The sequence below is a fragment of the Streptomyces sp. NPDC057638 genome (genome assembly GCF_042800315.1).
Classification (GTDB): Bacteria; Actinomycetota; Actinomycetes; order Streptomycetales; family Streptomycetaceae; genus Streptomyces.
In genome coordinates, this window is record NZ_JBHVHF010000028.1 from 1 (window position 1) to 42,956 (window position 42,956).

Genomic DNA, 42,956 nt, shown 5'->3' on the forward strand with positions numbered 1-42,956 from the left:
CCCCCGGAACCGGGGGCGGGCGACCCCACCGCTTCGCGTGCGCAATCGCTCCGTCGACGTGTGTCAGGCCGCTGCCCCGCCCCATGTCGTGTCGTGGTGCCGATCGGCTCGTCGCCTGACGCGGTTGTCCACCGGGGCCGTCTGCGGTGGGTGCGCGCGACGGTTCCGCGACATCCCGTGCGCGGGCGGTGATCCCGGTGTGCCCGCCGGCCCCGCCTTCTCGTGCCGCTCTCCGTGGCCCCGTCGGTGCCCGTCGCCGCGCTTCCCCCGTTCCCCGTGGTCTCCCCGTGCCCGTGCCGTGCTGTCGTGCTGTCGCGTTCGGGGCCGCGTGTCCCCGTGTCCCCGCGCGTCTCTCAGGAGTCGTGCTCCAGGATCCTCGACTGTGCGATGAGATAGCCCAGTTGGGTGCGGCTGCCGCTGCCCAGCGAGGAGCCGAGTTTGGCGATATGGGCCCGGCAGGTGCGGACGTTCATCCCCAGCCGCCGGGCGATGGCCTCGTCGACATGCCCCTCCACCAGGAGCTTGGCGATGGAGCGCTGTACCCCGGTCACCCCGTCCAGGTCGGGACCGTAGGACAGCGGCTCCTCCCAGGGCAGTCCATGGAGCCAGAACTGTTCGAAGACGCCCACGAGATACTCGACGATCCCCTTGTGCCGCAGCTCCAGCGCGGAGAGCCGGTCACTGCTCGCCGGGATGAAGGCGACCTTGCGGTCGACGATGATCAGGCGGTCGATTATCTCTTCCAGGGTGCGGACCTCGACCCCGGCCGGACCGACCCGCTCCATGTAGGCGAGCGTGGTCGGGTGGTGCCGCGCGGTGTGCTGGTAGAGCGTGCGCATCCGTACGCCGCGCTCGATCAGCGGCTCGACCCGGCGCAGCGCCTTCTCCAGGATGTGCGGCTGCCGTCCGCTGCCCGGCTGCACGGTGAGCAGCTCCTCGGTGCAGTCCGCGGTGACTTGATCGAGTGTTGTGTTGATGCGGTTGAGGCCCTCCAGGACGGTTATCCCCTGCGGGACCGTGGAATTCTGGGCCGTGTACGCCATGAATGGCTCAAGAGCGTCGGTCAGGGCGACCGTACGCCGTCTCCTCTCCTGGATCTCCCGCTCGATGGGGTGTATGAGCTGCGTCAGCGCGGTGGTCGGTGGGACGGGACGCAGCCACTGAGGGTCGTCAGGATCCCGGTGGAGCAGGGCGAGATCGAAGAGACATGGTGTGGGTTCCGCTTCGGACCGGGCGATACGACCGGTACGCAGGGCGGCGATGTAAAGACTTTTCCCCGCCTCGCACAGTTCGCCGTCCGCGTGAGGGTGTCCGGATTCGCCCTCATTAGACGTCATATGCACCCCCTCATGTTCCTGCATTACAGGAACATGATGCCTGCCGTCGCTGGTGCAAGCGTTCGGAGTGAGACATCGTCTTATGCGCGGGGGAGGAGGAATGATCAAAAGAGGTGGAGATCACCCATGTCTAGGACGCTACGTGCTCTTTGTGCTCTTGCCATAGCGGCGGCCGCGCTAGGCGCGGTGGCATCCGGCGAGCCCTCTTGGGGTGGTGGCACTCCCGTCGAGACAGTGGCGGCGTCCACGGGCGAGCCTTCGTGGGGCGTTTCGGGCCCACAGGAGGCCACCGGGGAGCCTTCCTGGGGTGGCGTGAACCCGGCGTCGGTTCCGACCACGCCTGGCGAACCCTCCTGGGGTGTTGTCCCTCCGCGCGATAGCGCAGAAGCATGACCGTTCCACCGGACGACCGGGTCTTCCGGCGTGAGATGGCCACGGCCTACCGCTCGGGGTGGCATTTCATCGACCTCGTCACGGCAATCCCCCACCGTGGCGACTCGTTGATGGTCACCCTGTTCGGCGAGCCGATCGTCGTGGCGCGCGAAGAGGACGAGGACGTCCGCGCCTACCGGTGCCTCCGTCGGCCGCGAGGGGCGCCACAGCCAGTCCGTTGCGCCATCCGGTACGGAATGATTTTTGTCAACCTCGACCAGCGCGACCACCAGATGGTCGAGCCCGATTCCATCACCGCCACCCCCCGCAGTGCCTGAGCGATTCCCCCGTCGTTCCAAGTCGCTCAGGTGCTTCCCCCACACAGCGGCGTCATCGCGGACCTGAAACGCGATGGCGCCGCTGTGCTTTCCCCGCCCTTGCCGCTTTCGCCGCAGCCTCTCCCCACCCGGGTGTCACAGGCGTCTCGGGTGTCCCGGGTACCCCAGGTGTCCGCCCTTCCCCGTGTGTCTCCGCCGTGACCGCTCGCCCCCGCCGTGCCGCGGGTTCTTCCGGCCGCCCGTCCCGGTCGCGCGCCGGTCCGCGCCGCCCAGGTACGCGCCGTGTGTGTCCGCGGGCGCGCGCCGTCATGGACCGGCTCGTGTGCGCCGCTCCTCCGATGGGTGTGCGCCGGCGCGCCCTCAGGCCGCGGGAGGCAGGGGCCGTACGGAGCCGAGGGCGCGGGTGACGGTGATCTCGATGACCACCCGCTCGGGGTTCTCGCGCGGTACGCGTTCGTACCGCTCCGCGTAGCGGCGTACGGCGTCGGCGACCCGCTCCGGTTCGGTACGGATCCGAGCCCGGCCCTCCAGCGTCGCCCAGCTGGCGCGCTCCAGCTGGCAGACGGCGACCCGCGGCCCGAGCGGATCCGCGGACTCCAGCACATTGCGCACCTTGCGGCTGGACTTGCCGGTGATGACGCGCGCGAGACCGGCCTCCGGGTCGAAGGTCACCCCCACCGGCACCACATGAGGACTGCCGTCCGGGCGGAGTGTGGTCAGCGTGCACACATGGCGCTCGCGCCAGAACGCCAGGTAGTCGAGGGGAAGATTCCGCAGGTCCAAGGCCATGGCGCCAGCCTAGGGCCTCACTGCCGGGCGGCCCCGTCGGATGGCCAATCCGGGTTGAGTGGAATAGACTCAACTTTATGCAGGTTGACTGAGTCAGTGTGGAGAGAGGCCCTCGCTCGCCTGCGAGAAACACCCAGCTAGGAGGAGAAACCGCACGTGGACGCCGAGCTGACCAACAAGAGCCGGGACGCGATCAACGCCGCCACCAGTCGCGCGGTGTCCGCAGGACACCCCGATCTCACCCCCGCCCATCTGCTGTTCGCGCTTCTGACCGGTCAGGACAACGAGAACATCGTGGATCTGCTGGCCGCCGTCGGCGCCGACCAGGCCGCCCTGCGGTCAGGTGCCGAACGGGTGCTCGCCGCGCAGCCCAGTGTCACGGGCTCCACCGTCGCACCGCCGCAGCCCAACCGCGACTTCCTCGCCGTCATAGCGGACGCCTCCGAGCGTGCCAGGAAGCTCGGCGACGAGTACCTCTCCACCGAGCACCTGCTGATCGGCCTCGCCGAGAAGGGTGGCCCCGCCGCCGAGGTGCTCTCCGGGCAGGGGGCCACCGCCAAGAAGCTGCTGGAGGCGTTCCAGGGCGTCCGGGGCACCCGCCGGGTGACCACCGCCGACCCCGAGGGGCAGTACAAGGCGCTGGAGAAGTTCGGCACCGACTTCACCGCCGCCGCCCGCGAGGGCAAGCTCGACCCCGTCATCGGGCGGGACCAGGAGATCCGCCGGGTGGTCCAGGTCCTCTCCCGCCGTACGAAGAACAACCCCGTCCTCATCGGTGAGCCCGGCGTCGGCAAGACCGCCGTGGTCGAGGGACTCGCCCAGCGGATCGTCAAGGGGGATGTACCGGAGTCCCTGCGGGACAAGCGGCTGGTCTCGCTGGACCTCGGCGCCATGGTCGCGGGCGCGAAGTACCGGGGTGAGTTCGAGGAGCGGCTCAAGACCGTACTCTCCGAGATCAAGGAGAGCGACGGCCAGATCGTCACCTTCATCGACGAACTGCACACGGTCGTCGGCGCGGGCGCGGGCGGCGACTCCGCGATGGACGCGGGCAACATGCTGAAGCCGATGCTCGCCCGGGGCGAGCTGCGCATGGTCGGCGCGACCACGCTCGACGAGTACCGCGAGCGGATCGAGAAGGACCCGGCGCTGGAGCGCCGTTTCCAGCAGGTGCTGGTCGCCGAGCCGTCCGTCGAGGACACCATCGCCATCCTGCGCGGTCTCAAGGGGCGGTACGAGGCGCACCACAAGGTCCAGATCGCCGACTCCGCGCTGGTGGCCGCCGCCACCCTCTCCGACCGCTACATCACCTCGCGCTTCCTGCCCGACAAGGCGATCGACCTGGTGGACGAGGCCGCCTCCCGGCTGCGGATGGAGATCGACTCCTCGCCGGTCGAGATCGACGAGCTCCAGCGCTCCGTCGACCGGCTGATGATGGAGGAGCTGGCGCTCAAGAACGAGACCGACCCCGCCTCCCGGCAGCGGCTGGAGAAGCTCCGCCGCGATCTCGCTGACCGGGAGGAGGAGCTGCGCGGGCTCACCGCGCGCTGGGAGAAGGAGAAGCAGGGCCTCAACCGGGTCGGCGAGCTGAAGGAGCGCCTCGACGAGCTGCGCGGCCAGGCCGAACGCGCCCAGCGCGACGGAGACTTCGACGCCGCCTCCAAGCTGCTGTACGGGGAGATCCCGGCGTTGGAGCGGGAGCTGGCGGAGGCGTCCGAGGCGGAGGCCGAGGCCCGTACCGACACGATGGTCAAGGAGGAGGTCGGCCCGGACGACATCGCGGACGTGGTCGGCTCCTGGACCGGGATCCCGGCCGGGCGGCTGCTGGAGGGCGAGACCCAGAAGCTGCTGCGGATGGAGGACGAGCTGGGCCGGCGGCTGATCGGCCAGGGCGAGGCGGTGCGCGCGGTCGCGGACGCGGTCCGGCGCACCCGCGCGGGCATCGCCGACCCCGACCGCCCCACCGGTTCCTTCCTCTTCCTCGGCCCGACCGGCGTCGGCAAGACCGAGCTGGCCAAGGCGCTGGCGGACTTCCTCTTCGACGACGAGCGGGCGATGGTCCGGATCGACATGTCGGAGTACAGCGAGAAGCACAGCGTGGCCCGGCTGGTCGGCGCTCCCCCCGGCTACGTCGGGTACGAGGAGGGCGGACAGCTCACGGAGGCGGTGCGCCGCCGCCCGTACAGCGTTGTGCTGCTGGACGAGGTGGAGAAGGCCCATCCGGAGGTCTTCGACATCCTGCTCCAGGTGCTGGACGACGGCCGTCTCACCGATGGCCAGGGCCGTACGGTCGACTTCCGTAACACCATCCTCATCCTGACCTCCAACCTCGGCAGTCAGTATCTGGTGGAGCCGCTCACCAGCGACGAGGAGAAGAAGCAGCAGGTCCTGGAGGTGGTACGGGCCTCCTTCAAGCCCGAGTTCCTCAACCGGCTGGACGATCTGGTCGTCTTCTCCGCGCTCACCAAGGACGAGCTGGGGCGGATCGCGCGGCTCCAGATCAACCGGCTGGCGAAGCGGCTGGCCGATCGGCGGCTCGCCCTGGAGGTCACGGACGAGGCGCTGGAGTGGCTCGCGGACGAGGGGAACGACCCCGCGTACGGCGCGCGGCCGCTGCGCCGCCTGATCCAGACGGCGATCGGGGACCGGCTGGCGAAGGAGATCCTCTCGGGTGAGGTCAAGGACGGGGACACGGTCCGGGTGGACCGTTTCGAGGACGGGCTGATCGTGGGGCCCGTCCCGGCCTGACCGCCGCGCCCCGCTCGCGTCCCACCCGCGCCCGTCGTGGGTGGGACGCGGGCGGGGTGGGGCCCGCCCGGGAACGGGCCGGAACGGAACAGGGGTGTGGTTGCCACTTCCGGACCGTGATGGGGGAGGATGGCCGCATCCGTACGAAGGGACATCCACGGTGACCATCGATCCGTCCTCGATTCCGAACTTCGGGGGCCCCCAGCCGCAGCAGGCCACAGGACCGGCGGGCCCCGTCGTTCCCGACCAGGACCTGGTGAAGCAGCTCCTCGACCAGATGGAGCTCAAGTACGTGGTGGACGACGAGGGTGACCTCGCCGCTCCGTGGGAGGAGTTCCGCACCTACTTCATGTTCCGCGGCGAGGCCGAGCAGCAGGTCTTCTCGGTCCGGACGTTCTACGACCGTCCGCTGGCCGTCGAGGACCGCCCGAAGGTCCTCGACGCCATCGACGACTGGAACCGCCGCACCCTGTGGCCGAAGGTGTACACCCACCTCCACGAGGAGGAGGGCGAGCCCGCCACCATCCGTCTCATCGGTGAGGCGCAGATGCTCATCGGCACCGGTGTGAGCCTGGAGCACTTCGTCTCCTCCACCGTGAGCTGGGTGCGCGCCGCCATGGAGTTCGACGCGTGGCTGGTCGAGCAGCTCGGCCTGAAGCCCGCAGAGGGCACGGAAGGCGCCGAGGGCGCCGACGACGCGTCGGGCGTGGAGAAGGCGGCCGAGGACGCCTGACGCGCCCTCCCGCTGAGGTACGTCGAGGCGCTGGCGTGCCGGCGCGGCGCGGCATCGCGGGATCCCGGCCGGTGCCGCGACCCGGGTCCGGTGTCCTGGTGCCGTGACGCGTCACAACGCCATCGGGGACAGCGTCAGCAGATACGTCCCATAGGCGAACGAGAGCCCGGCCAGGGCGGTGGTCACCACGGCCACCGTGCCTGGCCGGGCCCGTGCCAGGGCCCGCGCCGCCGGCAGCAGCAGCGGGAAGGCGGGCAGCAGGAAACGGGGCTTGGACTCGAAGAAGCCCGAGCCGCCGACGGTGATCAGCACCAGGACCCCGGTGTAGACGAGCAGCGCGAGCGGCGGCCGGTCCAGCGCCAGCAGCGCGAAGAGGGCCATCGAGACCACCACGATCGTCAGCGCGACCACCAGGGGCAGCGCCGCGGGCCGCAGCACGATGTCGCGCACCACGCGCAGCGACCCCGCGCCGAGGTCGAAGGTGGAGGTCCAGCCCCGCTGGACGGAGAAGTAGCCGCCGAGGAGGTCGCCTTCGCGCGCCCCTACGTACAGCACATAGCCGCACCAGCCCGCGGGGGCCAGTGCCGCGCCCGCCACGAGACGCAGGGGGCGGCGTTCGCGCCGCCGTAGCAGCGTGCAGAGGGCCACGACGACCACTGCCGCCGCCACCGCGACCCCATTGGGGCGCGCCAAGCCCGCCAGCGCCGCCAGGAGGCCCGCGCACAGCCAGCGGTGGGTGAGGACCGCGTAGAGGGACCAGGCCGCCAGAGCGGTGCACACGGGCTCGGTGTAGGCCATGGAGAGCACGATCGCGTGCGGCAGCAGCCCCCAGAGCACCACCAGGACGGTCGCCACCCGCCGTCCATGGAGCCGCTCGCCGACCGCGTAGACACCCCAGGCCGCCGCCCCGGCCGCGGTCCAGGAGAGCAGCAGTCCCGCCGTGCCGCTGGTGATGGGGAGGGCGTGGGTGACCGTCCGGATGAGCCCGGGATAGAGCGGGAAGAACGCCAGATCGCTCTGGACGGCTCCGTCCGGCCAGCGCAGCACGCGCCCGTAGCCGTGCTCGGCGATCAGCATGTACCAGTCGGAGTCCCAGGAACGGGCCAGGGTGCGGCGCGGGGGGCGCTTGATGTGCCAGGACCAGCAGGCCATCACCAGCAGCCCGGTCAGCCGTGCCGCCGCGAAGAGCCCGAGCGCCGGAGCGGCGCGCGCCAGGGCGGCGCGCCACCGTGACCCGGACCGGGTGTCCGCCGCCGCTGCCTCGTCTGTTTCCTCGAAGGTCTCGGCGGACAGGGGGCACCTCCGGCACACACGGGTCGTTCTCCTGAACGACCATCAGGCGCAGGGGTCGCCCGCGCGAGCGCTGTGCGCCCGACGGGGCCACTTTCCCTCCGCTTCCCACCCGGTCGGCTGAACGGCCTCCGCCCCGCCATACCGCCGTGTGGCGGCGTGGCGCGGCTCTTTGGAGGCGCGTACGAGGGTGCCGCCTCTGACCCGTTACCGCGCGGCACCCTCGTACGCGACGGGCGGTACGGGTCAGAGGCGGCGCAGCCGGGAGACGGCCTCCTGGAGGACCTCGGGCCGCTTGCAGAAGGCGAAGCGGACGAAGGGCGCGCCCTCCTCGCGGTGGTCGTAGAAGACGGCGTTGGGGATGGCGACCACCCCGCAGCGCTCGGGCAGGGCGCGGCAGAACGCGAAGCCGTCGCTCTCGCCGAGACCGCGGATGTCGGTGGTGACGAAGTAGGTGCCCGCGGGCCGGTAGACGGTGAACCCGGCGTCGGCGAGGCCCGCCGTCAGCAGGTCGCGTCCCGCGCGGAGGGTGGCGCGCAGGCCGTCGTAGTAGCTGTCGGGCAGGCGCAGCGCCTCGGCGATGGCGTACTGGAAGGGGCCCGCCGACACATAGGTCAGGAACTGCTTGGCCGAGCGGACCGCCGTGACCAGCTCCGGGGCGGCGGTCACCCAGCCGACCTTCCAGCCGGTGAACGCGTACGTCTTGCCCGCCGAGCCGATGGTGACCGTGCGCTCCCGCATCCCCGGGAAGGTCGCGATCGGCACGTGCTCGCCCTCGAAGACGAGGTGCTCGTAGACCTCGTCCGTGATCACCAGCAGATCGCGCTCGACGGCGAGCGCGGCGATGGCGGCGAGTTCGTCGCGGGTCAGGACCGTGCCGGTGGGGTTGTGCGGGGTGTTCAGCAGGATCAGCCGGGTGCGGTCGGTCACCGCGTCCCGCAGCTCGTCGAGGTCGAGCCGGTAGGCGCCGTCCCGGGGACGCAGGGTGACCGGGATCCGGCGGCCGCCCGCCATCGCGATGCACGCGGCGTACGAGTCGTAGTAGGGCTCCAGGGCGATGACCTCGTCGCCGGGTTCCAGCAGCGCCAGCAGCGAGGCCGCGATGGCCTCGGTGGCGCCCGTCGTCACCAGTACCTCGGTGTCGGGGTCGAACCGCAGGTCGTAGTGGTGGGCCTGGTGGTCGGCGACGGCGGTGCGCAGCTCCGGGACGCCAGGGCCGGGCGGGTACTGGTTGCCCCGTCCGTCGCGCAGCGCCCGTACGGCGGCCTCCCGTACCTCCTCGGGCCCGTCGGTGTCGGGGAAGCCCTGCCCGAGGTTGATCGAGCCGGTCCGCGCGGCGAGCGCCGACATCTCGGCGAAGATCGTGGTGCCGAACTCGGCGAGGCGCCGGTTGAGCGGGGGCCGGTTCTCCGTGGTCGTCATGGTGGTCATCCTCGGGCGAACCTCTGGAGTTGCTCAAGTCGGCTTTGGCGGTCGTACGGCCGGGGGATCCCTCCCCCACACGAGAGCGTCCGGAAGGGGCGAGAGGCCGCGCGACGGCGCACGGACCCGCCCCGGGAGAGGACAGTACGAGGAAACAAAGGGGGTGCCGATGATGACAGCTTTTGTGATCGTCGCGTTCGTGGTGCCGTTCGTGCTGGTGGCCACCCTGCTGGGGCTGATGCGCCGACGGTCGGGGGTTGGCCGGAAGCGGCAGGCGGGGGCCTGGAGCGGTACGGGCGGCGGTGGCAGCCACAGCGGCAGTGGCGGCTGGTGGGCCGGTGACGGTGGTTCGTCGGGTGGATCGTCGTGCTCGTCCGGTGGGTCGTCGTGTGGCGGCGGGGGCGGGGGGTGTGGCGGCGGAGGCAGCTGACACGGGGTAGCTGGTCCGCCCGGCCCGGCCGGTGCGCGACGCGAGCGCGCGCTCCTGCGGAATAGCGCAGGGGGGCGCGCTCCGCGGTGTGCGGGGCTGGTGCCTCCGAGGCGTGGGCGACGGCCCCTGTCGGGGGGTCCTCGCTCTGTCGGTGGTGCTTTGGCGGGGGCTCGTGGCGGCCAGAGGTTCTTGCCGGGGCTCTGTCGGCGGCTGCGGGTCCGCCGCGCATGGGGGCTCCTGGCGGTGCGGTGGTCAGGGGCGCGGGGGTGTGGTGGGTCGGCCCGCTGCGGTGCGGTGGCCGGGGCCTGGGGGCGCGTGGTGGGCTCGCGCGCGGGGCGCGCCCCTCCGTGGCCGAGGGCGGGTGTCCGGCACCTGTGGGGCGGTCCGCGGGCGTGCGACGGCGGTCGTCCGCGGGTGGCCGGGGGAGGCGTGAGAGGAGGCATGGGCGGTGTGTGCCAGGTGGAGTGTTTACCCCGGCGCACGCAGGGCGCCCGAAGTTGTTGAACAGTTGAACCGCAAGGCCCCCTAGCGGATGGAAACCCCTTCAAGTTGGGTAAAAACGCTGTGAGCGCCGCGTACTTCATGATTCAGTCGCTGACGGAACCTGTTGGAACCAACCAGCGCTCAAGCCGGCCCTACCGGCCCCGAGCCGCGGTCCCCCACCTTCCCCCCACCTCCCGCTCAGGGGCGCACTCTTCAGGTCCACGTGTCCGTCCACCGCCGAAGCGTGTTGCGGAGCCGACCCATGCTCACGACCCTCAAGACCGCGTATACCGACACCCGTGCCGACGACCTCGCCTGGGCGCTCGGTCGGGAGCCGCTGCCCGCCCTGGCCGTCCTCGATCTCGAACTGTCCGGAGCCAAGCTCCAGTTGAGGCTGCTCGGCGCCTCCCACCAAGTGCTGCTGGAGGAACGCCGCGGCAGGTGCTCCGAGACCGTCGCCTGTATGCCCGGGAGCAGCACACCGCTCCCGCTCGGCGTCGCCAAGCGCGTCGGTGACTGGGAGTACGAGTTCGCCGCCCGCGTCGAGACGCTCTCCGAGGGCTCCTTCGCCGGGCGGGCCCAGGAGCTGCTCGCCCTGGTCGCCGACCACCCCCACTCGCTGGCCGGGACGTTCCCCGGCTCCCCGCACGCCTTCACGGCGATGATGGCCCAGCGCGGCCACGAGGGGCAGGTGCGGTGGCGCACCTGGCACGCCTACCCGCAGGAAGGCCGACTCGTGGTGACGCGCACACGGGTGGGCGCCGTCTCCGACGGCTCGCGCGCCGGGCGGTCACGCACCGCCGCGCTGTCGTAGCCCCGCGCCCGCCGGGCGGGCTCCAAAGGGGTTCACCAGGGGGCAGGTGCACACGTGTGGGTGACCGGCCGCATGGGGGGTGTGACGTAGCGTTACTGCATGATTGACCAGCACCCGCAGTTGTCACCGCCCAAGGGACCGGTACACCTGCCGGTGCGACCCGCGGCGGGCCGCAATCTCATCCTGGTGACGGTGTTCGTCTGCGCCGCCTGCGGTCTGGTCTACGAACTGGAGCTGGTCGCCCTCGCCTCCTATCTGAGCGGCGACTCCGTCACCCAGGCGTCCGTGGTGCTGTCGCTGATGGTCTTCGCCATGGGTGTCGGCTCCCTGCTCGCCAAACGCCTGCGCTGCCGCGCCGCCGTCGGCTTCGGACTGCTGGAGCTGGCGCTGGCGCTGGTCGGCGGCACCTCGGCGATGGTGCTGTACGCGTCGTTCGCGTGGACCGGTGGCTCCCGGCTGGTCCTGGTCGCGTTCTCGCTCGCCATCGGCGTCCTCATCGGCGCCGAGATCCCGCTGCTGATGTCGCTGATCCAGCGGATCTCACGGCGCGACGCGGAGGGCACGGTCGCCGACCTGTTCGCCGCCGACTACGTCGGGGCGCTCGTCGGCGGGCTCGCCTTCCCGTTCCTGCTGCTGCCCTGGCTGGGGCAGCTCACCAGCGGGCTGGTGACGGGCGCGGTCAACGCCCTTGTCGGCGGCTCACTGGTGCTCTGGCTCTTCCGGCACGATCTGCGGCCGAGGTCACGGCTGCTCCTGCTGGTGGCCAATCTGACCGTGCTGGCGCTGCTGGGCACCGCGGCCGCGCTGGTGGACCACTTCGAGGCCGCCGCCCGCCGCGCGGTCTACGGCGACCAGGTGCGGGTCGCCGTCCGCACCGACACCCAGGAGGTGGTCCTCACCGGCCCGCCCGGCGGCCCGCTCGACCTCTTCCTCGACGGGCGGCTGAGGGTGAGCGAACGGGACGAGCACCGCTATCACGAGGCCCTGGTCCACCCCGCGATGCTCGGTCGGCACGGGCGGGTCCTCATCCTCGGCGGGGGCACCGGGCTGGCCGCCCGCGAGGTGCTCCGCTATCCCGGTGTCGCCTCGGTGACCGTCGTCGAAGGGGACCCCGGCGTGGTCCGCCTCGCCCGTACCGACCCCGCGCTCGCCGCGCTCAACGAACGGGCGCTCACCGACCCCCGGCTACGCGTGGCCACCGGCGACGTGTTCGACTGGCTGCGCTCCCCGCGCCCCGGCCATGACGTGGTGATCCTGGACCTGCCGGACCCGGGACTGAGCCTGAGCGCCAAGCTCTACTCACTGGAGTTCTACGGGCTGCTCACCCGGGTGGTCGCCGACGGCGGCCGGATCGTCGTCCACGCGGGGCCACTCGCCTCCCGTACCCAGACGTACTGGACCGTCGACGCCACCCTGCGCGCCGCCGGGCTCGCGACCACCCCCTACCGCGCCACCGGGAGGCTCCCGGGGTTCGTGGACGGTGCCGACCGGCCCGCCCGCACCGCGCCGTCGCCTGGTGACTGGGGATTTCTGCTCGCCGCGCCCGGGGAGCCCCCGCCGCTCGGCCTCGACCCCGCCGCGCCCGCGCTGCGCTCGCTCACCCGCGCCTCGCTCGCCACGGATGGCTGGGACGCCGAACGGACCCGGCTGTCCGGTCTGCCGCCGTCGACCCTGGTCCATCCGAGGTACGGGGACTGAGCGCGGGCGCGGGCGCCGTCGCCGGGGCGTGGGATCCGGCGGGGCGGCCCCGGCGGGTGGCAAGGCGCCGGACGAAAGGCAGACGTCCGTGGCACCGCTGGGTAGGCTCGGTTTCCATGGACCACGAGGTGTTTGTTCCGGTTCCGGTTGAGGCCGTACGAGAGGTGCTGCGCGACCGTGTGCGGCTGGCCCGCTGCGTACCGGGCCTTCAGCGGGACGCCGCCGACGCGGCGGACGGACCCCTGACCGGACGGCTCAAGGTCCGTGCCGGAAACCACTCCATCACCTACCGGGGCACCCTCGACGTGGTCGAGGACGGTGAGGGCTTCACGGTCACCGGTGAGGGCGCGGAGGCGCGTGGTGGTGGCTCGGTGAGCTGCTCCCTGAAGATCCGTCCGATTCCGTCGGCGGATGATGCCAAGCATGGTACGAAGCTGCTGCTCAACGGGGTGGTGCAGGCGGCGGGCAGGCTGGCCGGGCTGCCGGAGGGCGTCGCCGGGCAGACCGCGCGCCGCCTGCTGGACCGCTGTGCCGCACGGCTCGCGGAGGTGGCGATCGAAGCCTCCCCGGCCCCTGACGCCACGGCGGAGGCCCCTGGTCCGGTCAGTGTGGCCGACGCCGAGCGACGGGGCCTGGTCGGCGAGGACGAGCCCGCGGCGACCGAGGAGACGGCTGCGGGGACGGCCGAGCCGACCATGGGGAACGGGGGTGTGGCCGAGGGCGGCGACGACTCCGTATCGGGCGTGACGTGGGCGGGTGCGCCGAACGGTCCGGGGACGGACCCGGGGACGGGTGCGTCGGGGCCGGCGGGGGCGGACGGGGCGGACGGGGCGGCGAAGGATCCTCAGGCGGCTGAGGGATCCGTGGCCCCCGGGGCGCCGGGGCAGCGTGGAGGAGCCCCTGACGACTCCTCGGCGGAGGGGCGGCGGTCTGGCGGGGCCGTGTTCGAGACGCCCGTGCCCCCGCCCTCGCTGGGGCCGGACTCCGAGACCGACTTCGAGGAGGGGGAACTGGGCGACGAACCCGATTTCGCCGACTTCACGGATCTGTCCGGGCTGACGGACGCTTATGGCGATGGCGTCGATGGCGGCGTTGATGATGGTGTGGACGACGGGGCCGATGAGGTTGTTGGGGAGGGTGGTCAGGGTGCGGACCCCTTCGGGGCCCTGCCCGGGGAGCCGCCCAGCGAGGCCGCGCACGCGCGGCGCACCATGATCGGCCGCAGCGCCGAGGAGGTCGACCACGCGCCACCGCGCGGACGCTACGCCCCCACTCCCGCGCCGAACGAGGGCGGGCCGGTCCTCCCCGTACGGTGGCTGGCCCCAGCGGCCGCGCTGGCGCTGGTCTCGGCCGTCGTGGTGCGCCGGGCCCTACGGCGCCGCATGTGACCCTGGGGGCGGTTACTGTCGTGGGGTGAGTAGCAGCGAGAAGAGCGTCCGGCTGGTCGCCGGAGACGTCGAGTTGACCGTCGATCCGCACAACGGCTGCCGGGTCACCAGCCTGGCCGTGGGCGGCACGGAGCTGCTGCGCCAGGGTGAGCGGTATGGCTGCTTCCCGATGGTGCCGTGGTGCGGACGAGTCGCCGATGGGCGGTTCCTCGACGGGGCGACGGTCCGTCAGCTCCCCCTGAACTCCCCGCCACACGCCATCCACGGCACCGGCCGGGACACCGTCTGGCGCACCGCGCACACCACGTCGGCCTCGGTGGTCTTCACCTACGAACTGGGCGAGCCCTGGCCGTATACCGGAGTCGTCACCCAGACCGTCGAGCTGACGGAGGACTCCCTGACGCTCACGATGGGCGTGGAGACCTACGACGAGTCGTTTCCGGCGCAGGCGGGCTGGCACCCGTGGTTCCTGCGGAACCTCGGTGGTGAGGACGTACGGATCGACTTCGACGCCGCCTGGCAGGAGGAACGCGGCGAGGACCATCTGCCGACCGGCCACCGGATCACCCCGCTCCCCGGCCCCTGGGACGACTGTTTCGGGATGCCCGACGGGGTGGACGCGACCCTGAGCTGGCCCGGACAGCTGGAGCTGAGGGTCACCAGCCCCGCGGCGTGGGTCGTGGTCTACGACGAGCAGGACGAGGCCGTCTGTGTCGAGCCCCAGTCCGGGCCGCCGAACGGGCTCAACACCCACCCCCGGCTCGTGACCCCCATCGACCCGCTGGAGACCTCCACGACCTGGACCTGGCGCCGACTCTGAGCGGCGGCCAAGGGCGAGCCGGGTGCGAGCCGCCCGGACGGCGAGGAGGAGTCGGCGCGCGGCGCGTGCGAGCCGACGGGACATCGGTGCCGGGCAGGACTGACCGCCGGTGATCCGGCAGCGGCCCGGGCGGGCCGGGGAGGAGTGGCTTCCCCCGGCCTTCGCCGCGGCTTCCCCCGGGCGCGCCCCGGGTGGGGCGGTGCTCGCCGATGCGGGGCATAAGCTCAGGGGCATGAGTGACGTACGTGCTGAGCTGCTCCAGCAGATCAAGGACAAGGCCGTGGTGCACGGCAAGGTGATCCTCTCCTCGGGTCGTGAGGCCGACTACTACGTGGACCTGCGCCGGATCACGCTGGACGGCGCGGCGGCCCCCCTGGTCGGCCAGGTGATGAGCGAGCTGACCGCCGACCTGGACTATGACTGCGTCGGCGGCCTCACCCTCGGCGCCGACCCCGTGGCGACCTCGATCCTGCACGCGGCCGCCGGGCGCGGCCGCCGGGTCGATGCCTTCGTGGTGCGGAAGGCGGCCAAGGCGCACGGCATGCAGCGCCGGGTGGAGGGCCCCGACATCGCGGGCCGTCGCTGCCTGGTGGTGGAGGACACCTCGACCACGGGCGGCTCCCCGCTGACCGCCGTCGAGGCGGTGCGGGAGGCCGGGGGCGAGGTGGTCGCGGTGGCCACCATCGTGGACCGGGCGACCGGCGCGGGCGAGAAGATCAGCACCACGGCTGGTGTCCCCTACCTCTACGCCTACTCCCTGGCCGAGCTGGGCCTGGCCTGATCCTCGGTCTGCCGGTCTGCCGGTCTGTGGGTCACGGTCACGGTCACGGTCGTGGCCGTGGTCGTGGTCGTGGTCGCAGGGTGGTAGCCCGCGGAACGTTCCGCTGAGCGCTCCGGTTCGCACCCGTGCTGAGCAGGCTGTTCCCCGGGCGGTGGGGGGTGCCCACCGCCCGGGACCGGGCCTGTCTCTGTGGCACCGGGGCCGGTGGGCCATGGAGGGCGGCGTCCCGGCGGGTGAGCCGGGCCGGGGCGTATCAGCCACGTCTGTTCTGGAACGGACACAGTGTGTGAATCAGGAGTTGCCTCCCGTACCAGTACAGACCGGGCGGGGTGGAGTCCTGGCGGGCGTCTGCGAAGATGGGGGCCGACGATGACGTCGCCCCCAGGTCAGGGCCTTCATATCGCAACCCGCACATCCCAAGGAGCGGACAGATGCCCATCGCAACCCCTGAGGTCTACAACGAGATGCTCGACCGGGCGAAGGCAGGCAAGTTCGCCTACCCGGCCATCAATGTGACCTCCTCCCAGACCTTGCACGCTGCGCTGCGCGGCTTCGCGGAGGCCGAGAGCGACGGCATCATCCAGATCTCGACCGGTGGTGCCGAGTTCCTCGGTGGCCAGCACAGCAAGGACATGGCGACCGGCGCCGTCGCGCTGGCCGAGTTCGCGCACATCGTCGCCAGCAAGTACGACGTGACGGTCGCCCTGCACACCGACCACTGCCCGAAGGACAAGCTCGACGGCTTCGTCCGCCCGCTGCTCGCCGTCTCCGCCGAGCGGGTCGCGCGCGGCGAGAACCCGCTGTTCCAGTCGCACATGTGGGACGGCTCCGCCGAGACCCTGGCCGACAACCTGTCCATCGCCCAGGAGCTGCTGGCCCAGGCCGTCGCCGCCAAGATCATTCTTGAGGTCGAGATCACCCCGACCGGTGGCGAGGAGGATGGCGTCACCCACGAGATCAACGACGAGCTGTACACCAGCGTGGACGACGCCCTGCGCACCGCCGAGGCGCTCGGCCTCGGGGAGAAGGGCCGCTATCTGCTGGCCGCCTCCTTCGGCAATGTGCACGGCGTGTACAAGCCGGGCAACGTCGTCCTCCGCCCGGAGCTGCTGAAGGACCTCCAGCAGGGTGTGGGCGAGCGCTACGGCAAGACGTCGCCGTTCGACTTCGTCTTCCACGGGGGCTCCGGCTCCACCGACGAGGAGATCGCGACCGCGCTGGAGAACGGTGTGGTCAAGATGAACATCGACACCGACACGCAGTACGCCTTCACACGTCCGGTCGTGGGGCACATGTTCTCGAACTACGACGGTGTCCTGAAGGTCGACGGCGAGGTCGGCTCGAAGAAGACGTACGACCCCCGCACCTGGGGCAAGCTCGCCGAGGCCGGCATGGCCCAGCGTGTCGCCGAGGCGTGCGGCTCGCTGCGCTCGGCGGGGAACAAGCTGAAGTAACCGATTCCGCGGCACCCGGAACCGGGACGGCGGTTCCGCGGGACCGCCACACCGGCACCGCGGGTTCCGGTACGGGCCCGGTGCGGCTCCTCCCTCGTGGAGGGGACGTGCCGGGCCCGCCGCATGTCCCCACCAGAGCGGTACCGAGCAGGGAGAGGCTCCACGATGGCCGCGTACGACTTCGACACCCCGGTCGACCGGCGTGGCACCTGGTCCGTGCAGTGGGACGGCGTCGCCGACCGCTTCGGCACTCCGGGGCTGCTGCCGTTCACCATCTCCGACATGGACTTCGCCTCGCCACCTGAGGTGCTGGACGCGCTGCGGTCCCGGATCGACCACGGCGTCTTCGGCTACACCGACTGGCGGCACGAGGACTTCCTCTCCGCCGTCCGCGACTGGTTCGCGCTCCGCCACGACACGGCCATCGACACCGACCGGCTCGTCTACGCGCCGTCGGTGCTCAACCAGCTCTCCCAACTGCTGCGGATGTGGACCGAACCGGGTGACGGGGTCGTCGTCCACACTCCTGTGTACGACGGGTTCCGCAAAGCCGTTCTCGGGCTCGGTCGTGAGCTGCGGGGGGTACCCGTCGGCGATATGGACGCCCTGGCGGTGGAGCTGGCCCGTCCGGACAGCAAGGTGCTCGTCCTCTGCTCGCCCCACAACCCGACCGGACGGGTGTGGACCGAGGCCGAGCTGACCCGCACGGCGGAGCTGGCCCGGACCCACGGAGTCGCGGTGGTGAGCGACGAGATCCACGCCGATCTCGTGCACCCGGGGACCGCCGGTGGGCTGCGGCACCTGCCGTGGACCCGGTTCGGCTCCGGCCGCTGGGCGCTGATCACCTCCGCCAGCAAGGCGTTCAACTTTCCCGCACTCAGCGGCTCGTACGGGATAGTCGGCGACCCGGACGACCATGCCGAGTTCCTGCGCCGGATGACGACCGCTGAGGGGCTCGCCTCTCCGGCCGTCCTCTCGCTGAGCGCCCATATCGCCGCGTACCGGCGGGGTGCGGACTGGCTCGGCGCCCTGGACGCCTATGTCACGGGCACCCTGCGCATGGTGGAGCGGCGCCTCGCCGACGCTTTTCCTCAGCTGGGCTGGGTCCCGCCGCAGGCGGGCTACCTCGCCTGGATAGACCTGCGTCCGCTCGGGGTGCCGGAGGCAGCCCTCCAGCGCGAGCTGATCGACCGCGAGCGGGTGGCGATCATGCCGGGATCGGTGTACGGACCGGAGGGCGAGGGCCATGTCCGGTTGAACGTCGGGTGCCCGAGGCCGAAGGCGGAACGAGGGGTGGAGGCGCTGATACAGGCGGTGCGTCGGCTGATGTGAGCGGTGGGCGGCCTCGGCGGTGCCGCCGGGAGCTGCGCCGGGTCCAGTGGCGAAGGCGGACACAAGGCCAGTGGCGAAGGCGGACACGAGCCTGGTGGCGAGAAGGGAAGCGAGCAGGGGAACGAGGCTGACGGCGAGCGCGGACACACGGAGTGAGGGCACGGCCCGGGGATTGGCCATGCCGCTCGGGTCGTCGGAAGCCCGGCGCGCTGCGATGATCCGGGTATGGAGGACCGTCCGGAAGGTGCCAGCACGGGGAGCGGCGAGGCGCGCGGATCTGATGGGTCTGATGAGTCCGGTGGGTGGGCTGGTCCTGGCTCTGGTGCCGATCCCGGGGAGCCCCGTGCCGCGCGTCCCGCTGCTTCCGGCGCCTCCGCCGGGGCCTCCGACGGCGCCGGAGACTCCGGGGCGTCCCGGACCTCCATGGCAGCCGGAGACCTCGAAGCCGCCGGGTTCCCCGGCATCCGCCTCCGTAGCGCCACCGGCCGCTGGGTCGTCCTCACCACCGTTCTCGGCTCCAGCATGGCCATGCTGGACTCCACCGTGGTCAACGTCGCCCTCCGGCATATCGGCGATGACCTCGACGTTGATATGTCGGTCCTTCAGTGGATCGTCAACGCCTACACCCTCACCCTCGCCGCCCTGATCCTGCTCGGCGGTGCCCTCGGCGACCGCTATGGCCGCCGCCGCATCTTCGTCCTCGGCGTGGTGTGGTTCGCCATCGGCTCGCTGCTCTGCGGGATCGCGCCCACCGGGGAACTGCTTGTCCTCGCCCGCGCCCTCCAGGGCATCGGTGGTGCGCTGCTCACTCCGGGATCGCTGGCGATCATCCAGGCGAGCTTTCACCCGGACGACCGGTCGCGCGCGGTTGGGCTCTGGTCCGGCTTCGGTGGCATCGGCGCGGCGATCGGACCGTTCGTCGGGGGCTGGCTGGTCGACGGCCCCGGATGGCGCTGGGTCTTCCTGATCAATGTGCCGCTCGCCGCGCTCTGTGTGCCGATCGCCCTGCGTCATGTACCCGAGTCCCGCGACCCTGGCGGTGGCCACGCCCGTTTCGACGTCCTCGGTGCGGCCCTCGGCGCCGCGACCCTCGGCCTGACCACCTACGCACTGATCGACACGGCCTGGTGGGCCGGGGTCGCGGGGATACTGGCGGGTGTGGCCTTCGTCCTCGTCGAGCGGCGCGTGCCGGAGCCGATGCTCCCGCTCTCCCTCTTCCAGTCGCGGCTCTTCACCGTGGTGAACCTGGTGACCCTGTGTGTCTACGCGGCGCTCGGCGGCTTTTTCTTCCTCGTGGCGCTGCAACTCCAGGTCGTCTCGGGCTACTCGGCTCTGATGGCCGGTGTCGCTCTGCTGCCCACGACCGTGCTGATGCTGCTCTTCTCCGCGCGCTCGGGCGCGCTGGCGGAGCGGATCGGGCCCCGGATCCCTCTGACCGTGGGGCCCTTGCTCGCGGCGCTGGGCATGCTGCTGATGGTTCGGGTGGGTCCACATCCTTCATATCTCCTCGATGTCCTACCTGCGTTGCTGGTCCTCGGTACGGGCATGGTGACCCTGGTGGCCCCGCTGACCGCCACCGTGCTGGCCTCCGTCGACACCGCTCGCGCGGGCATCGCCAGCGGGGTCAACAACGCGGCGGCCCGCGCGGCCGGGCTGCTGGCGGTGGCGGCGCTGCCGCTGCTGGCGGGCATGGGCCCGGAGGCTTACCGCTCGGCCGCGCAGTTCGACGCGACCTTCGGGCGGGCGATGCCCATGTGCGCGGCGATCCTGGTGGTCGGCGCGGTGATCGCGGCCGTCGGTATCCGTCGTCCGCGCCATCCTCAGGTCCACCCCGAGTGCCGGGTGAACTGCGGGGTGGGTGCTCCCCCGCTGGAGACGGGGGAGCGGAACGAGTGAGCCGACGTGGTCGCGGACCCGTCGTTCTCCATGGGCTTCAGCCTGCCTCTACACGGTTGCGCTCGATCTGCGGTCCGGCTGCGGTCCCGCTGCGAGCGCCTTCGCTTCGCTTGCGGTTCGCCTGCGATCGGCTTGCGGTCGGATACCGCGCGACTCTTCGGTACGGCTGCCCCATGCCCGTGGCGTGCTGTCTCCGCCCGTGTCGCTTGATCCGTGCGCCGCCCCGCCCATCCCGCCTCGGCACGCCGTTGTCGCCAGGCAGGAATGGCTCGTACCGGCGGCCCTCAGGCCTGGTGTCGACCAAGATGAACGCAAGGACGCGGAGGCACCTCCGTTCAGCACGCGCTATGGGGGCACAACATGACGCATGTGATTGAGGCCGAGGTCGGGATCATCGGCGGCTCGGGTTTCTACTCCTTTCTGGACGACATCACGGAGGTGACGGTCGAAACCCCCTATGGACCGCCGAGCGACGCCCTGATGATCGGGGAGATCGCCGGGCGGAAGGTCGCGTTCCTGCCGCGCCACGGACGGTCGCACTCGGTTCCTCCGCACCGCATCAACTACCGCGCCAACCTGTGGGCGCTGCGCGCGGCCGGGGTACGCCAGGTACTCGCCCCCTGCGCCGTCGGCGGTCTCCGGCCGGAGCTGGGACCGGGCACCCTGGTCGTGCCCGACCAGTTCGTGGACCGTACCTACGGCCGTGAGCAGACCTACTACGACGGCGTCCGCCGCCCCGACGGTCAGGTGCCTGGCGTGGTCCATATCTCGATGGCCGATCCGTACTGCCCTGTCGCGCGCGAGGCGGCCCTGGTGGCGGCGCGTGCGGAGGACTGGGAGCCGCGTGACGGCGGCACGCTCGTCGTCGTTCAAGGGCCGCGCTTCTCCACTCGCGCCGAGTCTCTCTGGCACGCCGCGCAGGGCTGGTCGGTGGTGGGCATGACCGGCTACCCGGAGGGGCCGCTCGCCCGTGAGCTGGGCCTCTGTTACGCGCCACTGGCTCTGGTCACCGATCATGACGCCGGGGTCGAGGTGGGTGGAGGCGTCACCCATGAAGAGGTGCTCACAGCGTTCGCCGAGAACGTCGGCCGGTTGCGGCAGGTGCTCTTCGGCGCCGTGAAGGGGCTGCCGACCGAGCGGGACTGCTTGTGCAGCCGCACGCTGGACGGTGTTGAGACAGGTATCGACCTGCCCTGACAGCGCTCCGGACGGGTCCGGGCCGGACGGGCGGAGCGGTGCGGATGTGCCTTGCGCGTCCCCCGGAACCGGTTCGCGCGACGGGTAGGCGCATCCAGGGGCGCGCTTCCCGCCCGATCCGGTGGCACGGGGCGTGCGCCCCCGGCGTACGCACGTATGAATGACGGAGACGGTACGAGACGGAAAGGGACTCATGCGAGCGGCACACCCCACGGTCGCGGAACTGACCGACCTCTACGGACTGGAACCGCTGCCTGAAGAAGGTGGCCTCTTCCGGCGCACCTGGGCTGGCCCCGACCTCCCCGACGGCCATCCGGCGGGCTCGGCCATCGTCGTCCTGCTCACGGCCGACGGGGACCACTTCTCGGCCCTGCACCGTCTGCCCACCGACGAGATCTGGCACTTCTACCTCGGCGACCCCGTCCAGTTGCTCCTCCTCGGCGCCAGCGCGCGCACGGTGGCGCTCGGCCCCGGTGTACTCGACGGCCAGTACGTCCAGTTCACCGTGCCCGCGGGCACCTGGATGGGCGGTGCCGTCGCTGACGGCGGTGACTGGGCCCTCATGGGGTGCACGATGGCACCGGGTTTCCACCCCGATGACTACGAGGGCGGTGACGCCGAGGAGCTGTCCGCGCGCTACCCGGAGGTGCGAAAGCACATCCGGTCACTGTGCCGGGCGAGGAACGCACGATGAACGCGGCACCTGGGGACGCGAGCGGGACAAGCGACATGGGTGACATGCAGCAAGGCGGCGAGGGAGCCGCCGCCCGTGCCGGACTCCCCGATCTCAGCGGACAGACGGTGCTCGTCACCGGCGCCAGCGGGCTGATCGGGCGCGGGATCGCGGAACGGTTCGCCCTTGCCGGGGCCGCTGTGGTCCTGCATTACCACCGGGACCGGGAATCGGCGACCCGCCTCAGCGACGAGCTCAGGGCACGAGGCCACCAGGTCATCACCGAAGGGGCCGACCTCACCGACGAGACGGCCTGCGCGGCCTTGGTCGAGCGGGCGGCCGTGTGGTCCGGGCGACTCACCGCGCTGGTCAACAACGCGGGGGTGCAGCCGGTGCTGGGGCTGGCGTCGATGACGGCCGCGGAATGGCGGCATGTCCTGGACACCAACCTCCTCGGTGCCTTCGCCTGCACCCAGGCCGCCGCACGTGTCATGGGCGCGAAGGGCGGCGGCACGGTCACCCATATCGCCTCCATCGAAGGCAGCCAGCCCGCGCGGCTGCACGCCCACTACTGCGCGTCCAAGGCGGCGTTGATCATGCATGCGCGGGCGGCGGCCCTGGAGTACGGCCACCTCGGCATCCGGGTCAACACCGTCTCGCCCGGACTGATCGACCGCCCAGGGCTCTCGGAGCAGTGGCCCGAAGGTGTTCGCCGTTGGGAGAGGTCCGCCCCGCTGGTCCGGCGAGGCCGCGCGGAAGACATCGGTGACGCGTGTGTCTTCCTCGCTTCGGGCATGGCCCGTTGGGTGAGCGGTCACGACCTGGTGGTGGACGGTGGTGTGTCGGCGGCACCGACGTGGTGAGGCGTGCCGTACGGGCGGAGGTGCGGACCGAAGCCGGAGCGCAGCCGGGCCGCAGCCCGGCCGCAGCAAAACCGAAAGCCCCGGGGCCGAGACTGCTCGGAGACAGCTCATCCGCGGCTGCCCCGACCGCCTTCCGGGTGGGGGCACAGATCTAGGTCCGGGGGCGGTTGACCTCGGCCGTCCACGAGGGCGGCACGGTCGGCGCCCCTCGCGCCACAAGCGGGTGAGCCACCAGCGGAACCACCGATCGACACACCGACAGAACTGTGGGCCGAGCCATGGACAGCACAGACGGCAGCACTGACAGGACCAGCACCGAGGGACAGCGGGGTACGGGCGACGGGAGCGGGGCGAGCGGGAAGCGCACGGAGAAGAGGACCGATGGGCCGGACCGGACCGACAGGGGAGCGGAGGCTGGCCGATTCGACGGGGAAGGGCAGGGAGAGAAGGGCGACAGCGCTGATGGCTCGGCCGAGCCGACAGCCACACCCCTGCCCGCCGAGGCGGCCCGACAGGGATCTGGGCCCGAGGGGCCCTGCCTCGCGTTCTCCTTCCGCGGGCGCGGAGCTGAGGTACTCGACTTCCGGTTCGACCGCGTCCACGGCGTGCGCGGACTGGATCTCTCCGAGAACCAGCTCGACAGCCTGCCACCGTCCGTCGGGGGGTTGAGCGACCTCGCGGAACTGAGGCTGGACGGGAACGAGTTCCGCGCCCTTCCCCAGCCGGTCCTCTCACTGCGCGGCTTGAAGCTGCTCTCGCTGTATCGCAACAAGCTGACCGAGGTACCGGCCGCCGTGGGCTCCCTGACCCACCTGCGCAGCCTCAACCTCGCCGCGAACCGCCTAACCGCGCTACCGGCCGAACTGGGGCGGCTCAGTGCCCTGCACACCCTTGATCTGGGGCACAACGAGCTGCAGGAGATACCGCGGGAGATCGGCGAGCTGGCCGCGCTCGACCGCTATCTCTATCTCAGTGACAACAAGCTGACGGCTCTGCCCGCGGAGCTGTGCGCCCTGCGCGGGCTGCGCTATCTCAACGCCACGGACAACCGGCTGACCACCCTGCCGTCCGGCATCGGTGAGCTGAGTGCCCTTCGCGAGCTACGGCTCTACAACAACCGGCTGGCTGTTCTGCCGCGTTCCTTCGGCCATCTGAACCAGCTGCGCGAGGCACACCTCATGGGCAATGAGCTGACCGACCTACCAGAGACGATCGGAGACCTCACCGACCTGCGTGAGCTGCGCCTGATGGACAACCGGCTGACAGGTTTGCCACATGAGCTGGGGAAGCTCTCCGGCCTCAGGATCCTCGACCTGAGAAACAACGCGGTGGGTGAGCTGCCGTCCGCTCTGGCGGGCCTGACCGGTCTGACCCATCTCGACCTCCGGAACAACCGACTCACCGCATTGCCCGAGTACCTCTCCCGACTGCCCGCTCTGGAGAAGCTCGACCTGCGGTGGAACCAGATCCACCCGCTGCCCGCGTGGATAGCAGGGCTGGAGCGGCGGGGCTGTGCGGTCCTGACCTGAGGCACATCGTTCGCGCCCGCCTGGCCCGTCTCCACGCGCGAGGGCGGTGGGGGAGACCGGTCGCCGAGCGACGGGCCTGCGGCCGTCACCAGGCTGGTCGCGGTCCGTGAGCGGGCCCGTCACGTGCCGTGATGCCGCGTTCTCTGGTTGCTGCGCCGCCGGGGTGGCGGGCCTGTGTCCGTCGTGCGTGAGGCGGGCCTGCGTCTGTCACGCGGTGAGGTGGTCCCCTGTCCGGCGCGGGGCGGCGGGGCGGCGGGGCGTGAAGGGGACGGGTCAGGGGGCGGGAGCGAGGGCGAGCACCTGCCTGATGTGAGGTCCTGCCTTTTTAGACGCGGGGACGGGTGGGGTGTGGGCCGGGGCCGTAGCGGGCTGTCAGCTCCTCAGCCTCCCCGTCTCAGGTACACGCCCCAGGTCAGCAGGTAGGCGGGCGGGTGGACAGGGTGGGCATGTGACCCTTGCGGGACACCCTGGGAGACTGGGAACCATGGCCATTCATCAGAACCTCCTGGGGGGCCCGCCCCCTACCCACCTCCCCGATGACCCCGAGCCGCGCGAGCTGCTGGCCTCAGGGACCGAGCCCGCCGAGGTCGCCGCGAAGTACCCCTCCTCGTCGCTCGCCTGGGCGCGTCTCGCCGACGATGCCTTCGAGCGGGGCAGTGTCGTCGAGTCCTATGCCTACGCCCGTACGGGCTACCACCGTGGGCTCGACGCCCTGCGGCGCAGCGGGTGGAAGGGCCATGGCCCGGTGCCGTGGGAGCACGAGCCGAACCGTGGCTTCCTGCGGGCGCTGCACGCCCTCGCGCGGGCGGCGCGCTCCATCGGGGAGCAGGAGGAGTACGAGCGTTGCTCGACCTTCCTGCGGGACTCCTCGGAGACTGCCGCCAACACCCTCGGCTGAGGGCGCGCCAGCACCCTTGAGCAGGGCTTTCGGGACGGTCGGGCCTCGGGCGGGATCCTCACAAGACGTACTGGAGGGCCCGGTCGGGGCCCGTGCCCCAGGGCGGGCCCCGACCTATGATCTCCGTGGGGACCGGGGCTCCCACACCACCAAGGAAGGGGCGGACCGCTACCTGGACACGTCGAGGAGACAGAGATGTCACATGACGCGACCCCGCATCTCGATTTCGCGGGTACCACCCCCTATGAGGACTACGTCCAGGCGGATGTCCTGACCCATCTCCAGCACCCTCTCTCCGATGACCCGGGGGAGATGGTCTTCCTGGTCACCACCCAGGTGATGGAGCTGTGGTTCACCGTGATCGTCCATGAGTGGGAGACCGCCACCCGTGCCCTGCGGGAGGACCGGGTTCCTGTCGCGCTGGACGCGCTGCGACGGTCCGCCTGGGAGCTGGAGGCGCTCAATGCCTCCTGGAGGCCGCTGGCGCAGCTCACCCCCGCACAGTTCAACTCCTACCGGGCCGCGCTCGGCGAGGGCTCGGGTTTCCAGTCGGCGATGTACCGGAGGATGGAGTTCCTGCTCGGTGAGAAGTCGGCGTCGATGCTGGTGCCGCACCGGGGCGCGCCGAGGGTCCACGCCGAGCTGGAGAAGGCCCTCTACGAGCCGAGTCTGTACGACGAGACACTGAGACTGCTGATGCGGCGCGGGCTGTCCGTGCCGACCGAGGCGGTGGAGCGGGATCTGTCCCAGCGCTATGAACCGAGCGCAGGGGTGGAGGAGGTGTGGGCGGGCGTCTATCGGGACCAGGAGCAGCAATCCGAGCTCGTGCGCCTCGGTGAGGCCCTCACCGATGTCGGCGAGCTGGTCTGGCGCTGGCGCAATGACCATCTCGTCGCGACGCGTCGTGCGATGGGCGCGAAGCTCGGTACGGGAGGTTCGGCCGGGGTGGCCTGGCTGGAGAAGCGTGCCCGGAAGAACGTGTTCCCCGAGCTGTGGACGGCGCGTAGCTATGTCTGAGCCTCTTCGCCTGACCGAGACCGAGACCACTGCTGGGACCACTGCTGGGACCACGACCAGTGCGGGGACCGGGGCTGAGAACCAGGCTGGGCGCCAGGTCGAGTCCGATTCCGCGTTCGCGACCGGGGCTTCGGCCCAGGCCCAGCCCGGGGGCCGAAGCCAGACCCGAGGGGAACGCGAGGCCGAGATGGAGAGGGAGAACGAGACCGTGGGTTCGCCTGTCACCGGACGTCCCGTACCTGGCGACGGCGTGTCGCTCCGGGAGAAGGCGCGTGCCCTGGACGTGGCCGATCCGCTCAGGGAGCGGCGTGGGCTCTTTCAGCTCGATGACACGGTCTACCTGGATGGGAACTCGCTGGGTGCGCTGCCCGCCCATGTGCCCGGCCGGATCGCCGAGGTGGTCTCCCGTGAGTGGGGGGAGCTGCGGATCCGTTCCTGGGAGGAGAGCGGCTGGTGGCAGGCGCCCGAGCGGATCGGCGACCGGATCGCGCCGCTCGTCGGAGCGGCACCGGGGCAGGTGGTGGTGGGCGACTCCACCAGCGTCAATGTCTTCAAGGCCGTCGTGGCCGCCGCTCGGTCGCGGCCGGACCGGCCCGAGATCGTCGTGGACGCCACCACGTTTCCCACCGACGGCTATATCGCCGATTCGGCGGCACGGTTGACGGGGCGGCGGATCGTGCCCGTGGAGCCGGAGAAGCTGGGGGAGGCCCTGGGGCCCCGTACCGCCGTGGCGCTGGTCAACCATGTCGACTTCCGCAGTGGTCGACTTCACGATCTGCCGTCGTTGACCGCCGCCGTCCAGGAGGCGGGCGCGGTCGCGGTGTGGGATCTCTGCCACAGCGCGGGCGCGTTGCCGGTGGGGCTGGACGCGCACGGGGTGGACTTCGCCGTGGGCTGCACCTACAAGTATCTGAACGGAGGACCGGGTTCACCGGCGTTCCTTTACGTCGCGCGGCGGCACCAGGCGGAGTTCGACTCGCCGCTGCCCGGATGGACCTCACACGCCGATCCCTTCGCCATGGCGAGCGGTTATACGGCGGCCGACGGCGCGACCAGGGGCCGGGTCGGGACGCCCGACATCCTCTCCATGCTCTCGCTGGAGGCGGCGCTGGAGGTCTGGGACGGGGTCTCGCTCGACCTCGTCAGGGCCAAGAGCCTGGCTCTGACGGATTTCTTCCTGGAGTGTGTGGAGAGCTACGCCCCGGCCGGGCGGGTGACCGCGCTGACCCCACTTCCGCATGCGGAGCGCGGTAGTCAGGTGGCTCTCCGGTGTGCGGAAGCTCCGTCCGTGATGCGGGAGTTGGTGGCGCGGGGCGTGGTGGGTGATCTGCGTCGGCCGGATGTGCTGCGGTTCGGTTTCACCCCGCTCTACACGGGCTTCGCGGATACGGAACGGGCGGCCGCGACCCTGGCGGAGGTGCTGGTGGAGGTGGCCCCCGGCGATTGATGCTCGTTCTGCCGCCTGCCGCCTGCCGCCTGCCGCCTGCCGCCTGCCGCCTGCCAGTTGCCCGTTCCACCCTGTCGGTGCTCGGTGCTCGGTGCTCGGTGCTCGGTGCTCGGTGCTCGGTGCTCGATGGTCAGTGGGCAGTGGGCAGACGGCCAGGCGGGCGGGCGCTGAGTTGAGGCTGGTCGTGAGGGGGGCGGATGGTGGTCAGGATGGTGGCGGGGATGGGGCCCGGTGTCAGGTGGGGGCGTCGCGGCGGTGGCGGGCTCACCACTCTCGTACGGCGGTTGGGAACAGATCCGCGAGTGGAGGGTGGCTGATAGCGTCCCGGCTGATCAGGACGCGACTCTTCAGGAAGGTTGGCTGCCCCATGACGGACCCCGCCGCCCGTGACACCGCCGAGGCCGAGTCGGCCTTCTCCCATCCGGTGGTGGCCCCGGACGCGTCTCTCGCTTACGGGGACCACCCGGACCAGGTCATCGACTTCTACGCCCCCCGGGACGGCGGGGAGAGCGTGCCGCTGGTGGTCGTGGTGCATGGTGGGGCGTGGCGGGCGCGGTATGACCGGTCCCATATGACGCCGTTCGCCGATTTCCTGACGCGCGGTGGGATCGCGGTGGCGCTGGTGGAGTACCGGCGAGGGCGGACGCTCCCCGGCCAGGGCGGGACGGAGCCGCCGTCGGGGCGCTGGCCCGAGACGTTCGACGACATGGCCGCCGCGATGGACGCGCTGCCCGAACTCGTACGGAAGGCGGTGCCCCAAGCGGATCTGCGCCGTACGGTCCTCACCGGCCACTCCGCTGGCGGTCAACTGGCCCTGTGGGCGGCGGCGCGCCACTGTCTGCCCGCCGGTTCCCCGTGGAAGCTGCCCGCGCCCCCGGCGCTGCGGGGTGTCGTGGCGCTGGCGCCGATCGTCGACTTCCCGCAGGCCGACGAGCTGGATGTATGTGGGGGAGCGGTACGGCAGTTGCTGGGCGATGAAACGTTCATGGAGCGTGTGGCGTGGGCGGACCCGATCGGACTGCTGCCGACGGGGATCGCGACCACGGTGGTGCAGGGCCGTGACGACATCGTGGTTCCGCACACCCTCGCGGAGTCCTTCGTGGACGAGGCGGCGAGGGCGGGCGAGACGGTCGGTCTGACCCTGCTGGAGGAGGTGGGCCACTTCCCGCTGATCGATCCGGCGGCGGACGCGTGCGCGGTGGTGGCGGAGGAGATCGCTCAGCTGGCGTGGTGAGGGTGGTGGAGTGAGGGGACGCGTGGAGTGAGGGGGATGCCCGGGGCGCCATGAGTTCCCGGAGGGGGCGGTGTGCGATGGGGCGCGCCATGCGGCAAGCAACCACACACCACACACCCCCAGCGGGTCGCATGGGAAGGACTGGCTGGACCGGCAGGCAGCCCCCGGCTTATCGCGGACGGAAACTGACCGCGATGGTTCATAGCTTCCTCCCATGACCATTCTCGTAACCGGGGCCACCGGAACCGTCGGCCGTCAGGTCGTCCAGGAACTGCTCAGCCGGGGCCACTCCGTCCGCGCCCTCACCCGTGACCCCGCCAGGGCGGACCTCCCCGCCGAGGCCGAACTGGTCCGGGGCGATCTCACCGATCCCGACGCCTGCGCGGCCGCCTTCCAGGGTGTGACCGGCCTGCATCTGATCACCTTCGAGGGCCCTTACTTCACTCCGCTGGAGACCGGCCCCCGGATCCTGGAGCTGGCCACGGCCGCCGGGGTGCGACGGATCACCGTGCTCCACGGTGGCGGCCCCAGCCCGCTGGAGGACGCGGTGCGGGCCGGGGACGTTCCGTGGACCGTGGTCATTCCGGTGGAGTTCATGGCCAACGCGCTGGAGTGGGCGGAGTCCATCCGTACGGAGGACCAGGTGAGCGAGCCGTTCGTGGACCGCCTCAGTGCGATGGTCCACGAGGCCGACATCGGCGCGGTCGTGGCGGTGGCGCTCACCGAGGGCGGGCACGGTGGTCAGGAGTACGTCCTCACCGGCCCCCAGGCGCTCACGATCCGGGACAAGACGGAGACGATCGCGGCGGCGCGGAACCGCGCGGTCGAGGTGGTCGAGCTGACCCGCGAGGAGGCGCTCGCGCGGTGGCGGGCCGAGGGCCAGCCGGAGGAGGTGATTTCCTTCCTGCTGGAGGTGTACGGGAACACACCGGAGGCCGGGCGCACGGTGGTGGACACGGTGGAGCGGATCACGGGCCGTCCCGCCCGCACCTTCGCCGAGTGGGCGGCCCAGCACGCCGGGGCGTTCCGCGCCTGACACCCCCGGGCGGGTGCCCGTTCCGGCCTGATGTTCGCGCCGGGGCGGCACCGCCGTGGCGCGACCCTGTGCGTCTGCCCGTCTACCTCGCCTGCCTCGTCTGCCCGTCTGCCCGTCTGCCTTTCTACCGATCTACCTGCCTGCCTGTATGCCCGTGTGTCCGGGTTCCGTCCCGGAGGGATCTCCTGCGAGGGGTGCCCGAGGGAGGGCCAGGGGGAGGGTCTGCGGGAGGAGGGAGGGGGGCGGCGTAGTACCTGGGAGGGAGGTGGCAGGATCCATAGCGAGCCGGACGCCTCCGGGCCCCCCGCCACCTAACGTTTTCCGCGTGACCGTGACAGATCAGACCCGCAGCCCCGAGTTCCGCCTCGTCGCGCACGTACTCGACGGCCTCCGCCAGGACCTCGTTCAGGGCGCCTTCACCTATCGCTCGTTCCCTCCGATACGTACGGACGGCCCCCTCGCCCGCAGGTTTCCGCAGCCCCTGCGCCAGACGGTCGTCTGGCTACCGCATCTCGCGGTCCTGGGCGTGGCCTTCGTGGTGTGGTGGCTGGCGGCGACGAACTACTACGGACCGGCGGCGATCGTCAGCGGTGTCACCGGGGTCGTTGTGCTGCTCTCGCTGATCACACCGGTCGGCGCCTTCTGGCTGTCGCTCTGTTACACGCCGTTCCTCTCCTTCGCGACCGGGGAGACCTGGGGCTTCCCCTGGCCTCCGGTATCCCTGGTGGCCCATGTGGCCGTGATGGTCGTGGCGGCGGCGCGTACCCGCCCCCGTACCGGTGCGTGGATGTGGCTGATCACCGCCACCTACAGCGTCTTCGTCTCGCTCTTCCTCGCCCAGGGGGTCGATGGATCGGTCGGAGTGGTCCTCTTCGTCTCCGCGCTGCTGCTGATGCTGGTCGCGCTCTTCCACGTCCGTCGTGAGGCGGAGCAGGAGGTCGCCGCCCAGCAGACCGTCACCGCCTTCGAGCGCGACCGCCGCACCACGCTGGAGGAGCGCACCACCATCGCCCGTGAGCTGCATGATGTCGTCGCGCACCATATGTCGGTGGTCGCGATCCAGGCCGAGGCGGCGCCCTACCGGGTGGAGAACCCGCCGCCGGAGCTGGAGGCGGCCTTCGCCACGATCCGGGAGAACGCCGTCGCCGCCCTCGCCGAGCTGCGCCGCATCCTCGGTGTCGTCCGCGCGGAGGACTACGAGGCTCCCAACGCGCCCCAGCCGGTCCTCGCCGACCTCGACACCCTTCTCACCAATGTCCGCGAGGCGGGCCTGCCCGTCGAGAAGACGGTCACCGGAGCGGTGCGTCCGCTGCCACAGGGGGTCGAACTGTCCGCGTACCGGATCGTCCAGGAGGCCCTGAGCAACGCGCTGCGCCACGCGCCGGGGTCGACGGCGAAGGTCGAGGTCTCGTACGTACTCGGGGGGTTCGGACTACGGATCGTGAACACCGCGCCGCAGCGGCTGGTCAAGCCCTCCCCGGGCGCGGGCCACGGGATCACCGGGATGCGCGAGCGGGTGGCCATGCTGAACGGTGAGATGACGGCGGATGTCACCGAGGACGGTGGGTACGAGGTGGCCGCGTTCGTGCCCGTGCCCCTGGCCGAGCAGGACTCCGGCCCCCGCTCCCGCCCGGCTTCTCCCTCCGGCCCGGCGGCCAGCCCCGGCTCGGTTTCCGGTACTGACTCCGCTTCCCACACCGGCTCGGTTTCCGGTACTGACTCCGCTTCCCGCACCCACCCCGCCACCGGCACGGGCTCTGACCCGGCCCCCGGCTCCGGTACCCCCTCCGGCCCCGACTCCAGCACCCCCTCCGGCACCAAGGAGACCTGATGTCCATCCGCGTCCTGATCGTCGACGACCAGATCATGGTCCGTGAGGGATTCTCGGTACTGCTCAACGCGATGCCGGACATCGAGGTCGTCGGCGAGGCGGTCAACGGCCGTGAGGCCGTCGCCAAGGTCGCCGAGCTGGCCCCGGACGTGGTCCTGATGGACATCCGGATGCCGGAACTGAACGGCATCGAGGCCACCCGCGAGATCGTCGCCACCGACAGCGCCGCCAAGGTCCTCGTCCTGACCACCTTCGACCTGGACGAGTACGTCTACCAGGCGCTGCGGGCGGGGGCCTCCGGCTTCCTCCTCAAGGACGCCTCGGCGCGCCAGCTCGCGGAGGGGGTGCGGGTGGTCGCGGCGGGGGAGGCGCTGCTCGCGCCGACCGTGACACGTCGGCTGATCACGGAGTTCTCGAAGCTCACGGAGGAGCCGAGGGTCTCTCCCCTGACCCAGGTCGCCGATCTCACCGAGCGGGAGACGGAGGTGCTGGTGCTGATCGCGAAGGGGTTCTCGAACGCGGAGATCGCGTCGCATCTCGTCGTCGCCGAGTCCACGATCAAGACCCATGTCAGCCGGGTTCTGGTCAAGCTGGGGCTGCGCGACCGTACGCAGGCGGCGGTCTTCGCCTATGAGGCCCGTCTTGTCACTCCGGCTTAGCCGCCCCGGGCCGGACCGCCGACGGGCGCACGGGCCGCAGCCCTCGCCGGGCGCGGCCCCCACCGCCACCCGGCCACACCGCCCCCACCCCCACCCGGCCACACCGCCCCCACGAACCCGCCCCGCCCTCCAACCCCGCCCCACCCCACACTCCAACCCGCCCCACCAGCACCCCCTCCCCCCTCATCCCCGCAGATCACAGCCTCATCCCGGTTGCCCTGGAGGGCTGGCCAGACGCCACCAGTGAGCGTTAGCGTCCGCATATGAGCGCACTTTTCGAACCATGGTCGCCCACCTTCGTCGCCAACCCCTATCCCGCCTACGCACAGCTCCGTGCGACCGGGCGCGTCCACTGGTTCGAGCCCACCCAGCAGTGGCTGGTCCCGCATCACTCCGATGTCTCCGCCCTGCTGCGCGACCGCCGCCTCGGACGGACGTACCTCCACCGCTTCACCCACGAGGAGTTCGGCCGCACCCCGCCCCCCGCCGGGCACGAGCCGTTCCACACCCTGAACGACCACGGCATGCTCGACCTGGAGGCGCCGGACCACACCCGGATCCGCCGGCTGGTGACGAAGGCGTTCACTCCCCGTACCGTCGCCGCCCTGGAACCCACCGTCCGCCGACTCGCCGACGACCTGGTGGCCACGTTGAAGCGGAACGGCGGCGGCGACCTCCTCGCCGAGGTCGCCGAACCCCTCCCGGTCGCCGTCATCGCCGAGATGCTGGGCATCCCCGCCGCCGACCGCCATCTGCTGCGGCCCTGGTCGGCGGCGATCTGCGGGATGTACGAGCTGAACCCGTCCGAGGACACGGCGAAGAAGGCGGTCACGGCCTCACGGGAGTTCTCCGCCTACCTCCGCGAGCTGATCGCCGAGCGCCGCGCCAACCCCGGCGACGATCTGGTCTCCGCGCTGATCGCGGCCCATGACGAGGGCGACCGCCTCAGTGAGCAGGAGATGATCTCCACCTGTGTCCTGCTGCTGAACGCGGGCCACGAGGCCACCGTCAACACCACCGCCAACGGCTGGTGGACGCTGCTGCGCCAGCCGGACCAGCTCGCCCGGCTCCGCGCCGACCACTCCCTGCTCCCGACCGCGATCGAGGAGCTGATGCGCTATGACACCTCGCTCCAGATGTTCGAGCGCTGGGTGCTGGACGACATCGAGATCGGTGGCACCACCATTCCCCGGGGCTCCGAACTCGCCCTTCTCTTCGGCTCCGCCAACCGCGACCCGGCCCGCTTCGCCGACCCCGACACCCTCGACCTGGCCCGCGAGGACAACCCCCACATCTCCTTCGGCGCCGGTATCCACTACTGCCTCGGCGCGCCGCTGGCCCGTATCGAGCTGACCGCCTCCTTCACCGCCCTTCTGCGCGAGGCCCCGGCCCTCCGTCTCGCGGCCGAGCCGGAGTGGCAGCCGGGCTATGTGATCCGGGGCGTCCGGTCGCTCCCGGTGGAACTGTGACGGCCCCCTGAGAACGAGGCGACAACGAGACGACAACGAGGCGCGACGAAGAGCGCAGAGCGCCCAGAGGCTATGAAAGCGCCCTCCCTACCGGCCGGAGCCGAGGGGAGGGCGCTTCACGTCCGTACGCCCGCTCCTCCCCGTACGGAGGCGAGCGCACGCAACACGCGGCCTCCCCGTCCTCAACCGCCGTCGCGCACCAGCCCCACCCCGCCCGCCGCCGAACCCGCCTCCCGACGGGCCTCCGGACACGTCCGCGGATACGTCTGCGGACACGTCTCCAGGGACGTCTCCAGGCACGTCTCCAGATACGCGATGCTCTCCTCCGTACCGAGGGCCGCGCTCTCCATCGCGGCGAACCGCCGGGTGAACCGGTCCACGTCCCGGGGCTTGTCGGAGGTGGAGACGGAACCCCAGGCACTGTCGGCCTGCACCCGGGAGGGCAGTTCGCCGAGGTCGAGGATGGTGAAGTCGTGCGGCGCGCGATAGCCGTGGTGGGTGAAGGGGAGGATCCGTACGGAGACGATGTCCCGTCGCGCGAACCTGAGAACCTCCTCGTACTGACCGCGCATCACCTCCGCGGCACCGACGGGCACCCGCAGGGCGGCCTCGCCCAGGACCAGCCGCAGCCGGGCGGGCGCGTCACCGTCGAGGACCCGCCGCTTGCGCTCCATCCGCAGTTCCACATGGCGGTCGACGAACTCCGAGGTCGTGTCGTCGACAGGACGCTGGGCCTCCAGCAGGGCCCGCGCGTACGCCTCCGTCTGGAGGAGGCCGTAGACGACGGTGGGGTGGTACGCGGTGATCCCGGCCGCCTCCGCCTCCAGGCCCACATAGGTGGGCATCCCGGTCGGCATAAAGCTGCGGTACGGCGCGAGCCACTCCTCGCTCGGGCCCTCCCGGTTCAGCGCGATGAGCCGGTCGACCAGGGCCTCGTCCGTCACCCCGTACCGCTTGAGCAGCGTCCGCAGATTGCCGATGTTGCGGCGGAAGTTGAGCTCGCCGAGCTCGATACGGGCGAGGGTGGGTTCGGAGAGATCCTTCAGTCCCCGGACCGCCTCCTTGCGGGTCATGCCCCGGAGTCTGCTCTCCTCGGTCGGCTCGCAGTTCTCCCGCAGCCGCCTGAGCTGGATGCCTAACGCAAGACGTCGCCCTGTCGCACCGCGTTTCGTTCCCACGTGTGCACCTTCCCGTTCCACCGTGCGGCTTCCTGTTCCACCCTGCGCCTTGCTCGCGAGCCCCGTGCGCAACGCGGGGCCAGCGGAGCCCGAGGCCGCCACCCGGATCGGAACGCAAGGTTCCAGGCCGGGCGCCGAAGGCTCCGCGCAAGCTCGCGCACGGTCCGCTCCGATAAGTCGCTGAAAATTCCCGGGTGTTCCGTTGAAGGGCGGACCCCTCCTGGCCGATCACGGTAGTTGAGGGCGGTCGCGCCGGACGCGGAGTTCCCCTATCAGGGGGCTCGCGCACATGAGCCGCGCGCCGTCGGGACGTGTGACCCGGGCCCGCGCGATCCCCGGAAGGATGTGCGGACCATCGCCTGAACGGGTGGGTTCGCGCGGGTGTGCCTTCCGGGAGAAGGGCTGCGCCCGTACGCGTACGACTCTGGGAATCGGCGGGCTGGGACGACGGATGGGCTCGACAGCTTTGCCGACGGTTTCGTCGGTCTGGTCGAGGGCCCTGGCTACTCGCAGTTCATCTGTTACTTCGACGCGGAGAGCCTGACCGAAGCCATCACGCAGGCGCTCGCCAGGGTCGGGGAGATTCCGGGGGTTCTTATCCGGAGCGTCGAGCCGGACCCCTTCTCCTTCGAACACAACGGTACGGCTTCCCAGGCGGTCGTCCCTGTCTCCGCCCACCACTCCACATCGGAAACTGATCTCTCCACGAGCTGAGTGATGGCACTGCTCAGCGCCCCCGTCCTTCCCGGACCGGGGCGCTTCGTATCGCACACCGCCCTGCCCCACTCCCTCGCGCCGCCCCTGCCCCACTCCCTCGCGCCGCCCCTGCCCTCCCCCTCACGCCGCCCCTGCCCTCCCCCTCACGCCGGATCCCAGCTCCCCCTCACACCCGCAGGTCCCGCCGCCTCAGGCCGAGCATCCCGGCCCCCGCCAGGACCATCGACAGCGCCGTCAGCACCACCAGCGGGGTCCATTCCACAGCCGCGCCGGGGATCTTGGGCAGATGGCCGAAGGGGGAGAGTTGCAGGGCCCAGGACGGGAGGTCCAGGGCCGGGCCGATCCAGCCGAGGGCGAGGGTGAGCAGCGCCAGGGGCCAGGCCGCCAGGGCGAACCGGGGCAGCACTCCGTACAGCAGCACGGTCACGGCGCCCAGGGTCCAGACGGCGGGGAGCTGTGTCAGCGGCGCGGCCAGTACGGACGCGTCCCCGTGTCCCAGGGCCAGTCCGGCGCCGGCCGCCAGCAGGATCAGGGCCGCGCCGCCGAAGGCGATGACCAGATGGCCGGTGGCCCAGCGCGGGCGGCTGACCGCGTGGGCGAGGACCGGTTCGGCCCGCCGGCCGGTCTCCTCGGTGTGGAGCCGGAGGACGGAGGAGACCACGTACACGGCCGCGACCAGGCCGAGGATGCCGGACATCGCGGCGAGGAAGGCGTCGGTGATGCCCGCCCGGCCGCCCATCCGCTCGAAGATCTGGCGGACGTTCTCGCTGTCGCGGACGAGGTCGGCCGCGCCGTCGGCCAGCTGGCCGAAGGCGAGCCCGGTGACCAGGAAGGCCACTGACCAGCCGATGAGTGAGCCCCGCTGGAGCCGCCAGGCCAGGCCGCCGGCGGTGGCGATCCGTCCGGTGGCGGGTCCCGGCCGGGTGGGCAGAAAGCTCATCCCCAGGTCGCGACGGCCGGTGAGGGCGTGGGCGAGGGCGCAGAGCAGGACGGCGACGGTGGCGATGAGGGCCAGCACCCACCAGCGCTCGCCGGTGTAAGGGCGGACCTGGGCGGTCCAGCCCAGCGGGGAGAGCCAGCTCAGGAGGGAGGACCCGGCAGCGGCGTCGGCGCTTCCCGCGTCCCCGGCCGCCCGCAGCCCGTAGGCCGCGCCGAGCACCGCCGCCGTCAGGCCCCGCGCCAGCCGGGCGCTCTCGGTGAGCTGGGCCATCAGCGCGGCGACGCCCGCGAAGAGCGTGCCGGTGGCTCCGACCGCGAGGCCGAGCGCGAGCGCGCCGGTCACGGAGCCGGTCGGTCCGGCGAGTCCGGCCGTGATGATCAGTGCGAGGGCGGTGTTGGCGGTGAGCGCCGTGAGCAGCGCGGCGGCGAGCGGCGCCCGGCGCCCGACTCGTGCGGCGGAGAGCAGTTCCTGGCGTCCGCTCTCCTCTTCCTCACGGGTGTGGCGGATGACGAGCAGCAGGCTCATCGCGGCCGCGCCGAGTGCGAGGAAGCCGATGAACCGCCAGGTCACCAGCGCGCCCAGGGAGTCGCCGAAGACCGGCCCGATCATCGCCCGCAGGGAACTGTTGGCCGCCACGGACCGCACCAGGTCGGCCCGTGCGGCGGGGCCGTCGTAGAGGGAGTCGACCGTACCGGCGCCGCTGACGGCGGTCAGCCCCAGCAGCAGCACCCACGCGGGCGCCATGATCCGGTCCCGCCGCAGGGCGAGCCGGAGCAGGGTTCCGGTACCGGCGAAGAGCGCCCCCGTAACGGCGGGGGGCGGGGTGACGGCGGCCGGGCGGCTCATCGGGAGACCGCCTCCGCCGTGTAGTGGCGCAGGAAGAGTTCCTCCAGGGTGGGCGGGGTGCTGGTCAGCGAGCGCACCCCGGCCGCCGTGAGGGCCCGCAGCACCCCGTCGAGCCGGTCGGTCTCGACCTGGAGGCGGACCCGGCTGCCCTGGATGTCGAGGTCATGCACGCCGGGGAGGTCCGCGAGGCCGATCGGCACTCCCGCGAGGTCGGCGCGGACGCTGGTACGGGTGAGATGGCGCAGCTCGGCGAGGGAGCCCGACTCCACGGTCCGGCCCGCGCGGATGATGCTGACCCGGTCGCAGAGGGTCTCCACCTCGCTGAGCAGATGGGAGGAGAGCAGCACGGTCCGGCCCTGGTCGCGCTCCTCGGCGACACAGCTCTGGAAGACCTCCTCCATCAGGGGGTCGAGCCCGGAGGTCGGTTCGTCGAGGATCAGCAGTTCGGCGTCGGAGGCGAGGGCGGCGACGAGGGCGACCTTCTGACGGTTGCCCTTGGAGTAGGTGCGGCCCTTCTTGGTGGGGTCCAGCTCGAACCGTTCGATCAGCGCGGTGCGGCGGGCGCGGTCGAGCCCGCCGCCGTTGAGCCGTCCGAAGAGGTCGATGACCTCACCGCCGGAGAGGTCGCGCCAGAGCGTGACATCACCGGGTACGTAGGCGATACGGCGGTGCAACTCCACGGCGTCCCGCCAGGGGTCCCCGCCCAGCAGCCTGACCTCGCCGGAGTCGGCGCGCAGCAGTCCGAGCAGAACGCGGATGGTGGTGGACTTCCCGGCTCCGTTGGGCCCGAGGAAGCCATGGACCTCACCGGTCTCGACGCTGAGGTCGAGACCGTCCAGGGCGTGGGTGCGCCCGAACGACTTGCGCAGTGCGGAGACGGTGATTGCCTTCGTCATGTTCTGAACGTACGCTAACTTCAGAAAGTTGTGAAGATAGGGAACGGTTAACGTTGGCGGTGGTTCCGAGATCGGCGGGGCGGTACGGGGGTGGGCGTGGGCGGCGTCGGTTGGTCTCGGGTGATATCGATCGGTTTCAGCCGCGTTCCGCCGATGGGCTCCGGCGATCGGTACGCGTATACGCAGGCGGCATGAGGTACGCGGCATGAGGTACGCGGCATGTGGTGTTCGGTGTGGGAAAGGAAACGGGCGCATGGACGAGCGGGCGGCCTTCGTGGAGCGGTTCGCCGGGCAGCTGGGCGAGGCGGGGATGGCGCGGATGCCCGCCCGGATCTTCTCGGCGCTGCTGGCCTCCGACTCCGGGGCGATGACCTCGGCGGAGCTGAGCGAGTCGCTGACGGTCAGCCCGGCGGCGGTCTCCAGCGGCGTCCGCTATCTCGCCCATGTCGGGATGGTCTCCCGGGAACGGGAGCCGGGGTCGCGGCGGGAGCTGTACCGGGTCCACAGCGATCAGTGGTACGAGGCGCTGGGCAGCCGCGAACAGATCATGAAGCGCTGGGTGGACGCGCTGCGGGACGGGGTGACCAGTCTGGGCCCGGACTCCTCCGGAGGGCGGCGGCTGGCGGAGACGCTGGAGTTCTTCGAGTTCATGCAGCGTGAGCTGCCGACGCTGCTGGAGCGCTGGCGCGAGCACCGCGAGCGGACCTTCGGCCGCTGAGGCGTGTCCGCGAGGTCCCGCCCTGGGCCGCGACGGCCGGCACGCTCCCCCTGGGCCCTGCGGCCCGGGTGGTGCCCCCACCCCTGGGCCCTGCGGCCCGGGTGGGGGTACCCCCGGGCGGAGCCTGGGGGAGTGCCCCACCCCTGCCCCCGGCGGCCCGGGGGAGTACCCCCAGCGTTGTCGGGCTTTCCCGCGTACGTCCGGTACGAGGGAAACCGCCCCCTGGCTTCGCCGGGGGCACCCCCACCGCCTTGCGATGTCCCCCTGAGCCTTCGGCCCGGGGGCACTCCCAGCACCGGACGCCGCAGCCCCCTCCCCTGGACTTCGTCCGGGGGAGGACGGCGCCGCCGCCCCCCGCTCACAGCGCCGACGGCAGTGTCAGCCCCCACGCCCCCGCCCGCAGCGTCCAGGTCCGCGTCCGCACCGGGCCCGTGACCTGGGTGTCCGCCCGGTAGCGGAAGTCGGGCCCCGACACCGTCACCGTGTGCGCCTTCGCCGTCAGCGGCTCCCGTCCGTCGCCGTGGCTGATCACGACCTCCGCCCGGCCGCCCATCGCCCGGACGCTCACCCCGGCCACCTCCTGGTCCAGGTCGGAGAGGATCACCCCGTCCGCCTCGACCCGGAGCCGGTGGCGCCGCGCGGGGGGCGGCGGGACCGGGCCGAGCAGTCCGCGCAGCAGGGAGCGCCAGCCGCCCCAGACGGCGGCGGGGTAGAGCGGGGACGGCTCGACGGGGATCGCCAGATCGTTGATGACCACGCCGTCGCTCTCGTCGACCAGCAGGTCCAGCCGCCGTACCGCGCCGTCGAGCACCGCCCGCGCCGCCGCGACCGCGCCCCGGGGCACGCCCAGGGAGTGTGCCAGTTCCACGCCTGACCCGACGGGCACCAGCGCCAGCACCCCGTCCCCCAGCCAGCGGTCCCGGTGGAGCAGGGAGACCGCTCGCAGGAGTGCGCGGTCGTCACCGATCACCACGGGGCGCCGCGCCCCTCTGCGGGCGAGGGCGCGGGCGAAGTCCTCCGGCCCCTCCGGCAGGCAGATTTTCGCCTCCGAGCCGCCACACAGCACATCTTTCGCGATCCGAACGGACTCGCCGTCATTTCGGCGGGCGACCGGGTCGATGACCACAAGTAGCTGGTCGTGAGCCGACACCTCGGTCCTTCCTCGGGTAGCATCTTTGTGCAAGAGCCCCTTGCGCTATTGCGCCAGGGGCTTCGTCTATTCCGGGGCAACCGGTCCAGTGGACTCAGGCACGGCTCACCACCCCCTGACCTTGGACATGCCCCGCCCGGAAGGGGTGTACGCCTGTGCCCGCACTTGTGCTGCTCGGTGCTCAGTGGGGTGACGAGGGCAAGGGAAAGGCCACCGATCTCCTTGGTGGCTCCGTGGATTATGTGGTGCGTTACCAGGGCGGCAACAACGCCGGCCACACCGTCGTCGTCGGCGACCAGAAGTACGCACTGCACCTGCTTCCCTCGGGGATCCTCTCACCGGGGTGCACCCCCGTGATCGGTAATGGTGTCGTGGTCGACCCGGCCGTCCTGCTCTCCGAGCTGAGTGGGCTCAATGACCGTGGCGTGGACACTTCCAAGCTGCTGATCAGCGGAAACGCCCATCTCATCACGCCGTACAACGTCACGCTCGACAAGGTGACGGAACGGTTCCTCGGAACGCGGAAGATCGGCACCACGGGCCGGGGTATCGGCCCGACCTACGCCGACAAGATCAACCGCGTGGGCATCCGGGTCCAGGACCTCTACGACGAGTCGATCCTCCAGCAGAAGGTCGAGGCGGCGCTGGAGTCCAAGAACCAGCTCCTCGCCAAGGTCTTCAACCGCCGCGCCATCGAGGCCGGCCGGATCGTGGACGAGATGCTCCAGTACGCGGAGCAGATCAGGCCCTACGTCGCCGACACCACCCTGATCCTCAACGACGCCATCGACGAGGGCAAGGTCGTCCTCTTCGAGGGCGGCCAGGGCACGCTCCTGGACGTGGACCACGGCACGTATCCCTTCGTCACCTCCTCCAACCCGACGGCGGGCGGCGCCTGCACCGGCGCGGGTGTGGGGCCGACGAAGATCAGCCGGGTCATCGGCATCCTCAAGGCGTACACGACCCGGGTCGGCGCCGGTCCCTTCCCGACCGAGCTCTTCGACGCCGACGGCGAGGCGCTGCGCACCATCGGCGGCGAGCGCGGTGTCACCACCGGCCGTGACCGCCGCTGTGGCTGGTTCGACGCGGTCATCGCCCGGTACGCGACGAGGGTCAACGGTCTGACGGACTTCTTCCTGACCAAGCTCGACGTCCTCACCGGCTGGGAGCAGATCCCGGTCTGTGTCGCGTACGAGATCGACGGCAAGCGCGTCGAGGAGCTGCCGTACTCGCAGACCGACTTCCACCACGCCAAGCCGGTCTACGAGATGCTGCCGGGCTGGTCCGAGGACATCACCTCCGCGAAGTCCTTCTCCGACCTGCCGAAGAACGCGCAGAACTACGTCAAGGCGCTGGAGGAGATGTCGGGTGCCCCGATCTCCGCGATCGGTGTCGGCCCCGGCCGTACCGAGACGATCGAGATCAACCCGTTCCTCTGAACCGGTCGCTCTGTACCTGTCGCTCTGAGCCGGTTCCGCCGGAACCCCTGTCGGCGGTTCCGGCGGAGCTCTGATCGGAGCTCCATCAACCCCATAAGCCCCATACGGGACTCGGGGCGGCCTTGATCGGAACCCCGATCCGGCCCATACGGAACGCCGGGTGCGAACCCCGGCGTCCGGCCCAGGCGGGTTTCCGGCCACCCCGCCACCCTGTCGCGGGGAACAGGCGTACGTGAGGGATTCCGCGCCCGCCACCTATCCGGGTGGCGGGCGCGCCGTCGTTCCCGGCCCTTCCCGCGCTCACCCCGCCCAGGACGGGCACTCCAGTTCGGTCTGATATTCCGGGATATTGGCTAGTATTCGCGGGCGACTTCATGACTACCTTCCGTAGTGCATGGCTACGTATAGCGACCGACGCCGACCGCAACGGGGGCGGCGAGTGACGCTAAGGAGAGAAGTCATGACCACGCGTACACGAAGGATCCTCGGTGCGGGAGCGACGGTCGCGGCGGGTGCCGCGCTCACCCTCGGGGCCCTGGCCCCGGCCTCGGCCAGTGGCGGGGAGGCCGCCGCCCAGCGGTCCGTCACCGTCACCCAGGTCACCCTGCGCCTGGCCGGCGACCCGGGTCAGGTCGCCGACGTACGGGGCGCCTCCGACCAGAACGGCGCCCAGGTGATCCAGTGGCGCTACACCAACGCCGCCAACCAGCGCTGGGAACCGACCGCGACCAGTGGCGGCTACTTCCGCTTCGAGTCCGTCAACAGCGGTAAGTGCCTCAACGTCAAGGGCGGGGGCGACGAGAACGGCGCCGAGATCATCCAGTGGCCCTGTGGCAGCGGCACCAATGAGCAGTTCCGCTTCTCCCGCAAGGCCCATGGCTACCAGCTCGTGGCCCGTTCCAGCGGCAAGTGCGTGAACGTCGAGGGCGGGGTGGGCCAGGGGCGCCAGCTCATCCAGTACACCTGTTCCGCCTCGGGCGCCGACAACGACGTCTGGCTTCCGGTCTGGGAGACCGCCAGCCGCTGACGGCGCGGCGACCGCCGCGACTTCGGTGATCGGGTGATGACGGGTGGCCGTCGGGGGTACGACCCCGGCG

At 71.3% G+C, this 42,956-nt stretch carries 34 protein-coding genes; 26 read left to right on the forward strand and 8 right to left on the reverse strand.

Annotation, left to right across the window (positions count from 1 at the left end; all coding sequences use genetic code 11):
• Positions 1–353: 353 nt before the first annotated feature.
• Positions 354–1,337 carry a helix-turn-helix transcriptional regulator gene (locus ACFVIM_RS06540; protein WP_384299307.1) on the reverse strand — a complete coding sequence of 328 codons (984 nt, stop codon included), beginning with the start codon at positions 1,335–1,337 and terminating at the stop codon, positions 354–356.
• A 389-nt stretch (positions 1,338–1,726) separates the two neighbouring features.
• Between ACFVIM_RS06540 and ACFVIM_RS06545 the strand changes: the two genes are divergently transcribed.
• Positions 1,727–2,047: a (2Fe-2S)-binding protein gene (locus ACFVIM_RS06545; protein WP_384299310.1), complete on the forward strand. Its 321-nt coding sequence runs from the start codon at positions 1,727–1,729 to the stop codon at positions 2,045–2,047.
• Between the two features lie 360 nt (positions 2,048–2,407).
• Here ACFVIM_RS06545 and ACFVIM_RS06550 read toward each other — a convergent pair whose 3' ends face one another.
• The gene (locus ACFVIM_RS06550; protein WP_384299313.1) at positions 2,408–2,836 is read right to left on the reverse strand and encodes a pyridoxamine 5'-phosphate oxidase family protein; all 429 of its coding nucleotides are present in this window, start codon (positions 2,834–2,836) and stop codon (positions 2,408–2,410) included.
• Between the two features lie 156 nt (positions 2,837–2,992).
• Here ACFVIM_RS06550 and clpB point away from each other — a divergent pair, with 156 nt between their 5' ends.
• Positions 2,993–5,581, forward strand: a complete 2,589-nt coding sequence (clpB, locus tag ACFVIM_RS06555) for an ATP-dependent chaperone ClpB (RefSeq protein WP_384299316.1) — start codon at positions 2,993–2,995, stop codon at positions 5,579–5,581.
• A gap of 160 nt (positions 5,582–5,741) precedes the next feature.
• Positions 5,742–6,314: a YbjN domain-containing protein gene (locus ACFVIM_RS06560; protein ID WP_384299319.1), complete on the forward strand. Its 573-nt coding sequence runs from the start codon at positions 5,742–5,744 to the stop codon at positions 6,312–6,314.
• Between the two features lie 111 nt (positions 6,315–6,425).
• Here ACFVIM_RS06560 and ACFVIM_RS06565 read toward each other — a convergent pair whose 3' ends face one another.
• Both ACFVIM_RS06565 and ACFVIM_RS06570 read right to left on the reverse strand, forming a co-directional pair.
• Positions 6,426–7,625 carry a hypothetical protein gene (locus ACFVIM_RS06565; RefSeq protein ID WP_384299322.1) on the reverse strand — a complete coding sequence of 400 codons (1,200 nt, stop codon included), beginning with the start codon at positions 7,623–7,625 and terminating at the stop codon, positions 6,426–6,428.
• 225 nt (positions 7,626–7,850) lie between these two features.
• Complete coding sequence (locus tag ACFVIM_RS06570) at positions 7,851–9,035, reverse strand: pyridoxal phosphate-dependent aminotransferase (protein ID WP_384299324.1); 1,185 nt, start codon at positions 9,033–9,035, stop codon at positions 7,851–7,853.
• A gap of 1,166 nt (positions 9,036–10,201) precedes the next feature.
• Here ACFVIM_RS06570 and ACFVIM_RS06575 point away from each other — a divergent pair.
• The 20 genes from ACFVIM_RS06575 to ACFVIM_RS06670 all read left to right on the forward strand — a co-directional run bounded on the left by ACFVIM_RS06575 (position 10,202) and on the right by ACFVIM_RS06670 (position 33,975).
• Entirely contained in the window at positions 10,202–10,753 is a 552-nt protein-coding gene (locus tag ACFVIM_RS06575; protein WP_384299325.1) for a DUF2617 family protein, read from the forward strand.
• 99 nt (positions 10,754–10,852) lie between these two features.
• The gene (locus tag ACFVIM_RS06580) at positions 10,853–12,451 is read left to right on the forward strand and encodes a polyamine aminopropyltransferase (protein ID WP_384299327.1); all 1,599 of its coding nucleotides are present in this window, start codon (positions 10,853–10,855) and stop codon (positions 12,449–12,451) included.
• A 116-nt stretch (positions 12,452–12,567) separates the two neighbouring features.
• On the forward strand, positions 12,568–13,839 hold the full coding sequence (locus ACFVIM_RS06585) for an SRPBCC domain-containing protein (RefSeq protein WP_384299330.1): 1,272 nt from the start codon (positions 12,568–12,570) through the stop codon (positions 13,837–13,839).
• Between the two features lie 25 nt (positions 13,840–13,864).
• Positions 13,865–14,659: an aldose 1-epimerase gene (locus ACFVIM_RS06590; protein ID WP_384299332.1), complete on the forward strand. Its 795-nt coding sequence runs from the start codon at positions 13,865–13,867 to the stop codon at positions 14,657–14,659.
• A gap of 232 nt (positions 14,660–14,891) precedes the next feature.
• Positions 14,892–15,440, forward strand: coding sequence for an orotate phosphoribosyltransferase (gene pyrE, locus ACFVIM_RS06595; protein WP_384299334.1), 549 nt, complete (start codon positions 14,892–14,894; stop codon positions 15,438–15,440).
• 431 nt (positions 15,441–15,871) lie between these two features.
• Entirely contained in the window at positions 15,872–16,894 is a 1,023-nt protein-coding gene (gene fbaA, locus ACFVIM_RS06600) for a class II fructose-bisphosphate aldolase (protein WP_384299336.1), read from the forward strand.
• Between the two features lie 165 nt (positions 16,895–17,059).
• Positions 17,060–18,226 carry a MalY/PatB family protein gene (locus tag ACFVIM_RS06605; protein ID WP_384299339.1) on the forward strand — a complete coding sequence of 389 codons (1,167 nt, stop codon included), beginning with the start codon at positions 17,060–17,062 and terminating at the stop codon, positions 18,224–18,226.
• Positions 18,227–18,649: 423 nt separating this feature from the next.
• Positions 18,650–20,122 (forward strand): MFS transporter, encoded by a 1,473-nt coding sequence (locus ACFVIM_RS06610; RefSeq protein ID WP_384299341.1) that lies wholly within the window; start codon positions 18,650–18,652, stop codon positions 20,120–20,122.
• A 360-nt stretch (positions 20,123–20,482) separates the two neighbouring features.
• Complete coding sequence (locus ACFVIM_RS06615; RefSeq protein ID WP_384299344.1) at positions 20,483–21,319, forward strand: S-methyl-5'-thioadenosine phosphorylase; 837 nt, start codon at positions 20,483–20,485, stop codon at positions 21,317–21,319.
• A 193-nt stretch (positions 21,320–21,512) separates the two neighbouring features.
• A complete protein-coding gene (locus tag ACFVIM_RS06620; RefSeq protein WP_384299346.1) occupies positions 21,513–22,013 on the forward strand; it encodes a cupin domain-containing protein in 501 nt (166 codons plus the stop codon).
• A 44-nt stretch (positions 22,014–22,057) separates the two neighbouring features.
• Positions 22,058–22,855 carry an SDR family NAD(P)-dependent oxidoreductase gene (locus tag ACFVIM_RS06625; RefSeq protein WP_384299385.1) on the forward strand — a complete coding sequence of 266 codons (798 nt, stop codon included), beginning with the start codon at positions 22,058–22,060 and terminating at the stop codon, positions 22,853–22,855.
• A gap of 605 nt (positions 22,856–23,460) precedes the next feature.
• Positions 23,461–24,384, forward strand: a complete 924-nt coding sequence (locus ACFVIM_RS06630) for a leucine-rich repeat domain-containing protein (RefSeq protein ID WP_384299348.1) — start codon at positions 23,461–23,463, stop codon at positions 24,382–24,384.
• 484 nt (positions 24,385–24,868) lie between these two features.
• Complete coding sequence (locus ACFVIM_RS06635; RefSeq protein WP_384299351.1) at positions 24,869–25,282, forward strand: DUF3151 domain-containing protein; 414 nt, start codon at positions 24,869–24,871, stop codon at positions 25,280–25,282.
• Positions 25,283–25,477: 195 nt separating this feature from the next.
• Positions 25,478–26,299 (forward strand): tryptophan 2,3-dioxygenase family protein, encoded by an 822-nt coding sequence (locus ACFVIM_RS06640; RefSeq protein WP_384299353.1) that lies wholly within the window; start codon positions 25,478–25,480, stop codon positions 26,297–26,299.
• 208 nt (positions 26,300–26,507) lie between these two features.
• A complete protein-coding gene (gene kynU / locus ACFVIM_RS06645; RefSeq protein ID WP_384299355.1) occupies positions 26,508–27,746 on the forward strand; it encodes a kynureninase in 1,239 nt (412 codons plus the stop codon).
• A gap of 367 nt (positions 27,747–28,113) precedes the next feature.
• Positions 28,114–28,980: an alpha/beta hydrolase gene (locus ACFVIM_RS06650; RefSeq protein ID WP_384299358.1), complete on the forward strand. Its 867-nt coding sequence runs from the start codon at positions 28,114–28,116 to the stop codon at positions 28,978–28,980.
• Positions 28,981–29,194: 214 nt separating this feature from the next.
• Positions 29,195–30,016 carry an NAD(P)H-binding protein gene (locus ACFVIM_RS06655; protein WP_384299360.1) on the forward strand — a complete coding sequence of 274 codons (822 nt, stop codon included), beginning with the start codon at positions 29,195–29,197 and terminating at the stop codon, positions 30,014–30,016.
• A gap of 331 nt (positions 30,017–30,347) precedes the next feature.
• Positions 30,348–31,847 carry a histidine kinase gene (locus ACFVIM_RS06660; protein WP_384299387.1) on the forward strand — a complete coding sequence of 500 codons (1,500 nt, stop codon included), beginning with the start codon at positions 30,348–30,350 and terminating at the stop codon, positions 31,845–31,847.
• Entirely contained in the window at positions 31,847–32,506 is a 660-nt protein-coding gene (locus ACFVIM_RS06665; RefSeq protein WP_384299362.1) for a response regulator, read from the forward strand. The genes ACFVIM_RS06660 and ACFVIM_RS06665 overlap by 1 nt, the downstream gene beginning before the upstream one ends.
• 263 nt (positions 32,507–32,769) lie before the next feature.
• A complete protein-coding gene (locus tag ACFVIM_RS06670; protein ID WP_384299365.1) occupies positions 32,770–33,975 on the forward strand; it encodes a cytochrome P450 in 1,206 nt (401 codons plus the stop codon).
• Positions 33,976–34,157: 182 nt separating this feature from the next.
• Here the strand turns inward: ACFVIM_RS06670 and ACFVIM_RS06675 are convergent, their stop codons facing one another.
• From ACFVIM_RS06675 to ACFVIM_RS06685, 3 genes are all read right to left on the reverse strand, one after another.
• Positions 34,158–35,048, reverse strand: a complete 891-nt coding sequence (locus ACFVIM_RS06675) for a DUF5753 domain-containing protein (protein WP_384299367.1) — start codon at positions 35,046–35,048, stop codon at positions 34,158–34,160.
• A 988-nt stretch (positions 35,049–36,036) separates the two neighbouring features.
• Positions 36,037–37,656: an ABC transporter permease gene (locus ACFVIM_RS06680; protein ID WP_384299370.1), complete on the reverse strand. Its 1,620-nt coding sequence runs from the start codon at positions 37,654–37,656 to the stop codon at positions 36,037–36,039.
• The gene (locus ACFVIM_RS06685; RefSeq protein WP_384299372.1) at positions 37,653–38,552 is read right to left on the reverse strand and encodes an ATP-binding cassette domain-containing protein; all 900 of its coding nucleotides are present in this window, start codon (positions 38,550–38,552) and stop codon (positions 37,653–37,655) included. Before ACFVIM_RS06685 ends, ACFVIM_RS06680 begins: the two co-directional genes overlap by 4 nt.
• A gap of 253 nt (positions 38,553–38,805) precedes the next feature.
• Here ACFVIM_RS06685 and ACFVIM_RS06690 point away from each other — a divergent pair, with 253 nt between their 5' ends.
• The gene (locus ACFVIM_RS06690) at positions 38,806–39,270 is read left to right on the forward strand and encodes a GbsR/MarR family transcriptional regulator (RefSeq protein WP_384299375.1); all 465 of its coding nucleotides are present in this window, start codon (positions 38,806–38,808) and stop codon (positions 39,268–39,270) included.
• 358 nt (positions 39,271–39,628) lie between these two features.
• Here ACFVIM_RS06690 and ACFVIM_RS06695 read toward each other — a convergent pair whose 3' ends face one another.
• Positions 39,629–40,420: a diacylglycerol kinase gene (locus ACFVIM_RS06695; protein WP_384299377.1), complete on the reverse strand. Its 792-nt coding sequence runs from the start codon at positions 40,418–40,420 to the stop codon at positions 39,629–39,631.
• Positions 40,421–40,575: 155 nt separating this feature from the next.
• Between ACFVIM_RS06695 and ACFVIM_RS06700 the strand changes: the two genes are divergently transcribed.
• Positions 40,576–41,859 carry an adenylosuccinate synthase gene (locus ACFVIM_RS06700; RefSeq protein ID WP_384299380.1) on the forward strand — a complete coding sequence of 428 codons (1,284 nt, stop codon included), beginning with the start codon at positions 40,576–40,578 and terminating at the stop codon, positions 41,857–41,859.
• Positions 41,860–42,319: 460 nt separating this feature from the next.
• Positions 42,320–42,886, forward strand: a complete 567-nt coding sequence (locus tag ACFVIM_RS06705) for an RICIN domain-containing protein (RefSeq protein ID WP_384299382.1) — start codon at positions 42,320–42,322, stop codon at positions 42,884–42,886.
• The last annotated feature ends 70 nt before the right edge of the window (positions 42,887–42,956 follow it).

Bases quoted from the DNA above. Each gene is read 5' to 3' on its own strand.
- pyrE (WP_384299334.1), top strand. From the start codon at position 14,892: ATGAGTGACGTACGTGCTGAGCTGCTCCAGCAGATCAAGGACAAGGCC.
- ACFVIM_RS06570 (WP_384299324.1), bottom strand. From the start codon at position 9,035: ATGACCACCATGACGACCACGGAGAACCGGCCCCCGCTCAACCGGCGC.
- ACFVIM_RS06605 (WP_384299339.1), top strand. From the start codon at position 17,060: ATGGCCGCGTACGACTTCGACACCCCGGTCGACCGGCGTGGCACCTGG.
- ACFVIM_RS06625 (WP_384299385.1), top strand. From the start codon at position 22,058: ATGCAGCAAGGCGGCGAGGGAGCCGCCGCCCGTGCCGGACTCCCCGAT.
- ACFVIM_RS06685 (WP_384299372.1), bottom strand. From the start codon at position 38,552: ATGACGAAGGCAATCACCGTCTCCGCACTGCGCAAGTCGTTCGGGCGC.
- ACFVIM_RS06635 (WP_384299351.1), top strand. From the start codon at position 24,869: ATGGCCATTCATCAGAACCTCCTGGGGGGCCCGCCCCCTACCCACCTC.
- ACFVIM_RS06540 (WP_384299307.1), bottom strand. From the start codon at position 1,337: ATGACGTCTAATGAGGGCGAATCCGGACACCCTCACGCGGACGGCGAA.
- ACFVIM_RS06670 (WP_384299365.1), top strand. From the start codon at position 32,770: ATGAGCGCACTTTTCGAACCATGGTCGCCCACCTTCGTCGCCAACCCC.
- ACFVIM_RS06575 (WP_384299325.1), top strand. From the start codon at position 10,202: ATGCTCACGACCCTCAAGACCGCGTATACCGACACCCGTGCCGACGAC.
- ACFVIM_RS06620 (WP_384299346.1), top strand. From the start codon at position 21,513: ATGCGAGCGGCACACCCCACGGTCGCGGAACTGACCGACCTCTACGGA.
- ACFVIM_RS06615 (WP_384299344.1), top strand. From the start codon at position 20,483: ATGACGCATGTGATTGAGGCCGAGGTCGGGATCATCGGCGGCTCGGGT.
- ACFVIM_RS06550 (WP_384299313.1), bottom strand. From the start codon at position 2,836: ATGGCCTTGGACCTGCGGAATCTTCCCCTCGACTACCTGGCGTTCTGG.
- ACFVIM_RS06545 (WP_384299310.1), top strand. From the start codon at position 1,727: ATGACCGTTCCACCGGACGACCGGGTCTTCCGGCGTGAGATGGCCACG.
- ACFVIM_RS06675 (WP_384299367.1), bottom strand. From the start codon at position 35,048: ATGACCCGCAAGGAGGCGGTCCGGGGACTGAAGGATCTCTCCGAACCC.
- ACFVIM_RS06580 (WP_384299327.1), top strand. From the start codon at position 10,853: ATGATTGACCAGCACCCGCAGTTGTCACCGCCCAAGGGACCGGTACAC.
- ACFVIM_RS06690 (WP_384299375.1), top strand. From the start codon at position 38,806: ATGGACGAGCGGGCGGCCTTCGTGGAGCGGTTCGCCGGGCAGCTGGGC.
- ACFVIM_RS06655 (WP_384299360.1), top strand. From the start codon at position 29,195: ATGACCATTCTCGTAACCGGGGCCACCGGAACCGTCGGCCGTCAGGTC.
- ACFVIM_RS06705 (WP_384299382.1), top strand. From the start codon at position 42,320: ATGACCACGCGTACACGAAGGATCCTCGGTGCGGGAGCGACGGTCGCG.
- ACFVIM_RS06650 (WP_384299358.1), top strand. From the start codon at position 28,114: ATGACGGACCCCGCCGCCCGTGACACCGCCGAGGCCGAGTCGGCCTTC.
- ACFVIM_RS06680 (WP_384299370.1), bottom strand. From the start codon at position 37,656: ATGAGCCGCCCGGCCGCCGTCACCCCGCCCCCCGCCGTTACGGGGGCG.
- ACFVIM_RS06640 (WP_384299353.1), top strand. From the start codon at position 25,478: ATGTCACATGACGCGACCCCGCATCTCGATTTCGCGGGTACCACCCCC.
- ACFVIM_RS06665 (WP_384299362.1), top strand. From the start codon at position 31,847: ATGTCCATCCGCGTCCTGATCGTCGACGACCAGATCATGGTCCGTGAG.
- ACFVIM_RS06585 (WP_384299330.1), top strand. From the start codon at position 12,568: ATGGACCACGAGGTGTTTGTTCCGGTTCCGGTTGAGGCCGTACGAGAG.
- ACFVIM_RS06610 (WP_384299341.1), top strand. From the start codon at position 18,650: ATGGCAGCCGGAGACCTCGAAGCCGCCGGGTTCCCCGGCATCCGCCTC.
- fbaA (WP_384299336.1), top strand. From the start codon at position 15,872: ATGCCCATCGCAACCCCTGAGGTCTACAACGAGATGCTCGACCGGGCG.